The 55812-nt window shown below is 73.5% G+C and carries 50 protein-coding genes (2 of these 50 running past the window's edge); 13 read left to right on the top strand and 37 right to left on the bottom strand.

Going from position 1 to position 55812, the window contains the following annotated elements; all coding sequences use genetic code 11:
• The 3 genes in view from ACFY7E_RS22595 to ACFY7E_RS22585 are tightly spaced (at most 4 nt apart) and all read right to left on the bottom strand, a layout consistent with a single transcriptional unit that may run on beyond the window.
• Positions 1 to 1311: the 5' portion of an iron ABC transporter permease gene (locus ACFY7E_RS22595; RefSeq protein ID WP_389487499.1), read on the bottom strand. 756 nt of this gene lie to the left of the window's left edge; the window shows 1311 of its 2067 coding nt (coding positions 1-1311); its start codon is at positions 1309 to 1311; its stop codon lies off the left edge, out of view.
• Between the two features lie 4 nt (positions 1312 to 1315).
• Complete coding sequence (locus ACFY7E_RS22590) at positions 1316 to 2296, bottom strand: iron-siderophore ABC transporter substrate-binding protein (RefSeq protein WP_389487497.1); 981 nt, start codon at positions 2294 to 2296, stop codon at positions 1316 to 1318.
• On the bottom strand, positions 2293 to 3153 hold the full coding sequence (locus ACFY7E_RS22585) for an ABC transporter ATP-binding protein (protein ID WP_389487495.1): 861 nt from the start codon (positions 3151 to 3153) through the stop codon (positions 2293 to 2295). The genes ACFY7E_RS22590 and ACFY7E_RS22585 overlap by 4 nt, the downstream gene beginning before the upstream one ends.
• A 152-nt stretch (positions 3154 to 3305) precedes the next feature.
• On the opposite strand from ACFY7E_RS22585, the gene ACFY7E_RS22580 reads away from it, so the two are divergent.
• Positions 3306 to 4085 carry a uracil-DNA glycosylase gene (locus ACFY7E_RS22580; RefSeq protein WP_389487493.1) on the top strand — a complete coding sequence of 260 codons (780 nt, stop codon included), beginning with the start codon at positions 3306 to 3308 and terminating at the stop codon, positions 4083 to 4085.
• A gap of 21 nt (positions 4086 to 4106) precedes the next feature.
• Here the strand turns inward: ACFY7E_RS22580 and ACFY7E_RS22575 are convergent, their stop codons facing one another.
• Positions 4107 to 5516 (bottom strand): amidase, encoded by a 1410-nt coding sequence (locus ACFY7E_RS22575; protein WP_389487491.1) that lies wholly within the window; start codon positions 5514 to 5516, stop codon positions 4107 to 4109.
• 284 nt (positions 5517 to 5800) lie between these two features.
• Between ACFY7E_RS22575 and ACFY7E_RS22570 the strand changes: the two genes are divergently transcribed.
• From ACFY7E_RS22570 to ACFY7E_RS22550, 5 genes are all read left to right on the top strand, one after another.
• Positions 5801 to 6451 carry a 4'-phosphopantetheinyl transferase family protein gene (locus tag ACFY7E_RS22570; protein WP_389487489.1) on the top strand — a complete coding sequence of 217 codons (651 nt, stop codon included), beginning with the start codon at positions 5801 to 5803 and terminating at the stop codon, positions 6449 to 6451.
• Between the two features lie 120 nt (positions 6452 to 6571).
• Positions 6572 to 8074: an MFS transporter gene (locus ACFY7E_RS22565; RefSeq protein ID WP_389487487.1), complete on the top strand. Its 1503-nt coding sequence runs from the start codon at positions 6572 to 6574 to the stop codon at positions 8072 to 8074.
• 107 nt (positions 8075 to 8181) lie between these two features.
• Positions 8182 to 8454, top strand: coding sequence for a GlsB/YeaQ/YmgE family stress response membrane protein (locus tag ACFY7E_RS22560; protein ID WP_389487485.1), 273 nt, complete (start codon positions 8182 to 8184; stop codon positions 8452 to 8454).
• 419 nt (positions 8455 to 8873) lie between these two features.
• Positions 8874 to 10913, top strand: coding sequence for a sigma-70 family RNA polymerase sigma factor (locus ACFY7E_RS22555; protein ID WP_389487483.1), 2040 nt, complete (start codon positions 8874 to 8876; stop codon positions 10911 to 10913).
• Positions 10914 to 10960: 47 nt separating this feature from the next.
• The gene (locus tag ACFY7E_RS22550) at positions 10961 to 12154 is read left to right on the top strand and encodes an MFS transporter (protein ID WP_389487481.1); all 1194 of its coding nucleotides are present in this window, start codon (positions 10961 to 10963) and stop codon (positions 12152 to 12154) included.
• A gap of 33 nt (positions 12155 to 12187) precedes the next feature.
• Here ACFY7E_RS22550 and rph read toward each other — a convergent pair whose 3' ends face one another.
• From rph to ACFY7E_RS22520, 6 genes are all read right to left on the bottom strand, one after another.
• Positions 12188 to 14791, bottom strand: a complete 2604-nt coding sequence (gene rph / locus ACFY7E_RS22545) for a rifamycin-inactivating phosphotransferase (RefSeq protein WP_389487479.1) — start codon at positions 14789 to 14791, stop codon at positions 12188 to 12190.
• A 163-nt stretch (positions 14792 to 14954) separates the two neighbouring features.
• Positions 14955 to 15344, bottom strand: a complete 390-nt coding sequence (locus ACFY7E_RS22540) for a hypothetical protein (RefSeq protein WP_389487477.1) — start codon at positions 15342 to 15344, stop codon at positions 14955 to 14957.
• Between the two features lie 130 nt (positions 15345 to 15474).
• Entirely contained in the window at positions 15475 to 15912 is a 438-nt protein-coding gene (locus tag ACFY7E_RS22535; RefSeq protein ID WP_389487475.1) for a hypothetical protein, read from the bottom strand.
• Between the two features lie 134 nt (positions 15913 to 16046).
• Positions 16047 to 16883 carry an RNA polymerase sigma factor SigF gene (locus tag ACFY7E_RS22530; RefSeq protein WP_389487640.1) on the bottom strand — a complete coding sequence of 279 codons (837 nt, stop codon included), beginning with the start codon at positions 16881 to 16883 and terminating at the stop codon, positions 16047 to 16049.
• 156 nt (positions 16884 to 17039) lie between these two features.
• Positions 17040 to 17483, bottom strand: coding sequence for an ATP-binding protein (locus ACFY7E_RS22525; protein WP_389487473.1), 444 nt, complete (start codon positions 17481 to 17483; stop codon positions 17040 to 17042).
• A gap of 114 nt (positions 17484 to 17597) precedes the next feature.
• On the bottom strand, positions 17598 to 18473 hold the full coding sequence (locus tag ACFY7E_RS22520; protein ID WP_389487471.1) for a PP2C family protein-serine/threonine phosphatase: 876 nt from the start codon (positions 18471 to 18473) through the stop codon (positions 17598 to 17600).
• Positions 18474 to 18919: 446 nt separating this feature from the next.
• On the opposite strand from ACFY7E_RS22520, the gene ACFY7E_RS22515 reads away from it, so the two are divergent.
• Complete coding sequence (locus ACFY7E_RS22515; protein WP_389487469.1) at positions 18920 to 19435, top strand: MarR family winged helix-turn-helix transcriptional regulator; 516 nt, start codon at positions 18920 to 18922, stop codon at positions 19433 to 19435.
• A gap of 160 nt (positions 19436 to 19595) precedes the next feature.
• On the opposite strand, the gene ACFY7E_RS22510 is transcribed toward ACFY7E_RS22515, so the two are convergent.
• From ACFY7E_RS22510 to ACFY7E_RS22495, 4 genes are all read right to left on the bottom strand, one after another.
• Positions 19596 to 20795, bottom strand: a complete 1200-nt coding sequence (locus ACFY7E_RS22510) for a PP2C family protein-serine/threonine phosphatase (RefSeq protein WP_389487467.1) — start codon at positions 20793 to 20795, stop codon at positions 19596 to 19598.
• Positions 20796 to 20808: 13 nt separating this feature from the next.
• Entirely contained in the window at positions 20809 to 21177 is a 369-nt protein-coding gene (locus tag ACFY7E_RS22505; RefSeq protein ID WP_389487465.1) for an STAS domain-containing protein, read from the bottom strand.
• A gap of 46 nt (positions 21178 to 21223) precedes the next feature.
• Positions 21224 to 23695: a SpoIIE family protein phosphatase gene (locus ACFY7E_RS22500; protein WP_389487463.1), complete on the bottom strand. Its 2472-nt coding sequence runs from the start codon at positions 23693 to 23695 to the stop codon at positions 21224 to 21226.
• Between the two features lie 95 nt (positions 23696 to 23790).
• Positions 23791 to 27804 (bottom strand): HAMP domain-containing protein, encoded by a 4014-nt coding sequence (locus tag ACFY7E_RS22495; RefSeq protein ID WP_389487461.1) that lies wholly within the window; start codon positions 27802 to 27804, stop codon positions 23791 to 23793.
• A 328-nt stretch (positions 27805 to 28132) separates the two neighbouring features.
• Here ACFY7E_RS22495 and ACFY7E_RS22490 point away from each other — a divergent pair, with 328 nt between their 5' ends.
• Complete coding sequence (locus ACFY7E_RS22490; protein ID WP_389487459.1) at positions 28133 to 28360, top strand: DUF5133 domain-containing protein; 228 nt, start codon at positions 28133 to 28135, stop codon at positions 28358 to 28360.
• A 157-nt stretch (positions 28361 to 28517) separates the two neighbouring features.
• Here the strand turns inward: ACFY7E_RS22490 and ACFY7E_RS22485 are convergent, their stop codons facing one another.
• The 7 genes from ACFY7E_RS22485 to gvpO all read right to left on the bottom strand — a co-directional run bounded on the left by ACFY7E_RS22485 (position 28518) and on the right by gvpO (position 32189).
• Positions 28518 to 28679, bottom strand: a complete 162-nt coding sequence (locus ACFY7E_RS22485) for a DUF5670 family protein (protein WP_383437962.1) — start codon at positions 28677 to 28679, stop codon at positions 28518 to 28520.
• Positions 28680 to 28853: 174 nt separating this feature from the next.
• The gene (locus ACFY7E_RS22480) at positions 28854 to 29240 is read right to left on the bottom strand and encodes a hypothetical protein (RefSeq protein ID WP_389487457.1); all 387 of its coding nucleotides are present in this window, start codon (positions 29238 to 29240) and stop codon (positions 28854 to 28856) included.
• Between the two features lie 126 nt (positions 29241 to 29366).
• On the bottom strand, positions 29367 to 30194 hold the full coding sequence (locus ACFY7E_RS22475; RefSeq protein WP_389487455.1) for a GvpL/GvpF family gas vesicle protein: 828 nt from the start codon (positions 30192 to 30194) through the stop codon (positions 29367 to 29369).
• Positions 30191 to 30454, bottom strand: a complete 264-nt coding sequence (locus ACFY7E_RS22470; protein ID WP_389487638.1) for a hypothetical protein — start codon at positions 30452 to 30454, stop codon at positions 30191 to 30193. The genes ACFY7E_RS22475 and ACFY7E_RS22470 overlap by 4 nt, the downstream gene beginning before the upstream one ends.
• Before the next feature lie 271 nt (positions 30455 to 30725).
• On the bottom strand, positions 30726 to 31445 hold the full coding sequence (locus tag ACFY7E_RS22465) for a GvpL/GvpF family gas vesicle protein (RefSeq protein ID WP_389487453.1): 720 nt from the start codon (positions 31443 to 31445) through the stop codon (positions 30726 to 30728).
• A complete protein-coding gene (locus tag ACFY7E_RS22460; protein ID WP_389487451.1) occupies positions 31442 to 31795 on the bottom strand; it encodes a gas vesicle synthesis-like protein in 354 nt (117 codons plus the stop codon). Before ACFY7E_RS22460 ends, ACFY7E_RS22465 begins: the two co-directional genes overlap by 4 nt.
• Before the next feature lie 73 nt (positions 31796 to 31868).
• Entirely contained in the window at positions 31869 to 32189 is a 321-nt protein-coding gene (gene gvpO, locus ACFY7E_RS22455) for a gas vesicle protein GvpO (protein WP_389487449.1), read from the bottom strand.
• 318 nt (positions 32190 to 32507) lie between these two features.
• Here gvpO and ACFY7E_RS22450 point away from each other — a divergent pair, with 318 nt between their 5' ends.
• Both ACFY7E_RS22450 and ACFY7E_RS22445 read left to right on the top strand, forming a co-directional pair.
• Entirely contained in the window at positions 32508 to 34238 is a 1731-nt protein-coding gene (locus ACFY7E_RS22450; protein WP_383437982.1) for a thiamine pyrophosphate-dependent enzyme, read from the top strand.
• Positions 34239 to 34354: 116 nt separating this feature from the next.
• Positions 34355 to 35173, top strand: coding sequence for a TIGR04222 domain-containing membrane protein (locus ACFY7E_RS22445; protein WP_389487447.1), 819 nt, complete (start codon positions 34355 to 34357; stop codon positions 35171 to 35173).
• On the opposite strand, the gene ACFY7E_RS22440 is transcribed toward ACFY7E_RS22445, so the two are convergent.
• The 7 genes from ACFY7E_RS22440 to ACFY7E_RS22410 form a co-directional block, all read right to left on the bottom strand.
• Entirely contained in the window at positions 35170 to 37200 is a 2031-nt protein-coding gene (locus ACFY7E_RS22440; RefSeq protein ID WP_389487445.1) for a SpoIIE family protein phosphatase, read from the bottom strand. The two genes, ACFY7E_RS22445 and ACFY7E_RS22440, sit on opposite strands and share 4 nt — an antisense overlap.
• A 24-nt stretch (positions 37201 to 37224) precedes the next feature.
• On the bottom strand, positions 37225 to 38817 hold the full coding sequence (locus tag ACFY7E_RS22435) for an oleate hydratase (protein ID WP_389487443.1): 1593 nt from the start codon (positions 38815 to 38817) through the stop codon (positions 37225 to 37227).
• A 179-nt stretch (positions 38818 to 38996) separates the two neighbouring features.
• Positions 38997 to 40424 carry a cellulose binding domain-containing protein gene (locus tag ACFY7E_RS22430; RefSeq protein ID WP_389487441.1) on the bottom strand — a complete coding sequence of 476 codons (1428 nt, stop codon included), beginning with the start codon at positions 40422 to 40424 and terminating at the stop codon, positions 38997 to 38999.
• A gap of 14 nt (positions 40425 to 40438) precedes the next feature.
• Complete coding sequence (locus ACFY7E_RS22425; protein ID WP_389487439.1) at positions 40439 to 41935, bottom strand: beta-N-acetylhexosaminidase; 1497 nt, start codon at positions 41933 to 41935, stop codon at positions 40439 to 40441.
• A 9-nt stretch (positions 41936 to 41944) separates the two neighbouring features.
• The gene (locus ACFY7E_RS22420) at positions 41945 to 42817 is read right to left on the bottom strand and encodes a carbohydrate ABC transporter permease (protein ID WP_389487437.1); all 873 of its coding nucleotides are present in this window, start codon (positions 42815 to 42817) and stop codon (positions 41945 to 41947) included.
• Positions 42814 to 43713 carry a carbohydrate ABC transporter permease gene (locus ACFY7E_RS22415; RefSeq protein ID WP_383438001.1) on the bottom strand — a complete coding sequence of 300 codons (900 nt, stop codon included), beginning with the start codon at positions 43711 to 43713 and terminating at the stop codon, positions 42814 to 42816. Before ACFY7E_RS22415 ends, ACFY7E_RS22420 begins: the two co-directional genes overlap by 4 nt.
• Positions 43710 to 44966 carry an extracellular solute-binding protein gene (locus tag ACFY7E_RS22410; RefSeq protein WP_389487434.1) on the bottom strand — a complete coding sequence of 419 codons (1257 nt, stop codon included), beginning with the start codon at positions 44964 to 44966 and terminating at the stop codon, positions 43710 to 43712. The genes ACFY7E_RS22415 and ACFY7E_RS22410 overlap by 4 nt, the downstream gene beginning before the upstream one ends.
• 192 nt (positions 44967 to 45158) lie before the next feature.
• Here ACFY7E_RS22410 and ACFY7E_RS22405 point away from each other — a divergent pair, with 192 nt between their 5' ends.
• Positions 45159 to 45926, top strand: coding sequence for a GntR family transcriptional regulator (locus tag ACFY7E_RS22405; RefSeq protein ID WP_389487432.1), 768 nt, complete (start codon positions 45159 to 45161; stop codon positions 45924 to 45926).
• Positions 45927 to 45960: 34 nt separating this feature from the next.
• A complete protein-coding gene (locus tag ACFY7E_RS22400) occupies positions 45961 to 46743 on the top strand; it encodes a GntR family transcriptional regulator (protein WP_389487430.1) in 783 nt (260 codons plus the stop codon).
• A 61-nt stretch (positions 46744 to 46804) separates the two neighbouring features.
• On the opposite strand, the gene ACFY7E_RS22395 is transcribed toward ACFY7E_RS22400, so the two are convergent.
• Genes ACFY7E_RS22395 through ACFY7E_RS22380 form a run of 4 tightly spaced genes read right to left on the bottom strand, consistent with a single transcriptional unit; the run spans position 46805 to position 50859 of the window.
• Positions 46805 to 47635: a glycosyltransferase family 2 protein gene (locus ACFY7E_RS22395; RefSeq protein ID WP_389487428.1), complete on the bottom strand. Its 831-nt coding sequence runs from the start codon at positions 47633 to 47635 to the stop codon at positions 46805 to 46807.
• On the bottom strand, positions 47620 to 48663 hold the full coding sequence (locus ACFY7E_RS22390; protein ID WP_389487426.1) for a glycosyltransferase: 1044 nt from the start codon (positions 48661 to 48663) through the stop codon (positions 47620 to 47622). The genes ACFY7E_RS22395 and ACFY7E_RS22390 overlap by 16 nt, the downstream gene beginning before the upstream one ends.
• A 13-nt stretch (positions 48664 to 48676) precedes the next feature.
• Positions 48677 to 49747: a glycosyltransferase gene (locus ACFY7E_RS22385; RefSeq protein WP_389487424.1), complete on the bottom strand. Its 1071-nt coding sequence runs from the start codon at positions 49745 to 49747 to the stop codon at positions 48677 to 48679.
• Positions 49744 to 50859 carry a glycosyltransferase family 1 protein gene (locus ACFY7E_RS22380; RefSeq protein WP_389487422.1) on the bottom strand — a complete coding sequence of 372 codons (1116 nt, stop codon included), beginning with the start codon at positions 50857 to 50859 and terminating at the stop codon, positions 49744 to 49746. Before ACFY7E_RS22380 ends, ACFY7E_RS22385 begins: the two co-directional genes overlap by 4 nt.
• Positions 50860 to 51298: 439 nt before the next feature.
• Between ACFY7E_RS22380 and ACFY7E_RS22375 the strand changes: the two genes are divergently transcribed.
• Positions 51299 to 52330 (top strand): hypothetical protein, encoded by a 1032-nt coding sequence (locus tag ACFY7E_RS22375; RefSeq protein WP_389487420.1) that lies wholly within the window; start codon positions 51299 to 51301, stop codon positions 52328 to 52330.
• A 34-nt stretch (positions 52331 to 52364) separates the two neighbouring features.
• On the opposite strand, the gene ACFY7E_RS22370 is transcribed toward ACFY7E_RS22375, so the two are convergent.
• The 5 genes in view from ACFY7E_RS22370 to ACFY7E_RS22350 are tightly spaced (at most 1 nt apart) and all read right to left on the bottom strand, a layout consistent with a single transcriptional unit that may run on beyond the window.
• Positions 52365 to 53810: a cytochrome P450 gene (locus ACFY7E_RS22370; protein WP_389487418.1), complete on the bottom strand. Its 1446-nt coding sequence runs from the start codon at positions 53808 to 53810 to the stop codon at positions 52365 to 52367.
• A complete protein-coding gene (locus ACFY7E_RS22365; RefSeq protein WP_383438019.1) occupies positions 53807 to 54430 on the bottom strand; it encodes an ATP/GTP-binding protein in 624 nt (207 codons plus the stop codon). Before ACFY7E_RS22365 ends, ACFY7E_RS22370 begins: the two co-directional genes overlap by 4 nt.
• Complete coding sequence (locus ACFY7E_RS22360; RefSeq protein ID WP_383438021.1) at positions 54411 to 54767, bottom strand: DUF742 domain-containing protein; 357 nt, start codon at positions 54765 to 54767, stop codon at positions 54411 to 54413. The genes ACFY7E_RS22365 and ACFY7E_RS22360 overlap by 20 nt, the downstream gene beginning before the upstream one ends.
• Positions 54764 to 55171 (bottom strand): roadblock/LC7 domain-containing protein, encoded by a 408-nt coding sequence (locus ACFY7E_RS22355; protein ID WP_383438023.1) that lies wholly within the window; start codon positions 55169 to 55171, stop codon positions 54764 to 54766. Before ACFY7E_RS22355 ends, ACFY7E_RS22360 begins: the two co-directional genes overlap by 4 nt.
• A gap of 1 nt (position 55172) precedes the next feature.
• Positions 55173 to 55812, bottom strand: partial view of an ATP-binding protein gene (locus ACFY7E_RS22350; RefSeq protein ID WP_389487416.1) — the 3' portion only. It continues 842 nt past the right edge of the window; the window shows 640 of its 1482 coding nt (coding positions 843-1482); its start codon lies off the right edge, out of view — the gene reads right to left on this strand; its stop codon occupies positions 55173 to 55175.

Below are 55812 nucleotides of genomic sequence, written 5' to 3'. Positions count from 1 at the left end.
GAGCGTGCCGGACAGGGCGAGCGCCGCACCCGCCAGGAGCGCCGCGAGGACCCGGGGCACCCGGGTGTCGAGCACGAAGGAGACGGTCCGGCCCGCCCGGCCCTGTGCCCAGTTCACGACGTCGCCCAGGAGCAGCTCGGAGTCGCCGAGCAGCACGCCCGCGACGACCGCGCCGACGACCACGGCGACGAGGACGCCGGTGGTGACGAGGAAGGCGGTACGGCTCCGGATGCGCAGCTTCTCGACCGGCGCGGCCCCGGCGGTGTCCTTGACCCTGATGGCCATGACGATCAGGAAGGCGGCTCCGACGAGGCTGGTGACGACGCCGGTCGGCACGGCGACGGCGACGTCCGCGGGGATGACGGCGCGCAGCAGCACGTCCGAGCCGAGGACGAGGGCGGCGCCGGTGAGGCCCGCGACCGGCAGGCCCGCGCGGAAGCGGTGGAGCCGCTGGGCCCGGCGCGCCAGGCCCCGGACGAGCGCGGGGGCGCACAGGCCGACGAAGCCGATCGGACCGGCGAGCGTGACCGCGGTCGCCGAGAGGAGCGCGGCGAGGACGACGGCCGTGACCCGGGTGGTGCGGACGGGGACGCCGAGGCCGCGGGCCGCGTCGTCGCCGAGGGCGAGGGCGTCGACCCGGCGGGCCAGCAGGATCAGTCCGGCGAGGGCGGCGAGGGCGACGGGCGCCATCTGCAGGACGCCGTCGAAGCCGTTCTGGGAGATGCTGCCCTGGTTCCACTGGTAGAGGCCCTCGGTCTCCTTCGGGAAGAGCAGGAGCAGGCCCTCCGCGACGGCGGTGAGGCCGAGGGTGAGGGCGCTTCCGGCGAGGACGAGCCGGACGGTGCCCGCGCCGAGGCCGGAGAGTCCGAGGACGACGGCGGCCGCGGCCAGGCCGCCGGCGAAGGCGACCCCGGAGGTGGCGAAGAGCGGCAGCGAGACGCCGGTGACGGCGGCGAGGCCGAGCGCCAGGTAGGAGCCGGCGTTGACGGCGAGGGTGTCGGGCGAGGCGATGACGTTGCGGCTGACGGCCTGGAGGGCGGAGCCGGCCATGCCGAGGACGGCGCCGACGAGGAGTCCGGCGACCGCCCTGGGCAGCCGGGAGGCGACGACGACGGACGCGTCGGCGGGGTCGGACCGGCCGGTGAGGGCCTTCCAGACCTCGGCGCCGCCGACGGCGGCGGTGCCCTGGGTGAGGTCGACGAGGGCGAGACCCGCGACGAGGAGGGCCAGTGCGGCCGTCACCACGGCCGCGCTCCTCCGGGACGTGACCGCCGTCGGACGGGTGGAGGGTGTGGTTGCGGTGACGGCCATGGTGTTACTTCGTCAGCTCCGTGACGGCGGAGTCGACGTACTTGCCCATCGACGCGGGTCCGCCGAACATCCAGATGCCGTCGGGCAGACGGTGGACGTGGCCCTTCTTGACGAACGGCAGCGAGTTCCAGACCTTGTCCTCGGCGAGGGCGCCGGTGAACGGGGTGCTGCTCGGGTCCTGGTCGTTGGCGATGTAGGCGAAGTGCACGTCGCCGAGCCGGGTGAGGCCCTCGACGTCGGTGGCGCCGAGGCCGTAGGACGGGTCGCCCTCGACGGTCCAGGCGTTCTTCAGGCCGAGCCTGTCGTTGACGGCGCCGATGAGCGAGCCGCCGGTGTACGGCCGGATGGAGACCTGGTGGGAGACGAGGTAGCCGTCGGCGAAGGCGTACTTCGCGCCGGCGAGGCCGGCGGCGGCGAGCTTCTTCCTCCCGTCCTCGATCGTGGCGTCGAAGTCCTTCTTGAGCCGGTCGGCCTCGGCGGTGGTGCCGGTGGCCCGCGCGATGAGGTCGAGGTTCTCCGTCATCCGCCCGATCGGGTCGGCCCCGTCGGCGGCCTTGAGCTCCAGGACGGGCGCGACCTTGCGCAGCTGCTTCACGACGGCCGGCTTGAGGTCGCTGGTGGCGACGATGAGGTCCGGCGCGAGACCGGCGACGGTCTCGATGCTCGGCTCGCCGCGCGTGCCGATGTCCTTGGCGTCGTTCTTCAGCGGGGCGGTGGTGTCCCAGGTCTTGTACCCCTTGACGTCCGCGACGCCGACGGGGTCGACGCCGAGGGAGATCAGGCTCTCGACGACGTTCCACTCGGTGCCGACGACCTTCTCGGCCGGGCCGTCGAGGACGACCTCGGTGCCGGTGGAGTCGGTGAGGGTGATGCTCTCGGCGGTCTTCTCCGCCTTCTTGTCCGCGGCGGGCTCGGTGGTGCCGCAGGCGGTCAGGGCGAGGGCCGCGGCGGTGGCGGTGGCCGTGGTGAGGAGGAGGCGTCTCATGAGGGAGTGGTGAGCCTTTCGCTTCGCGTGTGGTGCCGGCCGACGGCACGGGTGCGCAGCCGGCCGGTCAGGGGGTCGGTGTCGACTTCGATGCGGATGCCGTACGTGCCGGTCAGCCGCTCCGCCGTCAGGACGTCCTGCGGGGAGCCGTCGGCGACGACCCGTCCGGTGTGGAGGAGCACGATCCGGTCGGCGACGGCGGCCGCCTGGTCGAGGTCGTGCAGGACGGCTCCGACGGCGATGCCGTGGTCGTCCGCCAGGTCGCGGACGAGGTCCAGGAGTTCGACCTGGTAGCGCAGGTCGAGGTAGGTGGTGGGCTCGTCGAGGAGCAGGACGCCGGTCTCCTGGGCGAGGCAGCTCGCGAGCCAGACGCGCTGGAGCTGTCCGCCGGAGAGGTGCTCGGCGCCCCGGTCGGCGAACTCGGCGACGCCGGTGAGGGAGAGGGCGCGGTCCACGGCGGCGCGGCCGTCCGGGTCCGTCCTCCCCCAGCGTCCCCGGTGGGGGTAGCGGCCGAACTCGACCACGTCCCGCACGGTCAGGCCGCCGGGGGTGGGGCGTCCCTGGGTGAGCAGGGCGACGTGGCGCGAGAAGTCGCGGGGGGACAGCGCGAGGGCGTCGGTGGCGTCGTCGATGACGAGGGTGGCGGTCCGGGGTTTCTGGAGCCGCGAGACCGTCCGCAGGAGCGTCGACTTCCCGCTGCCGTTCGGGCCGACGAGGACGGTGACCTCGCCGGGCCGCAGGGTCAGGGCGGCGTCGTGGACGACGTCGACGCCCTCGTAGGCCACGGTGACTCCCGTGGCCGCCAGTTCGTGGCCGCGGGGGGCACCGGCCGCGGATCTCTCTTCTCCAGCTCGCACAGCCGAAGGTTAGCCTAACCTAAGTACTGAGTGGAACAGGGGATGCGTCCGCGTGAGCAAGACGAGAATCGGCCAATTCCGTAGCGTGTGCCGCACGGCGGGTAGGGGGTCCCGGAGAGGACTTTCTTCCTTCCGGACGGAGCGGATCGACCGTGTGCACTGCCGAGGACTACCCCGTACGGGCCGCCGCCCGGGCGCGCACCCCCGCCGGCCTCGACGCGCGGCTCGTGCGGTGCCGGGCCTGCCCGCGCCTGGTGGCGTGGCGGGAGGAGACCGCCCGCGTCGGACGCGCCGCGTTCCGGGGCCAGGAGTACTGGGGGCGCCCGGTGCCAGGGTTCGGCCCTCCGGACGCCGCCCTGCTGATCAGCGGTCTGGCGCCCGCCGCGCACGGCGGGAACCGGACCGGCCGGATGTTCACCGGCGACCGGGCCGGCGACCTGCTGTACGCGACGCTGTACGAACTCGGCCTGGCTTCGCGGGAGACGGTGACGGGCCCCGGCGACGGGCTCGAACTGTACGGGGTGAGGGTCACGGCGCCGGTGCACTGCGCCCCGCCCGACAACCGCCCCACGCCCGGCGAGCGGGACGCCTGCCGCCCCTGGCTGGCCCGCGAGGCGCGCCTGCTGCGCCCGACGCTGCGGTCCGTCGTCGTCCTGGGCGGCTTCGGCTGGCAGGCCGCGCTGCCCGTCCTGGCGGAGGCCGGCTGGCTCGTGCCCCGGCCGCGCCCGAAGTTCGGGCACGGCGTGCGGACGGTCCTGGCGCCGGCCTCCCCCGGCGACCCCGCGCTCACGGTGTTCGGCAGCTACCACGTGAGCCAGCGCAACGTGTTCACCGGCCGGCTCACGCGGGAGATGCTGCGCGAGGTGCTCGCGGAGGCCGCCCGCACGGCCGGCCTTCCGGTGGAGCCGGTGGAGCCCCCCGCGCCCGGCTGACCGGCCCCGGGGGCCGGGGACTCAGAGGTCCTGGACGCGCCGGAAGGGCCGGTCCGCCTCCAGTTCGAACGCCAGCTCCAGAAGGGCCCGTTCGGCGCCGGGGCGCCCCGCGAACATGACGCCGACGGGCAGCCCGTCCTCCGTCGCGCCCACGGGCAGCGAGAGCGACGGCGTGCCCACGACGTTGTCGATCGGGGTGAAAGCGACGTACGCCAGGATCCGCTCGATCAGCGTCGCGTACGGGACGTCCGGGGCGAGGTGGCCGAGCCGGGGCGCGGGATGGGCGAGGACGGGGGAAAGGACGAGGTCGAGGCCGCGGAAGGCCGCCGCGTACGCCTCCCTGGTGCGCTTCAGCCTCCGCAGGACGGCCGGGGTGTTCCGCCAGTTCTCCAGGTACGTCGCGCGCAGGCCCCGGCTGAGGCCGTCCATGCGGCGGCGGTCGAAGTCGGCGCCGAGGGTGCGACCCGTGGTGCCGAGGAGGAAGGAGAGGAAGCCCCAGTAGGTGAGGAAGTCGCCGGTGAAACGGGGGTCGACGGCGATCTCCACCGGCTCCACGGCGTGGCCGAGCCGGTGGAGCCGCGCCACGGTCTCCGTGACGGCGGCCCGGGTCGCGGCGTCGGAGGTGACGCCGGTGGGCGAGTCGAGGAGGAAACCGACGCGCAGCCGGCGCTCCGAGGGGCCCTCCACCAGACCCAGGGGCGGCAGCTTCGGGTTGCGCCAGTGCTTCTCGGCGGCGGCGAGGAAGGCGGCGGAGTCCCGTACGGAGCGGCTGACGATCCCGTCGGAGACGATGTCGAGCGGGAGCCGGCGGCCCTGGGCGCTGGGCACGACCCGGCCCCGGGTCGGCTTGAGCCCGACGAGACCGCAGCAGGCGGCCGGGATCCGGATGGAGCCGCCGCCGTCGTTGGCGTGCGCGATCGGCACCGCTCCGGCGGCCACGAGCGCCGCGCTGCCGCCCGAGGAGCCGCCCGCCGAGCGGGCGGTGTCCCAGGGGTTGCGGACGGGTTCGGCGCCCTCGTACTCCGTGGAGGGGCTGAAGCCGAACTCGGGGAGCCTGGTCTTGCCGAGGACGGTGACGCCGCTGCTGAGGAACTGGCGGGTGAAGGCCGCGTGCCGGCGGGCGGGCCTCGGCGTGAAGGCGGCGCTGCCGTGGCCGGTGGGCAGCCCCCGGTAGTCGGTGTTGTCCTTGACGAAGGCCGGCACTCCGGCGAGGAGGCCCGTCCCCGGTCCGGGCAGCGGGTGTTCGGCGTACGCCTGGACCGCGTGGAGCCGCCCCTCCACGGCCCGTACCCGCTCGGCCGCGTCCCGGGCCGCCTCGGCGGCGCTCACCTCGCCCCGCCGGATCGCCGCCGCGAGGCCCACCGCGTCGTGGTCCCCCAGGGCGTCGTCCCGGAAGGCGTGCACCGTGGTCCGTTCGTCGAAAGTCGTCACCGCTGCCCCAAGTCCCCGCGTGTGGTTGGTTGGCCGCCATCATCGCGTACCGACGGGTAACAGGCGAGGGCCGGAAGGAGGGTGAGTCCTTTTCGCCCCTCCCCCGAAGGACGAATGGCCGGATGGACCCGCTCCCCCGGCGGATGTCGGTACGAGGCACGGCGCGCTCCCCCGCACCCGGCGCCCCCGGCTCGCCAAAAGGAAGTACCGCGCCGTCGTGCACACCGACCTCCTGGAACCGCCGCGCCGTCGTCAGCACGACCGAACGGGTATTCTGACCCGCCATGTTCTACGAGGAAGTCCCGGGCCACCCGGGGGTGGTGACGGCCACCGTGTCGGAGGCCGCGGCACCGGCCCGCGCGCTCGTGTCCGTGCTCGACGACGACGAGCGCGCCCGGGCCGCCCGGTTCCTGTTCCCGGTGGACGCGGACCGGTACCGGGTCGCCCACGTCCTGCTCCGGCTCGTCCTGGGCCGGCACGTGGACGAGCCCCCGGAGCGCCTCGTCTTCCTCCGGCAGCCGTGCGCCGACTGCGGCGGCCCGCACGGCAAGCCGTACCTCCGGGGCCACGACGCGCACTTCTCGCTCTCCCACTCGGGGGACCGGGTCCTGGTGGCGGTCGCGCCGGTTCCGGTCGGCGTGGACGTCGAGGCGATCCCGGCGGACGGTCCGGTACGGGACCTGATGAGCGCCCTCCATCCGCGCGAGCGGACGGAGCTGGAGGCCCTTCCGGTCCCCGACCGGCCGGCCGCGTTCGCCCGCTGCTGGTCCCGGAAGGAGGCCGCGCTGAAGGTCTCGGGCGTGGGCCTGGCGCGGGGCGCCGTCGAGCCGTACGTGAGCGCCGCCGACCGGCCGGCCCCGGTCCCCGGCCTCCGCCTCACCGACCTGCCCCCGCTCGACGGCCACGCCGCCGCCCTGGCCCTGCTGATCCCCTGACGCGTCGTACGCCTCTCCACCCCCCGCGCGGCACGTTCTTCACCCGCATGGGCCACCGGCTTCCGGGCACCCGGGGGAAGGGGTTCTGAGGGGGATCACGCGACGGAGAGGGAACCAGCCATGGCTTCTGGAGTGTCACGGGCGCCCGCACCGGGCCCGGGAGAGACGTCGACGGTCACCACCGCCGTCCCCGCCCGCCTCGACCGCCTCCCGTGGTCGAAGTGGCACTGGATGATCGTGATCGGCCTCGGCACCGTCTGGATCCTGGACGGCCTCGAGGTCACGATCGTCGGCAACGTCGCCGGCCGCATCGCCGAGGACGGCAGCGGCCTGGACATCAGCGCCGCGCAGATCACCGGCGTCGCCGCCGCCCTGTACGTGGCCGGCGCCTGTTCCGGCGCGCTGTTCTTCGGCTGGCTGACCGACCGCTACGGCCGCAAACGCCTCTTCATGGTGACGCTGGTCGTCTACCTGGCGGCGACCGCGATGACGGCGCTGTCGTTCGAGTCCTGGTGGTTCTTCCTCTTCCGGTTCCTCACCGGCTTCGGCATCGGCGGCGAGTACGCGGCCATCAACTCCGCCATCGACGAGCTGATCCCGTCGCACTACCGCGGCCGGGTCGACCTCATCATCAACGGAAGCTACTGGCTGGGCGCGATCGGCGGCTCCCTGCTGTCCATCGTGATGCTGGACACCGACATCTTCCCGAAGGACCTCGGCTGGCGGCTCAGCTTCGCCCTCGGCGTCGTCCTGGGCCTGGTCATCCTGCTCGTGCGGCGGCACGTCCCGGAGAGTCCGCGGTGGCAGTTCATCCACGGCTACGGCACGGAGGCGGAGAAACTCGTCGGCTCCGTCGAGAAGGAGATCGAGGCGGAGAAGGGCCTCCGGCTGCCCCCGCCGGACCGCGAGATCACCATCCACCAGCGCAAGAGCATCGGCTTCGGCCTGATCGCCAAGACGGTCTTCCGCTCCTACCCGCGCCGGGCGGTCCTCGGGCTCTCGCTCTTCATCGGCCAGGCGTTCCTCTACAACGCCATCACCTTCGGCTTCGGCACCATCCTGATCACCTTCTTCGACGTGCCCACGGGCAGCACCGGCTACTACTTCGCCGTGATCGCCGCGGGCAACTTCATGGGGCCGCTGCTCCTCGGCAAGCTCTTCGACACCGTCGGCCGCCGGATCATGATCTCGTCGACGTACCTGCTCTCCGGCATCCTCCTGTTCGGCACCGCCTGGCTCTTCGACCGGGGCTCGCTGACGGCCACGACGATGACGGCCTGCTGGTGCGTGGTGCTGTTCTTCGCGTCGGCGGGCGCCTCCAGCGCGTATCTGACGGTCTCCGAGATCTTCCCCATGGAGACCCGCGCGATGGCCATCGCCTTCTTCTACGCCCTCGGCACGGCGGCCGGCGGCATCAGCGGCCCGCTGCTCTTCGCGGAGCTGACCGAGTCCGGCGTCGTCGGCGACACGGCCCTCGCCTTCCGGATCGGCGCCGGACTGATGTGCGCGGCCGGTCTCGTCGCCGCCTTCCTGGCGGTCAACGCCGAGCGCCGCTCCCTGGAGGACATCGCGGAGCCCCTGTCGACGGTGCGGTCGGCCCCGGACACCCGGACGGGCACCTGATTTCCACCGAAAGGCGTTTGGATCCTCCATTTCCGCGTATGCGTTCGATGTAAGCGTCCGATAAACACGGAGCGGGCCGAACGGCACACGCGAAGGAGACGGGAACCATGGGAATCATCGCCTGGATCATCATCGGACTGCTGGCGGGCCTCATCGCGAAGGCCCTGACCCCGGGCCGTGACCCGGGCGGGTTCGTCATCACCACGCTGCTCGGCATCGCGGGCGGTCTTCTCGGCGGCTGGCTCGGCAAGGTGATCTTCGGCGTCGACTCCGTCGACGGCTTCTTCGAGCTGTCCACCTGGATCGCGGCCATCATCGGTTCGGTGATCCTGCTCCTGCTCTACCGCCTCTTCACCGGCAACTCGCGACGTCACGCGTAACGGCGTGAGGACCGGTCACCCGGCCCGCACCGATCCACGCACGGCCCGTCCACGGGCCTCGCGACCGGCCCCGCCCTCGGCCCCGACGAGGACGGGGCCGCCGCACGTCCGGCGACCGGCGGCCCGCCCCCTCGACCCGTCCGCTACCGTGGGGCGCGCTTCCCGCCCGGGGCCCGCCGCGCCCGGGCGCTCCGTCCCGCACGCCGAGGAGGTCCGGTGTCACCCGTCCCTCCCGCCGGCGTGTGCGCGGACCACGGTGGCGTACCACCGCTCCCGAGGACCACCGGACCCGACCGGCCGACCCCCGCCTCCCGAATCTTTTCCGGAAGGCCGGGGGATTTCTGTTATCGGCCCGGCGCCCGGTGGTCTCCCATGTGTTGGCCCCCGAGGACGACCGGAACAGGCAGGGTGATTCGAGCATGAGTACACAGCAGCTCACGGAGCTGGTCAGGGCGGCGCAGAGCGGGGATCCGCAGGCGCAGGACCGGCTCCTCACCCACCACCTGCCGCTGGTCTACAACATCGTGGGCCGGGCGATGAACGGCCACCACGACGTGGACGACGTCGTGCAGGAGACGATGCTGCGGGCGCTCGCCGGACTCGGCGGCCTGCGCGCCCCGGACAGCTTCAGGTCCTGGCTGGTGGCCATCGCGATGAACGTCGTCCGCGGTCACTGGCACCGGCAGCAGAACGGTTTCGCCACGGGCGGCCTCGACGACGCCCGCGACCTCCCCCAGCCGGGCGCCGACTTCGTCGGCCTCACCGTGGTCCGGCTGAACCTGTCCGGCCAGCGGCGCGAGACCGCCGAGGCGACCCGCTGGCTGGAACCGGACGACAGGGCCCTGCTGTCGCTGTGGTGGCTGGAGTGCACGGGCGACCTGACCCGCCACGAGGTGGCCTCGGCCCTCCAGCTCTCCCCGGAGCACACGGCGGTGCGCGTCCAGCGCATGAAGGCGCAGCTGGACGCCGCCCGCGTCGTCGTCCGGGCGCTGACGGAGAACCCGCCGTGCCCCGACCTGAGGTACGAGCTCGGCGGATGGGACGGACGCCCGTCGAGTCTCTGGCGCAAGCGAATAGCCGGGCACGCCCGCGCGTGCGTGTACTGCACCGGCCTGTCCCACGGCCTCTACCCGGCCGAGGGACTGCTCGCGGGCCTGCTGCTCGTCCCCCCGGCCGGACTCCTGCTCGCGACCCTCCGCGAGCGTGCGGGCTTCGACCTCGCCGCCGCGGTCGCGGCGGCCGACCACGAGTCCGGCCACCAGCCGGGGTACCAGCAGCCGGGAACGACCGGTTACGAACCGGCGGAATCTCCCTGGTACGCGTACGAGACGCCGGGAACACCCGGGTACGCCTACGAACCGGCGGAGACGGCCGGGTACGCCTACGGGCCGACCGGGTACGGAACGACCGGAACAGCCGGGTACGGAACCACCGGGGCGACCGGGTACGAGCAGGCCGGAACGACCGGGTACGAAACGTCCGGGGTGACCGGGTACGAAACGCCCGGGCCGACCGGGTACGGAACCACCGGGCCGACCGGGTACGAGTCGGCGGGAGCGTCCGAACCGAGCCCCTCCCCCGTCCTCGGCGCCCGCAGCGCCCGCAACGCGCGGCGCCGCAGGCGAGAGCAGCAGCAGCGCGGGCGCCGACGCGTGGTCATCGCCGCGGGCATGGCGGTCGCCACCGTCACCGGCGGGGCCTTCACCCTGGCCAACGGTCCCGACGAGGACGACCTGACGGCCCTGGACGCGCCGCGCGCCTCGACCGTGGACCTCACCGTCTCCGCGTCGGCCCCGGCCCCGGCCTCCACGACGCCCACCGCCTCGGCCCCCGTCACTCCGACGGCCACGCCGTCGGGCACGCCGCGGCCCAGCAAGAGCGTCTCCGCCAGGCCCAGGACCAAGACCGGGGCCGGGGCCGGGCCCTCGGCCCAGGCCCCGGTCACCGCGCCGACCACCGCCCCGCACACCCCGCGGCCGACCGCGGACCGGCCGACCCACAGGCCCACGCAGGCACCCGCCCCAAGGACGCCCACGGCCCCGAGCAGCCCCACGGCCACCCAGCAGGACTCCGGTCACACCTCCGTCGAGGAGCAGGTGATCGCCCTGGTCAACGCCGAGCGGGCCAAGGAGGGCTGCGGCTCCGTCACCGGGAACTCCCTCCTGGCGCGGGCCGCCCAGGGCCACTCCGAAGACATGGCCGCGCGGGACTTCTTCGACCACACCAACCCGGACGGCGCCGGGCCCGGCGAGCGCGTCACGGCCACCGGGTACGGCTGGTCGACCTACGGCGAGAACATCGCGATGGGCCAGCAGACGGCGGAGCAGGTGATGGAGGCCTGGATGAACAGCCCCGGCCACCGCGCGAACATACTGAACTGCTCGTTCAAGGAGCTGGGCGTCGGCCTGCACACGGGCGACGGCGGCCCCTACTGGACGCAGGTCTTCGGCGCGCGCTGACCGCGGGGTCCCGCGCCGGGCCCCGCGCCGGAGTTACGGTCTGCGGCATGGCTGGTGATCGTCAGGGATGGCTCCGGTGTCTGCTCGGCGGGGCCGTGTTCGTCGTGGGGATGGCCGGCACCACGCTGCCGACGCCGCTCTACCCGCTGTACCAGGAGAAGTTCGGGTTCTCCGAGCTGACCGTGACCGTGGTGTACGCCGTGTACGCCTTCGGGGTCATCGGAGTGCTGCTCCTCGCGGGCGACGCCTCGGACACGGTCGGCAGACGGCCGACACTGCTGTGCGGTCTCGGTTTCGCGGTGGCGAGCGCCGTCTGCTTCCTGTGCGCCGACGGCCTGGGCTGGCTGTACGCGGGCCGGCTGCTCTCGGGCCTGTCGGCGGGCCTGTTCACGGGCGCCGCCACCGCCTACGTCATGGACCTGGCTCCGCCGGGCGGGGCGTCCCGGGCGACGCTCGTGGCGACGGCCGCCAACATGGGCGGCCTCGGCTGCGGCCCCCTGCTCGCCGGGCTGCTCGCGGAGTACGCCCCCGAGCCGCTGCTGCTCCCGTTCGCCGTGCACCTCGCCCTGGCGCTGCTGTCGGCCGTCGTCGTCCTGCGGCTGCCGGAGACCGTACGGGAGCGCCGGCCCCTGTCCGCCGTACGGCCCCGGCGGCCCGCCCTCCCCGGGCCGGTCCGCCGGGTGTTCGTGCCGGCGGCGCTCGCCTCCTTCGTGGGCTTCGCCCTGTTCGGGGTGTTCACCTCGGTCAGCCCCGCGTTCCTCGCCCGCTTCCTGCACGTGGACAACCACGCCGTGACGGGTCTGATCGTGGCCCTCGCCTTCTTCTCCTCCACCGCCGGTCAGCTCGCCGTCGGCCGCTTCGGGGTGTCCCGGTCCCTGCCCCTGGGCTGCGCCGTGCTCTTCGCCGGCCTGGCCCTCCTGGCGGGCGCGCTCGCCGCCGACCTGCTGGTGCTCGTCGTCCTGGCCGCCGTCGTCGGCGGCACCGGGCAGGGCCTGACCTTCCGCGCGGCCCTGTCCGCCGTCGCCGGGGCCGCGCCGGAGGACCGGCGCGCGGCGGTGATCTCGACCCTGTTCCTGGTCGCGTACACGGGCATCTCCCTCCCCGTGATCGGCGTCGGTCTCCTGACCGGCCCGCTCGGTCTGGAGCGGGCGGGCCTGGTGTTCACGGGCTGCATGCTGCTGCTCGTCGCCTGCGCGGGGGCCTACCTGATCCGGCGCCCGGTGCGGACGGAACCGGAGTGACGGGCCGACGGGCCGGGAGGGGGGGCCGCGACCTCAGGAGAGGATCTCGACGTACCCGTCGGTCCCGTGCACCCGGATCCGCTGCCCGTCCCGGATCAGCCGGGTGGCCCCGTCGACGCCCACGACGGCCGGCAGGCCGTACTCCCGGGCGATCACCGCGCCGTGGGTCATCAGACCGCCGACCTCGGTGACCAGGCCCGTGATGCCGACGAACACGGGTGACCAGCTGGGGTCCGTGTAGGCGGTGACCAGGATGTCGCCCGCCTCCAGGTCGGCCTCCTCCATGTCGAGGACGACGCGGGCCCTGCCCTCGACGGTGCCGGCGGAGACCGGCAGGCCGGCGAGGGCACCGGCCGGCACGTCGTCCCGCCGGTACGCCCCGTTGAGGGCCTCGCCGTCCGAGGTCAGCACCCGGGGCGGGGTGAGTGCCCGGTGCGCCCGGTACTCCTCCTCGCGCCGCCGGACGAGCCCCTCGTCGACCCGCCGCGTGCGCACGGCCTCGTGGAACTCCTGGAACGTGAGGTGGAAGACGTCCTCCGCCGAGGAGAGCACACCGGCCCGCACGAGGCGCCCGGCCTCCTCCAGGAGGGCCCGCTTGTAGACGGAGTAGCGGCTGACGATGCCGTACTTCGGGTACTCCCGGTATCCGGCGAAGGTCCGGACCCGGTCGATCATCCGCTTCGTCCCGGCGGCCTTCCGCTCCCCGTCGGGCAGGGCCCGCAGCCGGTTCAGTACGTCCCGCTCCTTCTCCAGGGCCGTCCGCCGGCCCTGCTCGAAGCGCCGCTCGGCGGCGCCGGGACCGAAGTTCCTGACGTTGTCGAGGATCGCGGGCAGGAGGGCGGCGGGGCGCTCGCGCCAGCGCGGCCTGGTGATGTCGATCTCGCCGACGCAGCGCATGCCGTACCGGTCGAGGTAGGCCTCGACGGCGTCGCGCGCCCCGGTTCCGCCCGGGAGCTTCGGCAGCTCGTCCAGGAAGCCGTCGTCCCCGGCGCGTTCCAGGAACACGACGACCTCCGGGTGGGGGCGGATCGCGTCCGCGACGTCGAGCAGCGCGAGGCCCATCTCCGAGGTGACGTTGCCGGGGGCGGAGAGCGTGAGCGCGTCGGCCGCGTTCTTCTCGCCCAGCCACTCCTCCAGTTTGTCGTTGAGCCACCAGGCGGCCTCCATGCCCGCCATGAGCGCCCGGAAGCTCAGCGGGTCGGAGAGGACCCGCTTGTGCTCCTCGAAGGCTTCGAGGAGGAAGTCGAACAGCTCCGGTCCGGTCTTCGTCCGGATGTCGCGCTCCAGCGCGGCGACGGACTCCTGGCTGCGCTCGACCAGCGCGGTGACGATCGCCGGGTCGGCCTCGATCGGCGCGGGCGCGGGCGCGGCGGGACCCGTGGGCGCGGCGGGGTCCGCGTCCGGCGGCGGCAGGGGGAAGTCGTCCCGGTCGAGGACGGTCTCCAGGGCATCTCTGATCAGCGGATCGCCCTTGCCGATGACGTCCAGGAGGGCGGCGCGGCTCGCGGGCGAGGCCAGGCGCCGGGTGACGTCGACGAACAGCCTCCCGCCGGCCTCGTGCATGGGCACCATGGCCGTCAGCTGCCACATGGAGTACCCCAGGGCCTTCATGGCGTCGGTCATCATCTGCTGGTGGCCGACCGAGACGTAGACGTGGTTGTCCCGGTCGTCGGTCTCGGGCACGGGGAACAGCGTCGTGATCGGCCGACTCTGGACGATCCGGAAGTCGTCGCCGACCAGACACCACTCGATGTCCTGCGGGCGGCCGAAGCGCGCCTCGATCCGGCGTCCGAGCCGCACCAGCCGCAGGACCTGATCGCGCGTCAGCGCCGGCCGCTCCCGCCGCTGTGCGTCGACCTCCACCTCCCGCGTGCCGCCGCCGGGCAGGGGCCGGAGGACGCGGTGCTTGGCGGCGATCGTCCCGGCGACGACCTCGTCGTCCCGTACGGTGAAGACGTCCGGGTTCACCAGGCCGGAGACCAGGGCCTCGCCGAGCCCGAGGCCGGCGTCCACCCTGGCGACCCGCCGGTCGCCCGTGACGGGGTCGGCCGTGAACAGGACGCCTGCCGCGTCGGGAACGACCATCCGCTGGACGACCACGGCCATGCGGACCGTGCGGTGGTCGATGCCGTTGCGCCGGCGGTAGGTCACGGCCCGCTCGGTGAACAGCGAGGCCCAGCACCGGCCGACGTGCCGGAGGACCTCCGCCGGTCCCACGACGTTCAGGTAACTGTCCTGCTGGCCGGCGAAGGAGGCCGTCGGCAGGTCCTCCGCCGTGGCGCTGGAGCGGACGGCGTAGGCGTCGTGCCCGCCGAACCGGGCGAGCGCGCCCGTGATCTCCTCAGCGACGTCGTCCGGGACGCCGACCGCCTCGACGGCCCGGCGGACCTCCCCGGCGAGCGTACGGGTCGCCTCCCTGTCGTCCGGGTCCGTGCGGGACAGCCGGTCGAGCGGGCCGTCGATCGAGGGCGCCCCCTCCACGGCCCGCCGGAAGGCGTCCGTGGTCACGCAGAAGCCGGCCGGTACGCGGACGCCGTCGATACGCGACAGCGCGCCCAGATTCGCGCCCTTGCCCCCGACGACCGCGAGCTGCGTCTCGTCGGTCTCCCCGAGGTCCCGCACGTACCGCGTGCTCATGGTGTTCCTCTTTCCGCAGGTCGTGGCCGAGACCAGCGATTCTGCGGCACGACCGGGCCCTTGCCGCAAGCCCCCCTGTGCGCTATAAGTTGAGAGTGGCGAGGAGAGCGATCTCCTCGCCTTCGTCGTTTCTCCCCTTCATGGAGTCGGGGGCAGGTCCGGTTCAGAGCAGGCCGACGGTCCGGGGCGGGGCGTAGACGTGGCGGGCGAGGTGTTCGCCGCCGCAGCGGACGTCGTGGTCCCGCCGCGGGCCCGGTTCCCGGTCCTCGGCGATCCGCTCCCGGTGGCGGGCGCAGGTCTCGCAGGCGGGGTCCCAGTCGGGCAGGAGGTCGCGGTGGCGGGCCGCGAGGTGGGCGCCGAGGGCGATCTGGGTGGTGACGGTGCTGTCGAACGGGTCCCAGTCGACGCCGCGTTCGCCGGTGAGGCGGAGTTCGGCGATCCGGTCGCCGACGTCCCGCATGGTTCGGTAGAGGTCGGCGCACTCGTCGCAGTCCCACATCCAGGGCGGAGGCAGGGGCCACTCGTGGCCGGGGTCGATCTCGTCCGGGGTCATGGGAGGCACGATAGTCCGAGGAGCCCGGGGGTCCGGGCCGTTTCCCCGATACAGGGGCTACCGCCCGGTACCGGGGGCGCGGCGGCCCGGGGCGCGCTATGACGCTCGCTTTCCGGGGGCGCCGGCCGGGCTACAGGTCCTCGCAGAACGCGCGGGCCCGGTCCAGGTCCTTCTTCCCCGTCACGTCGAACCGGGAGAGCAGGGAGAGCCGTTGCTGGGAGCGGCGGACGGCCTCGGCGAGTGGCTCGTACCGGGCGTCGCCCGCCGCCGCCGAGGCGGAGAGCACACCGGCCGCCGCGTAGCGGTTGACGGCGATCTCGCCGGCGGGGCCCGCCTCCGTGTACTTCGCCGGGTCGAATCCTTCGAGTGCCCGGCAGGCGGAGCGCGCGTCCCCCTCGGGGCCTCCCCCGGCCGGGCCGGTGCCCGCGCTCAGCATCCAGGCGGCGCCCGTTCCCGCGACGCCGAGCAGGAGCCCGGCCATGAGGGGAAACGCCACCGACCTGACGCGGTTGCGGGGCTGTTCCGGGGCCGTCGGGGCGGGGGCCCGGTAGGGCTGCTGCGGCTGCATGCCGCTCAAGGTAGCGGCCCCGCCCGCGGCCGGGCCATCCCCCGGAACGGCCGCGCACGGGCGAACGGCCTCACCGGAAGGGGGGGCGGTGAGGCCGTTCGGTTCCCCGGGAGAAGCGGGGGAGGGAGGAGCCGTCACTCCACGGGGGCGAGCATGCCCTTGCGGAGACGGGCCAGATTGCGGGAGAGGAGCCGGGAGACCTGCATCTGGGAGATGCCGAGCCGCTTGCCGATCTCCGACTGCGTCAGCTCCTCGACGAACCGGAGGTGGAGCAGCAGGCGGTCCCGTTCGCCGAGTTCGGCGACGAGGGGGGCGAGGGCGTGGAAGTCCTCGAAGAGTTCGAGGGCCGGGTCCTCTTCTCCTATGAGGTCGGAGAGCATGGCGCCGCTCTCCTCCCCCTCGCCGCCGACCGCGGCGTCGAGCGAGGTGGAGTTGTAGCCGTTGGAGGCGATCCGCGCCTCGATGACCTCGTCCTCGGAGAGGTTCATCAGGGTCGAGAGCTCCGCCACGCTCGGCGACCGGCCGAGGCGGGAGCTGAGCTCCTCCGTCGCCTTGGCCAGCTCCACGCGGGCCTCCTGGAGGCGGCGGGGAACGTGGACGGCCCAGGAGGTGTCGCGGAAGAACCGCTTGATCTCCCCCACGATGCAGGGCACGGCGAAGGTGGTGAACTCCACCGCGCGGGAGATGTCGAAGCGGTCGATCGCCTTGATCAGGCCGATGGTGCCGACCTGGACGATGTCCTCCATGTCGTCGCCACGGGCCCGGAAACGGCCGGCCGCGTAGCGCACGAGGGACATGTTCATCTCGATCAGCGTGTTGCGGGCGTACTGGTACTCGGGAGTTCCCTCCTCCAGTACCGCCATGCGGTCGAAGAACACCTTCGACAGTTCGCGCGCGTCCTTCGGTGCCACCTTGTCGGGGGCTTCGAGTACGGGAAGGCCCCCCACGGTCTTCTCGTCAGCGGCATTCATCTCGGTCAGCACTGTGGTCAGCACTCCGATGACCCCCTCTTTCGTCGACAACCCGTTCTTCCCCCGGACGGCCCGCATACCCCGGCTCTCAGGGAGCATGCGCACATTCTCAAAAAAATTTCTCCGGGGCGGTACGGGCCCCTCCGCCGGGCGGGATCAGACGAGGGAGAGGCGTGCCCTGACCCGCTTCCCGGAGGGGGACGGCTCCACGCTGACGCTCTCGCAGACGGCGACGACGATCTCGACGCCGTGCTGGCCGACGCGGCCGGGGTCGTGGCCCCGGGGGACGGGAGAGGCCTCCAGTCCGTCGAACACCGAGATCTCCAGAGCGTCCTCGAACAGTTCGAGCAGCAGGCGACAGGGGCCGGGCGCGTGGCGCACGGCGTTGGTCACCAGTTCGCTGACCACCAGGCGCGCGAGGTCGACGCGCTCGCGGGCGACCGGCCGGCGCCCCGCGGCGGGGGAGGCGGTGAGGAAGTCGGCGGTGAAGTCGCGGGCGGACGCGACCATGCCGTCGTCGGCGTCCGTACCGTCGTAGTCGACACTCGCGTACAGCAAGGGCGCCTGTGTCACGCGCTCCGCGGCGATCGCGTCCGTCATCGGCCTGCCTCCCCTCACACGGCTCGGTGCCGTGCTCCGTACCTCATCCTGCGCACCTTCCCTCCTTTGCGATTTCCACACCGTCCGCACCCGAGAACGCGGACACGACCGTACTCACACGGCGGGAGGGCCGGGAAGGCGTCGGTGCTCCTCGTCGGTGACCGCGCGCCGCTCGGCGGGGACGCGGCCGTGCCAGTCCAGACAGAGTACGAGAACGTCGTCCGGCAGTCCGCCGGGGGGCTCCTCGCGCAGCTCCCGGACCAGGGCGCGGGGGGTGTCCGCGCAGCTCGTGCGGCGGGTCCGTTCGATCGCGCGGCGCACCGCGCGGTCGAGGGCCGCGTCGCCGCCGGGCGGGGGTTCGCCCCGGTCGCAGGCGACGAAGACCAGGCGGTCGCCGGGGAGGACGCGGAGGCGCTGGGTGGCGTAGACGGTGTCCTCGAACATGCCGAGGGGGAGCTGGCGCTCCAGCTCGATCCGCTCGGTCGCCGCGCCGCGGTCCCGCCAGACCGTGGGCGAGCCCGCGTCGACGACCCGCACCTCGCCGGTGGCGCGGGCGAAGCTCAGCAGGAGGGCGGAGAGGGGCCGCTCGCCCCGGTGCTGGCCGTAGAGGGCCTGGTCGGTGAGGCTGGCCTGGCCGACCAGGTCGAGTCCGGCGCGCCGGGCGTTGCGGATGGCGTTCAGGGCGAGGTTGCTCACCAGGGCGGACGGGGCGCCGGGCCCGGTGCCGTCGGCGACGACCAGGGTGAGTTCCTCCTCGGTCGCGCACCAGTCCAGGACGTGTCCGCCCGAGGTGTAGGAGGGCTCCCAGTAGGCGTACAGGTCGAACTCGGCGCCCGTGCACGCCTGCCCGGGAAGGACGCCCCACTGCATCTCCGCCGGGACGCTGAGGGCGCGCGCCCTGCGCGTCCGGCGGTACAGGTCGGTGTGGCGGTCGGCGACGCGCAGGGCGTGTCCCAGCGTCTCGGCGATGTCGGCGAGTTCCCCGGTCACCGCGGGAGTGGCCCGGTCAGGGGGCAGGACGACCACGAGGACGCCACACCGTTCGCCGCGAACCGTCACAGGAAGGTACGCGGTCGCCGTGGGCCCGTCACCACCGAAAAGATATGGTTGCTGTGTGGAAAGAGCGCGACCCGCGGGCCCCGACCCCACGGCCCCGTGCCGCGTCCCGGCCGGATCCTGCACGGGCTCGACGGGTCGCAGCGACGTGAGCCCGTAGTCGACGAGCAGCAGATCGGTGGAGAGCGCGGCGAACCGCCGCGCCAGATCGACACGGAGGGAGTCCAGGAGGCGGTGTGGCGGCGCCCCGCGCAGAGCGCGTTCCACTGTCACGTGTCGGTCCACCGAACCCGTACCGCCTTCTGGAGAGATGTGGAGATGACCGGCGCGTCGCGCGGCCGACGCCTTCCGCCCCGGACGCCTGAGGAGTGTCGGTAGCCATGGACACGAACCCCGACCCGTCCCCGCGGGAGCCGCGGGAGACGGCACAGGCCGCCCGGGAGCTCATCGAGCTTCTGGAGGTGCTGTGGGAGCGCGGCCGGGACATGGTGTCGTCGACACCGGTGTCGGCGTCCCAGCTCCGCGTGCTCTACAGCCTCGACCGCGAGGAGGGCATCAACCTCCGCGCCCTGGGAGAACTGCTCGGTTCCGCGCCGCCCTCGGTGAGCCGCATGTGCGACCGGCTGGAGGCGCTGGGGTTCGTGCAGCGGCTGCCCAGCCCCGTCAGCCGCCGGCAGCTGGAACTGCACCTGACCGTACGGGGCAAGGCGTACCTGCACGACCTGCGGGTCCAGCGGGAGGAGGCCCTGCTCGCCGTCATCTCCGGCATGTCCCCGACGAGCCGGAAGGCGCTGCTGCGCGGTCTGACGGGCTTCCAGGACGCGCTGGACGACGAGAGACCGTCGGCGCCCCCGGTGCACCGGGGCGCGCCGCTCAAGGACGTGCGGTCCGCCTGACCCCCGCGCGCCGTCCGGTCACGTAGCCCATGTCCCACTTGTCACCCTCTGCTCGTCTGCGGCGTGTCCACCTCGGACACGAGCCAGGTGTTGCCCCAAGGATACAGTTGCCGCACGGCAACTGTTGACACTGGGTACACGGCCGAACCCGTGGGGCGGGTCAGCCGTCGGCGGCCTCCGGGGAGCCGGGGCCGTGCCCCTCCTGCTGCCCGTACCAGTCGAGGCAGACGACGAGCGCGTCGTCCTCCAGCGGGGTGTCGCCGTGGTACGCGGCGAGTTCGCGCAGCACCGCGCCCGGGACCTGCGAGGGCGGCAGCAGCTTCGTGGCGGTGAGCGCGCGGGCCAGCGCCCGGTGCCCGTAGGACTCCCCGTCGGGGGAGGCCGCGTCGTACACCCCGTCGCTGCCGAAGAGCAGCCGGTCCCCCGGGCGCACCGTGAGGCGCTGCGGCGTGTAGACGGTGTCCTCGAACATGCCCAGGGGCAGCTGGGACTCGAACGAGACGTGCTCGACGGAGCGGTCCCGCAGGCGCCACAGACGCGGCGATCCGGCGTCCACGGCCTCCACCTCGCCCGTGGCGAGCTCGAAGCGCAGCAGGAGCACCGAGACGAAGGCGTCGCCGCCGTACTGCGCGTACACGGCCTGGTCCGCCAGGGCCGCCTGGTCCGCGAGGCCGAGGCCGGCGCGGCGGGCGTTGCGGAGCGCGTTGAGGGCGAGGTTCGTCAGGAGGGCGGCCTCGATGCCCTCCCCCATCCCGTTGGTGACCGCCAGGGTCAGGTGGCCGGCCGAGGCCGACCAGTCGTAGTTGTCCCCGAAGATCGCGTAGGCGGGTTCCAGGTGGGCGCCGAGGGCGAACTCCGGGCGGGAGCAGGAGCGGCCCGGCAGGAGCTGCCACTGCATCTCGGCCGCCAGCGTCAGCCGGGTGGCGCGCCGCGCGAGGTCGTACAGGTCCGTGTCGCGCTCGGCCACCAGGATCTCGTGGCCGAGCGCCTCGCAGACGTGCCGCAGCTCCGGCAGCAGGGGCACGAGGTCGGCGCCCGCCGGCAGGGCGACGGTGAGGACGCCCATCCGGTCCCCCCGGACGGTGACCGGCAGGTGGACGGAGACGGCGTCGGCCTCGCGGACGACGTACGGCTCCTGGGCGCCGAAGGCGCGTCCCTGGGGGCTGCCGTGGATGAGGACCGGGGGGTTGGCCTGGGGCACGCGTTCGACGAGCTGGAGCGAGCGGAGCGCGTAGTCGGCGAGCCGGAGCTCGACCCGCAGCGCTCCGCACTGCTTCCGCAGGGCGTCCGCCACGACGCTCACCAGCAGGTGCGGAGCGGCCCGGCGCAGGGCCTGCTCGACACCGGTGATCTCGTCCACGTGCTCCGGCTTTCTAGCTCTCGTGCCCGGCCGCGACCAGCGCGCCCGCCACGTCGGAGTGCAGGGGCGTGCTCATCGTCAGCCCCGTGATCTCCAGGATGCGGCGTACGGCCGGGGTCGGCGCGGCGAGATGCAGGTCTCCCCCGGACTCCCGCGCGTCCCGTCCCGCCCTGATCAGGACGTTCAGGCCGGACGAGTCCATGAAGTCCAGGGCGGAGAGGTCCAGGACGAGGTGACGGCGACCGTGCAGGAACTGGTTGGCCAGGTGGTGGTGGAGCATGGTGGCCGTCTCGACGTCGAGTTCGCCCCCCACGGAGACGACCGCCGTGTCGGCGTCGCGGACCTCCACTTCGACGTCCAGGTTCATTTCGCGCTCGGGCATGCTTCCTGCTTTCCACAAAAGGGGGTGATGGGGATCGGGCGTGCGGTCAGGTGACGCGCACTCCGATCAGACATGTGTCGTCGTCGGTGTCGGACTTGCTGTGCGTGAGCAGCAGGTCGAGGCGCCGCTCCAGGCCGTCGGCCGGCGTCTGCGCCGTGGCGAGGAGCTGGTCCAGGGAGTCGTGCACGGAGGTGTCCCGCCGCTCGACGAGGCCGTCGGTGTACATCAGCACGGTGTCCTCGGGCTCCAGCTGGATCTCCGTCTCCTCGTACTCGGCCTCGGCGAGGGCCCCGAGCAGCAGTCCCTGGAGCAGCGGCAGGGTGGTGGCCCGGTCGCCCCGTACGAGTACGGGCGGGAGGTGTCCCGCCCTGGCCCAGCGCAGGGTGCGGGTCGTGGGGTCGAAGACGCCGCAGACGGCGGTGGCCGTGACCTGGGCGGTGAGGTGGTGGGCCACGTTGTTCAGCCAGGACAGGAGCTGTGCGGGGCCCGCTCCGGTCACGGCGAGGCCGCGCAGGGCGTTGCGCAGGACGACCATGCCGGTGGCGGCCTCGATGCCGTGGCCCGCGATGTCCCCGACGCACAGCAGGATCTTCTTGGACGGCAGCACGACGGCGTCGTACCAGTCGCCGCCGACCAGGGACTCGGTCTCGGCGGGCCGGTAGCGCACGGCGACGTCGAGGCCCGGGGCGTCGAGCGGGGCCTTGGTCGGCGGCATGATGGCGTGCTGGAGCTGGAGGGCCAGCCGGTTGCGTTCCGCCGACTCCTGTTCGGTGACGGCGAGTTGGTCGCGGGTGGCCGCCAGGGCGACCTCCGTCCAGTGCTGGGCGGAGATGTCCTGGTAGGCGCCCCGCACGGCGAGGAGCCGCTCGTCGATGTCGAGGGAGGGCTCGGCGATCACCCGGATGTGACGGGTCACCCCGTCCCCGCGGAGCATGCGGAAGGCCGTCGAGCTGGCCCGCCGCTGCCTCAGCACGGCCTGGAGGAAGCGGTCGATGGCGGCCGCGTCGTCGGGGTGGGCGTGGGCGGCGAGGTCGCGCAGGGAGACCGGCCCCTCGGTGATGTCCCGGCCGAAGAGGTCGAAGAGCTGTCCGTTCCAGGTGATCTCCCCGGTCAGGACGTCCTCCTCGAAACCGCCGATCCGGCCGAGGCGCTGGGCGTGCTGGAGGAGACTGGCGAGCCGGGCGGACTCGTCCTCGATGCGCCAGATGAGCAGCAGGCTGTCGCCGTGGCGGCTGATGCTGATGTCGGCGGCGGACGCGAGCGGCACCTGGTCCACGAGGGCGGTCAGGCGGGTCCGCCGGGCGCGGAAGGGCTCCCCGGTGGCGTAGACGCGCTCGATCCGCTCGAAGAGCTCGTTCTCGCCGGCCGTGGTGGGGTACGCCTCCAGGAGCAGGGCCCCGTCGACGGCGCCGCGCGAGCGGCCCGCCGGGTCCTGGAAGTGCTCGTTGGCGTGGCGGATGCGGAAGTCCCGCAGGCGCCCCTCGTCGTCGAGGTGCGGGGTGAGGACCAGGGCGGGGTCGTAGAGGCCGTCGGCGAGCTCCATGAGCTCCGACGCCCCGGCGGACCCGGACGAGAGCGCCCGCGTCCGCACCGGCTGCACGGGGAGGGTCTCCAGGGTGTGGGCGCACAGTTCGGCCAGGGCCTCGATCTGGCGCTGCACCGCCTGCGGCTGGGGCTCCAGCGGCCGGGGCCAGCAGATCTCCAGGACGCCGTGGATCCGTCCGCCGGTCCCGGCGGGCACCGCCACCCGGCCGCCGTCGGGGTGGCGGGCGTGGCCGATCGAGGGGACGCCGGCCGACGCGAGCGAGGGGAACCGGACGGTCCTGCGGGCGGTGAGGGCCTCCCGGGCCACGGTGGCCACGCCCGGCGGCACGTAGCGCCAGCGGGCGGGCTCGTCGGCGCCGAAGCCCGCGTGGCCACAGAGGGTCAGGGAGGCGTCGGGACCGGTGGTCCAGATGGCGACGGCGCTGGCGCCCAGGGGCGCGAGGGCGTGTGCGAGGAGGGACTCGGCGACGGCCTGGCTGTCCCCGGCGTTGAGCGCGGCGCTCTCGGCCGTGCGCAGGCGCACGGCGACCGACCCGTCGGCCCCGGTGCCCTCCTCCGGCGCGTCCGCGTGCCGTACGGTCCTGACGAAGCCGTCGGCGACCTCGGCGACCTGGTCGTGGGCGGCCTGGTTGATGATGTCCGCGGCCAGTTCCAGCTGGGAGAGCCCGGCCTGGGCCGCCAGCTCGGCGAGCTGCTTCGCGGCCTGGGCCGGACCGCAGCCGAGCCGCTCGACGATGACGCCCTTGGCGAGTTCGATCAGGGCGCGCCCCTCGGCCGCGGCGTGCGCGGCGCGCACCTCCTCGCGTAGCCGTTCCACCGTCGCGGCCAGCCGGCCCACGGCGGAGTGGTCGTCCGACGGGCGCCGCTCCTCCTCCCGGGCGGGAAGGGGCTCGGCGGGCCCGGCCGGTGTCGGAGCGCCGTCCCCGTGGGGACCGACGGCGGGGTACCCGCCGTGGCGGTGGGGAGCACTCATGACGCGGACTCCTCGGGGACGGCGGCCGGAGCCGCGGGCGGAAGGGGACGGAGGGGGGTGGTGGAGCGGGAGGGCCCGGGCGGGGCCCCGGCCCGTCAGTCGTTCAGCCACCGGCGGATGCAGGCGATGAGGTCGTCGGCGTCGACCGGCTTGGTCACGTAGTCGCTGGCGCCCGAGGCGATGCTCTTCTCGCGGTCCCCCGGCATGGCCTTGGCGGTGACCGCGATGACGGGCAGCCCGGTGTGGGCGGGCATCTGCCTGATCTTCGAGGTGGCGGTGTAGCCGTCCATCTCGGGCATCATCACGTCCATCAGGACCAGGTCGATGTCGGGGTGCGCGGCGAGCGCCTCGATCCCCTTGCGGCCGTTCTCGGCGTGCAGGACCTTGATGCCGTGCAGCTCCAGGATGCCGCTCAGGGCGTAGAGGTTGCGGGCGTCGTCGTCGACCACGAGGACCGTGCGGCCGTGCAGCGTGGTGTCGATGGTCTGCGGCGCCGGGGGCCGGTGCTCGCCGCGCACCAGCGGCACGACGTCGCCCGGCTGGTCCGCGGACAGGTGCAGGGCGATCCGCTCGCGCAGTTCGTCGAGGCTGGAGAGCAGCTCCAGCGGGCGCATGCGGGCGCGCGTCTGGAGGGCCCGCTCGTGGTCGGCGGTGAGCCTGCGGTTGTTGTGGGCGAGGACGGGGACGGTGCGCAGCGCCTCGTCGCCGTCCATGGCGTCCAGGAACTGCAGGGCCTCGCCGTCGGCCATGTCGACCTCGAGCACGACGCAGTGGAAGGGCTGGGTGGCGAGGGCGGTCGCGGCCTCCTGGGGGCCGACGGCCGTGATCAGCTCGATGTCCTCCCGGTCCGCGCGGTCGCGGCCGGCGGTCAGCTCCACGACGGCGTTCTCGGCGACGAGCGAGAGCAGCCCGCGCGGGCGCTCCTCGATCACGAGGAGGCGCCGGGTCTGCCGGGCCGGCGGGGCGGGGGGCAGGGCGGGACGGACGGCGGAGGTGTCGGAGAGCTCCGCGGTCCTCTCGTCCTCGTCGGACCGTACGAGCGGGATCTGGGCGGACTGCTCCTTGAAGTCGGCCCGGGCGACCGGCAGGTAGAGGGTGAAGGTGCTGCCCTCGCCGGGCTGGCTGGCGACCGTGAGGGCGCCGCCGAGCAGGTAGGCGATCTCCCGGCTGATGGAGAGGCCGAGTCCGGTGCCGCCGTACTTGCGGTTGGTGGTGCCGTCCGCCTGCTGGAAGGCGCCGAAGATGGCCTCCAGGTGCTGGGAGGCGATGCCGATGCCGGTGTCCTTGACCCGGAAGGCGACGACGGGGCCGCCGCGGTGGACCGTGGCGGGCAGCTCGTCGTCCGAGGCGGGCTCGATGGACAACTCGACGCTGCCGCGCTCGGTGAACTTGACGGCGTTGGAGAGCAGGTTGCGCAGCACCTGCCGCAGCCGGGAGTCGTCGGTGACGAGGTCCACGGGCACGCCGGCGGCGGTGGAGACGGTGAAGGTGAGGCTCTTCTGGGAGGTGAGCGGCCGGAACGTCGCCTCGACGTAGTCGAGGAGGCGGCGCAGCGCCACCCGCTCCGGGTTGAGGTCCATCTTCCCGGCCTCCACCTTGGACAGGTCGAGGATGTCGTTGATCAGCTGGAGCAGGTCGGAGCCGGCGGAGTGGATGATGCCGGCGTACTCGACCTGCTTGGCCGTGAGGTTGCGGGTCGGGTTCTGGGCGAGCAACTGGGCCAGGATCAGCAGGCTGTTGAGCGGGGTGCGCAGCTCGTGGCTCATGTTGGCCAGGAACTCGGACTTGTACTTGGAGGCGAGGGAGAGCTGCTGGGCTCGGTCCTCCAGCTCCTGCCGGGCCTGCTCGATCTGGAGGTTCTTGGCCTCGATGTCGCGGTTCTGCGAGACGAGCAGGGCCGCCTTCTCCTCCAGCTCGGCGTTGGAGCGCTGGAGCTCCTCCTGCTGGACCTGGAGCTCCTCGGAGCGCGCCCGCAGCTCGTCGGCGAGGCGCTGGGACTCCTCCAGGAGCTCGTCGGTGCGGGCGTTGGCGACGATCGTGCTGAGGTTGACGCCCACCGTCTCCATGAGCTGCTCCAGGAAGTCCCGGTGCACGGAGGTGAAGGGGGTGAAGGAGACCAGTTCGATGACGCCCAGGACCTGGTCCTCGACGACGATCGGGAGCACGATCAGGGCGCCTCCGGAGGCCTGGCCGAGGCCGGAGGAGATGTACACGTAGTCGCCGGGCACGTTCTCGGCGGCGATGGTGCGGCGGCTGCGGGCGGCCTGTCCGACGAGGGACTCGCCGAGGCGGAAGCGGTCGCGGCTGTCGGCGGGGCGTCCGTAGGAGCCGACGAGCTTGAGCTCGACGCCCTGCGTGCCGTCCTCGGCGAGGTAGAAGGCGCCGTACTGGGCGGCCACCAGCGGGGTCAGTTCGTCCATGACCAGTTCGGCGACGACGGCGAGGTCGCGGTGGCCCTGCATCAGCTCGGAGATCCGGGCGAGGCTGGACTTGAGCCAGTCCTGCTCCTGGTTGGCCCGGGTGGTCTCGCGCAGCGAGCCGACCATCGCGTTGATGTTGTCCTTGAGCTCGGCGACCTCGCCGGAGGCGTCGACGGTGATGGAGCGGGTCAGGTCGCCCTCGGCGACCGCGCTCGCGACCTCGGCGATGGCGCGCACCTGACGGGTGAGGTTCCCGGCCAGCTCGTTGACGTTCTCGGTCAGGCGCTTCCAGGTGCCGGAGACGCCCTCGACCTCGGCCTGGCCGCCGAGACGGCCCTCGCTGCCGACCTCGCGGGCGACGCGCGTCACCTCGGCGGCGAAGGAGGACAGCTGGTCGACCATGGTGTTGATGGTGGTCTTCAGCTCCAGGATCTCGCCCTGGGCGTCGACATCGATCTTCTTCGAGAGGTCGCCGTTGGCGACGGCGGTGGTGACCTGGGCGATGTTGCGGACCTGGCCGGTGAGGTTGTTCGCCATCGAGTTGACGTTGTCGGTGAGGTCCTTCCAGGTGCCGGCCACGTTCGGCACTCTGGCCTGGCCGCCGAGGCGGCCCTCGGTGCCGACCTCGCGGGCGACGCGCGTCACCTCGTCGGCGAACGCCGACAGGGTGTCCACCATCGTGTTGATGGTGTCGGCGAGCGCGGCGACCTCGCCCTTCGCCTCCACGGTGATCCGGCGGGAGAGGTCGCCGCGGGCGACGGCGGTGGCGACCTGGGCGATGGAGCGCACCTGGCCGGTGAGGTTGGACGCCATCACGTTGACGTTGTCGGTGAGGTCCTTCCAGGTGCCCGAGGCGCCCCGGACGGTGGCCTGGCCGCCCAGGTTGCCCTCGGTGCCGACCTCGCGGGCGACGCGCGTCACCTCGTCGGCGAAGGCCGAGAGCTGGTCGACCATCGTGTTGATGGTGTTCTTCAGCTCCCGGATCTCGCCGCGGGCGTCGACGTCGACCTTCTTCGAGAGGTCGCCCTTGGCCACGGCGGTGGCGACGTGCGCGATGGAGCGCACCTGCGCGGTGAGGTTGCCGGCCATGGAGTTGACGGAGTCGGTGAGGTCGCGCCAGGTGCCGGAGACGCCCTTCACGTCCGCCTGGCCGCCGAGGATGCCCTCGGTGCCGACGTCGCGGGCCATGCGGGTGACCTCGTCGGCGAAGGAGGAGAGCTGGTCGACCATCGTGTTGATGGTGTTCTTCAGCTCCAGGATCTCGCCGCGGGCGTCGACGTCGATCTTCTGGGAGAGGTCGCCCTTGGCGACGGCGGTGGCGACGTGAGCGATGTCACGGACCTGGGTGGTGAGATTGCCGGCCATCGCGTTGACCGAGTCGGTGAGGTCGGCCCAGGTGCCGGAGACGCCGGGCACCTCCGCCTGGCCGCCCAGGGTGCCCTCGGTGCCGACCTCGCGGGCGACGCGCGTCACCTCGGAGGTGAAGAGGGAGAGCTGGTCGACCATGCCGTTGAAGACGCTGGAGATCTCGCCCAGGAGTCCGCCCGCCTCGTCGGGCAGGCGGGTGCCGAAGTCCCCGTCGCGCACGGCGGTGAGGCCGGCCAGGAGCTGGCGCAGCTCCGCCTCTCCCACGGCGGCGGGTCCCGGCCGCCGTGCGGCCGAGGAGCCCTCGATCGTCGTCTCAGACATGCCTCATCCTCGTTCGCTCGCCAGGCACCACGGTGGTCCTGAACACAACCACGGCCGCCGATCGGGCCGCCGCTCCCCCGGTACGACCCCGACCTCGACCGTTGTCATACGACAATAAACGACGACCCTACTCTCCTGTGATCGTCGCGAGGAGGGCCGCGGGTGATCAAGCGGCCGGAACGCGCCGGTACGGAGGGGACCGCCCTGGTCCGGGGCGCCGTGCACGGGACACCGTGCCCTGTTTCCCGATCGCATACAACGTGCGGGCCCGGGTAAGCGGCGCATCGAACCGGGCGGTCGGCGCCCTGACGGCGAGGGGAGACCCACTGTGTTGATGGCCCATCCCGCGGTGTTGAGCAACCTGATCGAACAGTACGAGACGCTGAGGGTGCTGCACGCGGAGAACGGGAGCCCGGAGGTGCAGCAGCGCATGGACGACATCGCGTACACGCTGTGCGTCTCCACCGGAACGCGTGACGTGGACACGGCGCTGGTCGCCGCCCGTCACCGGCTGCCCGGCGCGCGTCCCGAGGACGACTCGGTACTGACGGCCTGATTCCACCTTCCGCACGCCGGAACCCGGCACGGCCCTTCGCGGGGCGTGCCGGGTTCCGGCGTTTCCGGGGCCGGCGTCGTTCCCGGGGCTCGCGGGAACGCGTTCGCGCCCGCCACCGGTGTCGGTGACGGGCGCGGTCGGCGTCGGGACGTGCGGGTTACCAGCGGTACCAGCGGCCCGAGCCGCCCTTCGGCCGGGCCACGAAGCCGATCAGCCAGAGGACGAGCAGGATCACGGCCACCCACCAGAGGGCCTTCAGCGCGAAACCGGCACCGAAAAGAATCAGCACGAGCAGAAGAACAAGAAGAAGGGGAACCATTTTTATAGACCTCCGAATCAAACGTACCCCGGAACCGCTTTTCCGTTCCCTCGACAAGGCATTCTCCATGCCCTTTGGCCGGGGAATTCGGATTGTTTTTCAGCGGGTGGGAAAAATATGTCGCGCCGGGCGGGGAAGTGGCCCCGGAGCCCCGGGGTCACCCCTCCACCCGTGTCAGATACGGCCGCCGGTGAGCCGGGAGAGCGGGCCGCGCGAGCGCAGCCCGGCCCGGCGTCCGAGGGCGTACGCCCCGGTGAGCGCGGCCGCGGCACTGACGGCGGTGCCGCCGGTGAGCGTCTTGCGGGTGCGCACGGCGGTCAGCACGAGGCCTCCGGTGCCGCGGACGGCGTGAACGGCCGCGAGGGTCTTCTCGGCGAGGGGCGCGGGAAGCGCGCTCAGCGTTCCGCCGGCCGCCTCTCCGGTGTCCTTCGCCGACTGGACCGTCTTCTTCTCGGCGGCCGTCCCCCGGCTCGCCGCGCCGCCGTTCCCGGTGCCGTCCGAAGCAGGACGCGAACTGCTCCAACCGGACTGGTTCTCGTTGCTCTTCTCCGATGCGCTCATGTGCTTCGTCTAGCCGGACCCGGCGGGAACAAACCCTTCTTCCCGGGAGTTAGCGGATTCACAGAATCCCGCGGTCTCGCAGGAGTTTTCCGAGCGGGCCGACGAACGCGATCTCCCGCCGGCCGGTCACCATTCCGGCTCCTCGTCGGAGGCGGCCCGGGTGAAGGAGGAGGGCACCCAGGGGCCGGTGATCTCCACGCGCAGCCCGGGGCCCGTGTCGTCGGGCCGGGGGACCGCGTCGAGGAACGCCTGCCGCTCCCCGTCGGGGACGAGGTAGACGGCGTTGAGCACGTTCCGGCCGGGTGCCCGGGACAGTCGCGTCTGCTGGAGCGGGTGCAGGATCGCCTCCGTCGCCGTACCGGCGAGGGTCTCGTGCAGTTCCCGCGCGGTGCGGGCCACCGTGTCGTCGGCGTTCTGCCGCTCGCGGTGCTCCCCGGGGAGTGGGCGCGGGTGGTCGCGGCCCGAGCCGCCGTCGGACGGCGCGGTCCCGGTGGACCCCGGGGCGTCGGGCGCGGAAGCGGCGGGGGCGGCCCTTCCGGGCGTCTCGTCGGCGTACAGCTTGACCCCCCACTCGTGGGCGCCCGTCAGCCGGCCGAGGGCCTCCGACAGACCGCGCTCCCCTTCCGCGAGGAGGCGGCGCACGCCCGGCTCGCCGCGGCAGACGGTCGCGAGCCGCAGGGGGACGGTGGTGGTGCGCCGGCCCGCCGCCGCCACCACGCCGTGGTGGGCCCTGGCGACCGTCGCGAGCCAGTCCAGGTCCTCCAGTCGTTCGCGCAGGGGCGCCTCGTCGAAGTCGGCCGCCGGAACCTGTTCGACGACGGCGGTGAGGCCCCGGTGCTCGACGGTCGCGAGCCCCCCGCCCAGCGTCACGTCGGGCGGGGGGTCGGCGGGCTGCCCGTCGACGTCGGCGGACCGGACGACGGCGTACACGTACAGCAGCGGTTCGTCACTCATGACTCCTGCCTCGTCTCCAGTTCGGTGATGAGTCGGCGCGGTTCCTCGTTCTCGCGGCCGGGTTCGCCCTTGCGGGCCCGGGAGGACAGGGCGGGGACCTGTTCCCACCGATCGACGCCCCTCTCCTCGGCCCGCTCGACCGAGGCCACGACGAGTCGCGGCTCGACGGTGAGGGGTTCGATGTCGAGGGGGTCGATGCGGATGCCTCCGGTTCCGTCGGCCTCCGGCCCGGATCCGCAGGTCCCACGGGGTCCGCGGATCCGGTGCGCCGTCCGTGTCGGACGGTGTCTCGTCACGGGTTTCCTCTCGGCTCCGGGCGGTCCGGGAGCGCGCCCTCCCGGCGGTCGGACCCCTCCTCGTCGGTCTCCCCCGCCTCGAACGCCGATCACCGGGGCGGCCGGTCCGCGGTGGACGAGGGCCGGGTCGCGGTACTCCCGCTCCGCCGTCCCCACCACCTGCCGCAGTACCCGGGCGGTGTCCCGGACCGGCGCGGTCGGCAGCGGGGGGACCTCGGTGAGCGGTCCCACGGGTTCAGCCCGCCTCGACGAAGCTGTACGGGGGCAGCGGCCCCGTCACCTGCTCCCGCAGGTGCCCGTGCTCCTGACGGAGGGCGCGCACGGCCTTCAGGAACTCGTCCCGTCGCTCGCGCTCCACGAGGAACGACAGGTTGGCCAGGTGTCCGGTGCCCCCCGGCCCGCGCACCGTCGCCGCCGCGTAGGGGGCGAGAGTCCGCTCGACGAGGGCGGTGTCGGTCCGCTCGCGTTCGGCGACGGCCCGCGCCACCATCTCGCCGAAGGCCGGCCCGTCCTCGTGACTGCCGTCGCCCGCCGCGCGGTCGACGGCGTGCCGGGCCATCAGGTCGGGGTTGTCGGCGAGCACCGCGTGGAGCACCGCCTCCTCGTCGTGGTCCACCTCGAGGGTGAACTCGTCCTTGCCGTCGAGCGCCTTCAGCCGCTCCACGTAGAGGGCGTGGCGCTCCTCCAGGATCGCGGCGACCGTGGCGTCGTCGGGAGAGACCCCGCCGAACCGCAGGGGAAGGACCGGGCCGTCCTTGCCGGCCTCGATCACGACGTGCTGGTGCGCGAGGAGGTCGCGGCGCTTCGCCTCCAGCCCGGCCGGGGCGTCGCTGCACAGGGCGACGAGGTCGCCGCCGCGTACGGTGCGCACGGGCTGCGGGGGGTCGCCGATGCCCTGGATCTCCTCGGGGAACTCCCGGTCGGCGGGGGCGATGCCGTAGACGTACGTGCTCATTCCTTGTCCTCCCGGCGGGTCGAGGTGCGGCGGCGCGAACCGCTGCTGCTGCTCTTCTCCTCCTCCGGCTCCTCGTCACGCGGCTCGGAGAGGGCGTCGGAGATGGTCTGCGCGGCGCCGCTCGGGGCGCCCTCGGTCGTGCCGCGCGCACCGGGCTCGGTGACCTGGCCGACCGGGTCGGGGTTCTTGCGCGGACCGGATTCCGGGTCGAGGCGGTTGCCTGCCTCCACGAAGCGGAGGCGGGTGTCGACGCCGGTCACGACGACACGGGTGTCGGTCTTCGGGATCTCGATGCCGGCCGGCGGGACGCGCGTGAACGCGTCGGTCACCAGGCCGTGGTCCAGGGCCACTTCGAGCTCCCTCTCGTCCGGGAACGGGTGCGGGTCGGGGGCGGGCTGCGGTGCGGGGCGTCGGCCGTCGCGCTCAGCGGCGGTCCGCCCGCCCTCTCTCGTACCGGCGGGTGCGGCGGTAGTCGATGAGGTTCCCCCGCCGGTCGGCGTCCATCTCGTACGACGCGAGCAGGCTCATCGTGTCCGGCACGCGCTCCAGTTCGAGGACCTCGACCGCGAGGCGCCAGGCGCCGTCCTCGCCGCGTTCGCAGGAACTGAACGCCTCCACCGGCTGGTTCAGTAATCGGGCGAGCTGTTCCATCGCCGTCCGGATCACCTCGGCGGCCGGCGGCGGCCGCTCCTGCTCCGCCTTCGCCTCCTTGCCCTCCGTCCCGCTCCCCGATGCCTGGGCCACGGCTTTCTCCTCTCTCGTGTTGCCGGGCGCTCGCCTCCCAAACGGGGTGAAACGCGCCGGATTCGGGGGTCTGGGCCGGTCCAGGCCCTTCACCCGGTCGGCGTGGCGACGCCGAGGGCCGCGGGCAGGACCCGTGCCGGCCACTCGGCCCGGTCCGGCCCGGAGGTGTTCCCGACCCGCCTGCCCGCCGGGCGCGACTCCACGCGCGTCCGTCGCGGAACGGCGCGGACGGCCCGTTCGCGGACGGTTCCCCGCATCGACTCCGTCCGCGCGGGCAGGCGCGACGGGGACCCCCGTACGCCCGTGGAAGGACATCCCGTGACACGTACCGTCGCCCAGGTGATCGTCGACGCCCTCGCCGACCTCGACGTCGGCCACGTCTTCGGCGTGGTCGGCGACGCCCTCAACCCCCTCACCGACGCCATCCGCACCACGGACGGCGTCGACTGGGTCGGCTGCCGGCACGAGGAGGCCGCCGCGTTCGCCGCCGGGGCGCGGGCCCAGCTCTCGGGCCGCCTCGGCGTCTGCATGGGGACGGTGGGGCCGGGCTCGGTCCACCTCCTCAACGGGCTGTACGACGCGGCCAAGAGCGGCGCCCCGGTCCTCGCGATCTGCGGCCAGGTCCCGCTGTCCGAGATCGGCGGCGACTACTTCCAGGAGGTGGACAACGACCTCCTGTTCCGGGACGTGGCCGTCTACCGGGCCACCGTCACCTCGCCGTCGCAGATGCCGAGGCTCCTGGAGTCCGCGGTCCGGGCGGCGGTGACCCGCGGCGGCGTGGCGGTCCTCACGGTGCCCGGGGACCTCGGCGACCAGGAGGTCGAGGACGACCGTCCCGTACGGTTCGCGCTCCCCCGCCCGGCCGTGACCCGCCCCGACGACCCGGCCCTGGCCGAGGCCGCCGGGCTGATCGACGACGGCTCCCGGGTCACGCTCCTGGTGGGGCGCGGCGCGCAGGACGCCCGGGAGGAGGTGCTGCGCCTCGCCGAGCACCTCTCGGCCCCGATGGTGCTCACCCTCAAGGGCAAGGAGGGCTTCGAGGCGGACAACCCCTACGAGGTCGGCCAGACGGGCCTGATCGGCAACCCGGCCGCCGCCCACGCCCTGGACGCCTGCGACACCCTGCTCATGCTCGGCACCGACTTCCCGTACCGGGACTGGTACCCGGAGGACTGCCGGGTCGTGCAGATCGACCTGCGGGAGGAGCGCCTGGGCCGGCGCGTGCCGGTGGACGTCGGGCTCGCCGGGGACGTCGGGGCCACCCTGCGGGCCCTGCTGCCGCTGCTCGCGCCGGTCGAGGACCGCGCGCACCTCGACGACGCCCGCGAACGGTTCCTGAAGTGGGAGGAGGACCAGGCCGCCCTCGCCCGGCCGGACCACGACAAGCGGCTCGTCGGGCGGGTGCGGGCGGTGTTCGACAACCGGGACCACGAGATCCGGCCCGAGGCGCTCGCTGCGGCCGTGGACCGGCACGCGGCCGAGGACGCGGTCTTCACCTCCGACACCGGCATGGCCACCGTCTGGCTCTCGCGCTTCGTGCGCATGCGGGGCACCCGCCGGCTGCTCGGCTCCTACAACCTGGGCTCCATGGCCAACGCCATGCCGCAGGCCCTCGGCGCCCAGCTCTGGGACCGCGACCGGCAGGTCGTGGCGTTCTGCGGCGACGGCGGTCTGAGCATGCTCCTGGGCGACCTCATGACGCTGCGGTCCGAGCGGCTCCCGGTCAAGCTCGTCGTCTTCGACAACCGCCGCCTCGGCATGGTCAAGCTCGAACAGGAACAGGCCGGACTGCCCGAGTTCGGCACCGTCCTCGACAACCCCGACTTCGCCGCCGTCGCCGAGGCCGTGGGCCTGACCGGCATCCGCGTCACCGACCCGGCGGACCTGGACGACGCCGTGCGCCGGGCCTTCGACACTCCGGGACCGGTCCTCCTCGACGTGCTGACCAACCCGGAGGAGGTCGCCGTACCGGGCAAGCCGACCGTCTCCCAGGGCTGGGGCTTCGCCGTCGCCAAGATCAAGGAGAACCTGACCTCGGGCGGCAACTGACCCTTCCGCCAAGGGCGTTCTGTTCAGGAGCCCCCCTCTCGCGGACAATGCGACCGGGGGGCTCCCACGGAGTCCGGAGCATCGGGGCGTCGGGGGGCGGACTCGTGTGGATGTGGGTGGGCGCGGCCGTGTGGACGGTGGTCGGGGTGACGGCGCTCGGCTTCTGGACCTGCCACCTCCGACTCCGCTCCCACCGACCCTCGCGGCCCGTGCCGGACGGCGCCGACCTGGGGCCGTACGCGTACGCGTACCTCTCCGGAGGGCCCGGGCGCACCGCGCGGACGGCGCTGACGGCGCTGCACCGGGCGGGTCTGGTCACCGTGGTGGAGAAGCGGGTCGTCCGGAGGGACGGGCCGGCACCGGCCGTCCCGGGCGACGGGCGCGTGCCCGATCCCGTCGAGACCGCCGCGCTGGCCCTGTGCCGTCCCGGCCGCGGCGCGCCCGGGACGAGGACGGAGGATCGCGTCGCGAAGAGCAGGGCCGTGCGCCGGCTCGGCGTCTCCCTGGCGGAGGCGGGACTGCTCCCCCACCCCGGGCGGGCGGCCCGGCGGGAGGGCTGGGAGTCGGCCGTGCAACTGGCGGGCCCCGTGGCCCTGTTCCTCGGGGAGATCGCCCTGTTCACCTGGGGCTCCGGCGACCGCCCCGACGCCGGGTGGGTGGCGTCCGTGTCGTCGGCCCTGGGGCTGCTCTCCCTGGTGTCGCTCCGCTTCGCCCGCTTCCGCCCCCGGCCTCTCACCGAGGCGGGCGAGGGCCTCCTGAAGGACTTCCCGCCCGGGGCGTTCCGCACCCGCGTCGACGGGACCCTGTACGAGGTCGCCGCCGGGGGCGCCGGGGCGGCGGCCGTGCCGGAGGAGCTCCGCCGTGCCCTGCGGCGCCCGGATCCTTCGTACACGCCGGACAACGATCCGCCGGGTCTCGGCGGGGCCGGGTTCTAGGGCCTGTCCGGCGGGTCGTTCCGGGTCCCCGCCCCCTCCTTGTCCGCTCCGTCCGTCCCGATCTCGGCCCACACCGTCTTGCCCCCGGCCGAGTAGCGCATGCCCCAGTTGTCCGCGAGGGTGGCGCAGATGAGCAGGCCCCGGCCGCCCTCCTCGACGGCCTTGGCGTGGCGCAGGTGGGGTGCGGCCTGGCCGGCGTCGCTGATCTCGCAGGTCAGGGTGGTGGAGTCGGTGATGAGCCGCAGGGTGACCGGGGCGGCGCCGTAGCGGATGGCGTTGGTGACGAGTTCGCTGACGAGGAGCGTCGCCGTGAACGGGTCGGCGGGGTGGTTCCACTTCCGGAGCTGCTCCTCGACGTGGCCGCGCGCGACGCCGACGGCGGAGAAGTCGAAGGGGATGCTCCACTCGGCCAGTTCGTTCGGGGACAGGTGCCGGGTGCGGGCGACGAGGAGGACGCGGTCGGGGGCGAGGAGCCGGACGACGTCGTCCGCCATGGCCTCCGGGGGGCGTCCCGGGTGCGCGAGGGCGTTCACCAGGTCCTCGGTCCGCGTGCCGCCCTCGCCCGGCGCCATGCAGAGGGTGCTGCCCTCGGGCAGGACCAGCGATGCGCAGGCGAAGGGCGGCCCCTCCGCGCCGAGCAGCGGGCCCTCGTCGACCGGCCGGGTGTCGACCGACCCGTCGGGGCGGACGACGGCGAACAGCGAGGTGCCGGCGCGTGCGATGTCGAGCCGTCCGCCGACGGGGTCGTGGACGGCGACCGTGCAGCTCGCCGTCGCGGCGTCTCCCCCGGGTCCGGCCTCCTGTTCCCCGGCGAGCCGGAGGGTCGTGGCGTGGAGGCGGGCGAGCAGTTCGTGCGGGTCGAGGTCGAGGGTGGTCAGGCTGTAGACGGCGGTCCTCAGCCGGCTCATGGTGGCGACGGCGCTGAGCCCGGCGCGGTCGACCCGGCCGACGACGAGCGCCACCCGGGCCCCGGAGAGGGGGACGACGTCGTACCAGGAGCCGACGCCGCTGCCGTCGGGCTGATTGCGCCGGGCGATGTCGACGGCCCGCTGGGTGGCCTCCTCCTGGCGCAGCGGCCAGCTCTGGAGCGCCGTCATGACGATGTGCTCGCGGGTGAAGCGCAGGGCGTTCTCCAGGCAGGTCGCCGTGCGGGTGGCGATGCCGTCGGCCAGTTCGAGGTCGTCCCCGTCGTACGGTTCGGCCCCTTCCGCACGCTGGAAGACGACGCCTCCGAAGACCTGTCCCCGGACGAGCAGCGGGGCCACGATCCTCGTGCCCCCGGTCCCGTCGTCCCGCTCCGGGGGGAGCAGCCGGGGTTCCGTCGGCAGCGCCTTCCCGAAGACGCCGGGGAGCAGGAGGGCGCCGGCCGCCGGGAGCCGGGAGCAGGAGGCCGTGCCGCCGGTCGCGGTGCAGCGCAGGAGGGGGGCCGGGTCGTGGGACCGCAGGCCGGGCTCCCTTCCCCTCAGTACGGCGTCGGTGAGGGCGACCACCACCGTCTCGGCGAACCGCGGCACCGCGACGTCGACCAGCTCCCGGGCCGTGCGCTCGACGTCCAGGCTGGTGCCGATCCGCTCGTGGGCGTCGTGCAGCAGCCGGAGGCGGGCCTGCGCCCGTTCGCGCTCGGTGACGTCCGTGCTGGTGAGGACCACGCCCAGGATCCGTCCCGCGTCGTCCTGGAGGCGGTGGGCGGAGACGGAGAAGACGCGCTCGCTGCGCGGGTCGGTGAACGGGTGTCCCCTGACGAGGTGGTCGAGCGCCGGCCGGCCGGTGGCGAGGACCTCCCGCAGCATCTCCTCGTCGACGTCCACGCCGAGGGGGGCGTACGCCTCCGTCGCGGGCAGGCCGACGATCCGCTCGACGGGGAGGCCGCGGACGCCGACGGCGACCGTGTTCACGCGGACGACGCGCAGGTCCGTGTCGAGGACGTGGAGGCCGATGTCGGACTGGGTGAAGACGGCGTCCAGGACCGCCTCGTCCCACTGGTCCGATGGGCCGGGACCGGGGCGCTCGTCGGGGTCCGCGTTCATTCGTCCCTCCTCCGTGGCGGGCTGTCAGGCCAGGACGGTTCCCAGCGCGGACCGGGCGACCTTCGGGTCGGCGAGGCCGTGGTACATCGGCGGGACCTCCTTGTCGACGTCGAAGTGGTGGTAGACGGCGATCATGGCGGAGCGGACCGAGTACTCGACGGTGAAGACGACGTCCTCGGGGATCTCGACGAACTGGCCGAGGAAGGCGAAGTTCCGTGCCCCGTCCGGGACGACGAGGGGGCGGTCGGAGGCGGTGCGGCGCTGGAACTGGGCGTCGGCGTAGGGCATCTGGACGGTGGTGACCCGGGTGGTCTCCCGGACCTCGTCGGCGATGTCGTCGAAGCCGAGGTGGCCGAGGAGTTCGTCGAGGACCTCGGCGCCGGTGCAGTGGTCCATCCTCTTCGGCACGTGGTCGCCGGGGACGTCGCCGAAGAGCGCGTAGCCCCACAGGGTGTACGTGTTCTCCTCCTGGTCGCGGAAGTGCGGCTGGGCCGGCACCACGACCGAGAGCAGCCAGCGGGAGTCCTTCCAGGTCATCAGGCCGCCCTCGCCGGGGGCGTTGCCCGTGTACTCCTGGATGCGGTCCAGGAGGGCGCGGCTCGTCATGGTGAGGGTGAAGGACTCCCACTTGGTCTCGTCGATGTTCCCGCAGAAGGCGTGGGGGCGTCCGAAGTCGGGGGCGTTCTTGGCGATCGACTCCCACAGGCGCCAGGAGCCGTCCCTTTTGTCGCGGACCAGTTCGGGGACGGTGGTGCTGTCGCCGTAGGTGGTGTCGGCGGTCGCCGAGCCGAGGGTGAGGAAGGCGTAGTCGTCCTCGCCCAGGTCGATCGTCCCGGCCTCGGCGCCGTCCTTCTCCAGGTGCAGGCGGGAGAGGCGGCGGGCGGCGGGGCCCGAGAAGTCGGCGTCGGCGACGGTGACGCCGAAGTCGGTGCGCACGCCCCGGGCGGTGAGCCACTCCTGGAGGGGGCGGACGACGGAGTCGTACGGGTTGTACCTGCTGCGCCGGACCCCGGACAGGGTGTGGAGGTGGTCGAACTCCTGGACGAAGGCGAGGAAGTACCGCTTGAGTTCGATGGCCGAGTGCCAGGTCTGGAAGGCGAAGGTCGTGCGCCACATGCACCAGAAGTGGGTGGTGAAGAAGCTCGGCCGGAAGAAGTCGTCGATGCGCCGGGCCCCGATCAGCCGTTCGGGCAGGGCGAGCAGCCGGGTCATGTCGGCGCGGTCGCGGGCGTCCAGACCGAGCCGCGAGGCGTCGGCGATCGTGCGGTCGCCGTCGATGATCCGGGCCCTGGCGTGCATGGGGTGCTCGATGTTGAAGTTGCGCGTCTCCTGCCGCACCGAGACCGCCGGGTCGTCCAGGGTCGGGATCGTCTCCAGGAGGTTCCACAGGCACACGTAGTGCTCGTCCTCGAACATCCGGCCGCCCCGGGTGACGTGACCGCCCTCGCGCGTCGGGGCGGTGGCGCCGTCCAGCGAACCGCCCGCGATCGGCAGCTGCTCCAGGATCCGCACGTTCTCGCCGGGCACGCCCGCGTCCCGGACGAGGAAGGCGGCCGCGGCGAGCGAGGCGATGCCGCCGCCGACCAGGTGGACCCTGGAGTGCTTCGATGCCGGCACGGGCTGACCTCCGGTTTCGGTGAACGGACGCGGCGCGCGCGGTCGGGCGGTCGGGCACGGCCCCGGTGTCGACCCTCGCCCGGGGCGGTGGGGCGGGCGAGGCGGCGGGGGCCGTACGGGTGAGGAACGCCCTCGCCCCGCCGCACGCGCGCGACGGGGCGGGGACGGGGCCGGGCCGGTTACGACGCCGGGACGGTGTCCTGGAAGGCGGTGCCCGCCGAGCGGTAGGCGGCGACCTTGGCGGCCACCTGGGCGGGGGTCAGGACCTGGTCCTTGACGTGCAGGACGTAGTCGACCTTCTGGTCGTAGGAGCGCGGGGTGGTCGAGGTCTGGCCCGCCAGGTCGATCAGCCACTGGTTGAAGTTGATCGACATCGGGCGCTCGGGCAGGTAGCGGGCGTCGTGCCGGCCGAACTCCCGGCCGTCGACGTAGTACACGATGCTGTTGTCGTCGATGGTCAGGACGAGGTCGTGCCAGCCGTCGTAGCCGGTCCGGGACTCGGAGTGCTGGTTGACGGCCTCCCAGGGGTCGGGCCGGTAGGTCTCCCACGAGGTCGTGTAGAGGATGTTGGCGGGCTCGCCCCAGCCGCCGTTGGGCAGGTACTCGAAGTCGTACTCGGCGTAGTCGTCGGCCATCGGGGCCTTGAGGTCGTTGATGGTGAAGAAGGTCTGGACGACCCGGTCGCCGTCGGGGCCCGACACCGGGGCGTCGGAGAAGCGGACCCGGGCCGCGTAGGTGCCGTTCTTGAACTTCGTCGCCTTGGTGAGCACCTCGGTGTGCCTGGTGGACTCGCCGGTGCCCGCGGTGGAGGTCCGCAGGTTCATGATCGAGTTGGTGCCCTCCTTGGCGAAGGTCACGTTCTCGGGCGCCCAGGTGGCGCCGGGCACGCCGGGTCCGCCGGCGTTGGAGCGGACGCTCCAGCCGTGGGCGCCGATCGCCGGGTCGGTGTGCCCGGTGTAGTCGAAGTCGTCGAAGAGGGCGGCGCCGTTGGGCGGCGGGGTGGTCGGATCGGTCGGCGTGGGCGTCGGGGTGGGGTCGTTGCCGGCCGGGGCGGTGCCCCAGACGGGGACGCCGCCGACGGTGGCGGTGACCTTGGTCCAGTTGGCGTACGCGGTCTGCGCGGGGCCGAAGGAGTAGTCGTCGCTCTGGTTCAGCGGCTGCCAGTTGGAGCGGTGGAAGCGCAGCTGCATGTCGCCGGTGTCCGCGCCGGGGGCGAGCGTGCCGGCCCCGGCGGTGAAGCCGACCTCCAGGTAGCGGTCGGCGGTCGCGGTGGGGTGGGCGAGGGTCCCGAAGGTGCCGGTGATGTTGGCGCAGCCCTTCACGGCCCAGGAGCAGGCGTAGGTGTACGAGGCTCCCGCGTCGGCCTTGAAGTAGTAGCGGACCTTGACCTGGCTGAGCGGGACGCCGGTCGTCCCGGTGTTGACCACCTTGAGCCAGGGCTCGACCTGGTCGCTCCCGGTGGCGCTCTGACGGTACTGGACGGTGACGGCCTCGCCGGCTGCGGCGGCCGGGAGGGCGGTGAGGGCGGTGGCGCCGAGTCCGGTCACGGCGGCGACGGCGAGCGCGGCGCGGAGGCGCGGGGTGCGCGTCCTGGTCTGGTCGCTCATGGGGGTTCCTCTCCTCAGTTCTGGGGGACGGGGGTCGGGGTGGAGAGACGGCGCGGCACCCCGAGGGCGTCGAGCCGGGTCCTGTGGTGGCGCAGGCGCTTCTGGAAGCCGGGCCAGTCGTGGCGGCCGGTCCAGACGACCTCCGCGAGGGCGCAGAGCCGGGGGAAGGTGAGGTACTCGGCGTGCGCGGCGGTGGGGACGTACTCGGTCCACAGCTGGACCTGGGAGCCGAGGACCCGGGCGGCCTCCTCGGGGCTCCAGTCGGCCGGGGCCGGGTCGTTGCCGTGGACGGTCCGCAGGTCGACGACCTCGCCGGCCTGGCCGGGCGGCTCGGCGGGGCTGGTGGACTGGGGGTAGTCGAGGTAGGTGGTGCGGTGGGGCGCCATGACGACCTGGTGGCCGCGGCGGACGGCGGTGCGGCCGTGGTCGGAGTCGCGCCAGGGCATGACGGTGAAGTACGGCGGGAGGTCGGCGCCGTTCTCGGTCCAGCTCAGCGGCCGGCGGCCGGCCTTCAGGAGGTGGCTCCCGATCCGCTCCATGAACCAGCCGTGCAGGGCGTCGGGGCCGGGGAGCCCTTCCTCGGCGACCCGCCGGAGCGCGTCCGGGGAGGTGTGCCACTCGGTGGTGGGGCACTCCTCGCCGCCGATGTGGACGTACGGGGAGGGGAAGACGTCCATGACCTCGTCCAGGACCGTGCGGCAGAAGTCGAGGGCCGTGTCGTGGACGCCGAGGATGGTGTCGCACACGCCCCACCGGTCCCACACGTCGTAGGTGCGGCCCGGGGTGTTGCCGAGCTCGGGGTGGGCGGCCAGGGCGGCGCGGACGTGGCCGGGCATCTCGATCTCGGGCACGACGGTGATGCCGCGCTCCGCCGCGTACGCGACCAGACCGGTGAGTTCGGCGCGGGTGTAGGCGCCGCCGTGGGGCGTCCCGCCGATCTCGGTGAGGCGGGGCAGGGCGGTGACGGGCATGCGCCAGCCCTGGTCGTCGGTGAGGTGGAGGTGGAGGACGTTGAGCTTGTGGAGGGCGAGGAGGTCCACGTACCGGCGCAGGTAGGAGACGGGGCGGAAGCGGCGGGCGACGTCGAGCATGGAGCCGCGCCAGGGGAAGCGGGGGGTGTCGGTGATCTGCACGCAGGGGACGGTCCAGGCGACGCCGCCGACGGGCCCGTCGGCGAGGGCCTCGACGGGCAGGAGCTGGCGGAGCGTCTGGACGCCGGCGAGGAGGCCCCGGAGGCCGGCGGCCCGGAGCAGGACGCCCTCGGGGCCGACGGTGAGGCCGTAGCCCTCCTCGCCGAGGCCGGTGAGGGCGGGGTCGAGGGCCAGGACGACGGAGCCGTCCGGGCGGGCGGGCAGCGGCAGGCCGGTGGCCGGGCCGAGCAGGGTGCGCAGCAGCCGGGCCGCGCCCTCGGCGCCGGACGTGACCTTGAGGGCGGTCGCGGCGTCGAAGGTGAACCGGCCGGGCAGCGGCGAGAGGTGGGTGGGCTCGGGGACGAGGCGGGGCAGGGGCATCGCGGTGCGTTATCCCTTCACGGCTCCGCCGGTCATTCCGGCGGCGACCCGGCCCTGCAGGACCAGGAAGAGGACGAGGACGGGCAGGGCGAAGAGCGTGGAGGCGGCCATGGTGGCGCCCCAGTCGGTGCCGAAGACGTTGGAGAAGGACGAGAGCCACACGGGCAGGGTGCGGTCGTCCTGGTCCTTGATGATCAGCATGTTGGCGAAGGCGAACTCGTTCCAGGCGGTGATGAATCCGAAGAGCGAGGTCGCGAGCAGTCCGGGGGCGAGCAGCGGGAGGGTCACCCGGCGGAAGGCGGTGGCCCGGGTGCAGCCGTCGACCTGTGCGGCCTCCTCCAGCTCCGCCGGGACGCCGGCCAGGAAGGAGCGGAGGGTGACGACGGTGAAGGGCAGGGTGATCATGAAGTAGATCAGGCTGAGGGTCACGAGCCGGTCGAGCAGGTCGGCGTCCCGGGCGATGACGTACATCGGGATGAGGAGCGCCTCCCAGGGGGCCATCTGGGCGATGAACACCATGAGGAGGAAGGCGCGCCGGCCGCGCCAGCGCATCCGGGCGACGGCGAAGGCGGCGGCGAGGGCCACGACGAGGGCGAGCAGGACGCAACCGGCGGTCACGAGCAGGCTGTTGCGCCAGAAGACCCAGAATCCGTCCGCCGCGACGGCGTGCTCGAAGTGGTCCAGGGTGACGGAGAGCGGCAGGAAGCCGGGGGTCTCGGACTGGATGTCGCGGGTGGGCCGGAAGGCGGTGAGGACCATCCAGTACACCGGGAAGACGGCCACGAGGAAGACGATCACGGCGGCGGTGTTCAGGGGGAGCCGCCGCAGGGCGCGCGGGGCCGCCGGCCGGTGTCCCGCCGGGGCGGGGCGTGCGGGGGTCACCGGTCTGCCTCCTGTCGGAGCAGTTGGCGGAAGTAGGCGATCAGGACGGCCACGAGGATGAGGACGGTGAGGGTGGAGACGGCCGCCCCGAGGTCGTAGCGGTGCAGGGACTGGGCCACCCGGTAGGCGTAGACGGGCAGGGTGGTCGTCGCCTCGCCGGGGCCGCCCTTGGTGACGGCCCAGATCTGGGCGAAGCAGCGGAAGACCCAGATGACTTCGAGGCAGAGGACCAGGCCGAAGACCGGCCGCAGGAGGGGCAGGGTGACCGAGCGGAAGATCCGTCCGGCGCCGGCGCCGTCGAGCCGGGCCGACTCGTACAGCTCGGCGGGGACGGTCAGGAGGGCCGAGTGCAGGGTGATGGCGACGAAGGGGACCGACTGCCAGACCACGAGCAGGACCAGGACGGTGAAGGCGGCGGGGCCGTCGGCCAGCCACGAGTAGCCCTCGAAGGACTCGAACCCGAGGCGGACGAGGACCCAGTTGACCACGCCCAGGCGGGAGGCGAAGAGCCACTGGAAGACGGTCGTGGTGGCGATGACCGGGCTGGCCCAGGCGAGGACGAGCCCGCTGGTCACCAGGATCCGCATGCGCCGGCCGAGCCGCTGCGTCATCAGGGCGACCAGGGTGCCGATCACCATGATCAGGGCGACGTTGACCAGGGTCCACCAGAGGGTGCGCCGGACGACCTCCCAGAACACGGGGTCGGCCAGGACGGTCCGGTAGTTGTCGAGCCCGGTGAACCCGGCGCCGCCGCGGATGAGTTCCCCCATGCCGTACTCCTGGAAGGAGATCAGCAGGTTGCGGACGAGGGGGTAGCCGAGGAGGAGCGCTCCGCCGAGGACGGTCGGGGCGACGAGGAGGTAGGGCCAGGGGGCCGGCCCGCGGGGACGTCTCACGAGCCGAGGGTCCTCGTGATGCTCTCGGACGCGGTGCGCGCCGCGGCGGCGGGATCGGCGCCGGTGAGCACGGCGGTCATGTACTGCTTGATCGGGTTGGTGGCCTCGACGGCCGCCCACTGCGGGGAGTTGGGGGTCGCCCGGCCCTGCGCGGCGCCCGCGGCCATGACGGCCGTGCCCTCGTCGTCCTGGACGACCCGGGCGAGGGAGGTGCGGTTGGGGACGTAGCTCATGGTCCTGGCCATGTCCGTCTGCCACTTCTCGCCGGCCAGCGCCTCGACCACCTCGTAGGCGGCGTCGGGGTGGGTGGAGGCCTCGGGGACGATGAAGTCGGAGCCGCCGGTGAAGACCGCGCCGGGCTTGCCGGCCGTGCGGCCGGGGAGGGGGAAGAAGGCGAGCTTGCCCTTGAGCGCGGGGTTGATCTCCTCGACGATCTTCGCGCCGCCGGGGACGGCGACGATCTGGGCGACGTCGCCCTTGGCGAAGACCTCGGCCTGCGGGGGCTTGGACTCGTCGGCGTCCTCGGGTCCCTTGCCGAGGGCCTGGAGCCTGCGGTAGAAGTCCATGCCGGCGAGGGCCTGCGGAGTGTCGAGCGCGCCCTTCCACTTCTCGCCGTCCCGGACGGCGAGGTCGCCGCCGGCCTCCCAGACGAAGCCGGAGAGGGTGTACCAGTTCTGGCCGGGGAGGTAGATGCCCTGGACCTTGCCCCTGTTGAGCTTCGCGGTGGCGGCGAGCCACTCCTCCTGGGTCTTCGGCGGGGTGACGCCGGCCGCGGCGAAGAGGTCCTTGTGGTAGATCACGACGCGGCTGGCCCCGTACCAGGGGATGCCGTACTGCTTGCCGTCGACCTTCCCGGGCTCGGCGAGTCCGGGGAGCCAGTCGGCGCCGTTCAGTTCGGCGACCTTGTCGCTGAGGTCGCGGACGCCGCCGCTGGCCGCGTACTGGGCGACCTGGGTGTTGCCGACCTCGATGACGTCCGGGGCGTCCTTGCTGGCGAGGGCGGCCGTGACCTTCTCGCCGATGCCGTCCCACTCCTGGATCTGGATGTCGAGGTCGATGCCCTCGTGCTCCGCCTCGAAGCCGGTGCGGAAGCGGTCGAGGAAGGCGTCGGTGACGCTGTCCTTCATGATCCAGACGGTGACCTTCTCCGGCCCTCCGGAGGCCTTCGGGTCGTCCGAGCCGCCGCAGGCCGTGGCGGCGAGCGCGACGGTCGCCGCGAGGGCGACGGTTCTGCCGAGGGGACGGATCTTCACGGGCACCTCGCTGCTTGTTTGACCAATTGGTCAAGTGGTCAGGTGTGTGAGCAGAAGGTGGCACGGACCGTTCCGGCCGTCAATCCCCCGGAAAACATGTGCCGTTCACTCGACGGCAGGTCAAGTCGGCGGGTTACCATCGGACTTACCAGTTGACCAGTCAGGATCAACTGATCAGTCAGGGAGAGCGGCATGAAGGACGGCTCCTCCGGCGGAGTGCTGAAGCGGGAGCGGGTACGGGAGCACCTGCTCGGCCTGATCGAGGCGGGCGGCCCCGGCGACCCCATCCCGTCGGAGCGCACCCTCTGCGCCGCCCTCGGCGTCTCCCGCCCCACCCTGCGCGCGGCCGTCGACGAACTCGTCGCGACGGGCGCGCTCGTACGGGAGCACGGCCGCGGCATGTTCGTCGCCCCCGCCAAGATCGTGCAGCAACTGGCCCCGGACGAGGCGGCGTTCGCCGTCCCCCGCGCCTCGGGCACCTGGTCCAGCGCCGTCCTGGAGTCCGCCACGATCCGGGCCGGCGCCCGCATCGGCCGCCGGCTCCGCCTCTCCCCCGCCGCCGAGCTGCTCTACGTCGCCCGCCTCCGCCTCGTCGACGGCTCGCCCATGGCCATCGAGCACCTGCACATCCCGGCGGACCTGGTCGGCGCCGCCCTCACCCCGGAGGAGCTGGAGGCGGGCGACCTCTACGACCACCTGCGGGAGCACCACCGGGTCCGGGTCAAGGAGGCGACCCAGTCGATCGAGCCGACCGTCGTCAGCGAGGACGAGGCCGCGCTCCTGGACGTCCCCGTCCTCTCCCCCGCGCTCCTCATCGAGCGCCTCACCCTGGACACGGCCGGCCGGCCCGTCGAGTACGTCCACTCGGTCTACCGGGGCGACCGGTACCGCATCGTCTCCCGCCTCGACCTCACCCGCGACGGCGTCGTGACCTCCTCCACCGAGGGGGATGCATACTGACCCGCGACGGACGGCACGGCGGGGAGGGGCGGGCATGGAGCTCAAGCGGGAACGGGTGCGGGAGCACCTGCTGACCGTGATCGACGGCCGCCGCCCCGGCGACGCCATTCCCTCCGAGCGCACCCTCTGCGCGGCCCTGGGCGTCTCCCGCCCCACGCTCCGCGCGGCCGTCGACGAGCTGGTGGCGACGGGCCTGCTGGTACGGGAGCACGGCCGCGGCATGTTCGTCGCGCCCGACAAGGTCACGCAGGAACTGGTCGCCGAGGACCGGGCGGCGGGCGCGCCCCGGAGCCGGGGCGACTGGACGAGCACGGTGCTCGACCTGCGTACGGTACGGGCCGGCGCCCGGATCGGGCGGAAGCTGGCGGTCTCCCCGGCGGCGGAGCTGGTGCACGTGACCCGCCTCCGGCACGTCGACGGCGCCCCGATCGCCCTGGAGCACCTCCACGTCCCCGCCGACCTGGTCCCCGGCCTCACCGCCGCCGACATGGAGGGCGGCTTCTACGCCCATCTGCGCGAGCGGCGCGGCATCCGCACGGCCCACGCGGTCCAGTCCATCGAGCCGACCGTCCTGAGCGAGGAGGAGGCCGAACTCCTCGGCGTCCCGGTCCTCTCCCCCGCCCTGCTCTTCGACCGGACCACCTCCGACACGACCGGCCGCCCCGTCGAGTACGTCCGCTCCCTCTACCGCGGCGACCGCTACCGCATAGTCACCCGCCTCTCCCTGGGCGAGCGCACGCCCGACCACCCGGCGGCCGACGCCGCGCGCGGGGGGACGTGGTGGGGGACGGTGGCGGGGGACGGCACCGGGACATGAGAACGGGCGGTCGCGACGGGGACGTTCGGTGCGGTGCCGCGCGGCCGGTCGCGCCCGGCCCCTACCGCGTCTCCGGCGTCCTCCGCCAGGTGTCGGTGCGGGGTTCGTGGACGACGAGGCCCAGGTCCGCGAAGTCGCGCAGCCAGCCCTCCATCGGCCAGGTGCCCCAACGGTCCCTGAAGAGCGCGCCGTTGCGCAGGATGTCGTCGAGGTGCTCGACGGGCGGTCTGCTGACGGGGTGGTACTGGTGGTGGGCGGGCGCGCCGCCGATCCACCACAGACCGACGCCCCGCGCGGCCGCCGTGCGGGCGAAGTCGGTGTCCTCCCCGCCGTATCCGGTGTAGTCCTCGCAGAAGCCCCCGAGGTCCCGCCAGGTGGCGGCGGTCAGGGCGAACGAGAGGGACCAGAAGAGCCGGTGGTCGCCGCCGCGCAGCACCTCGCCGTCCCCGGGCGCCGGGCGGCCGGGGTGGGGCGGGGCGAGCCCGGGGAGGTCCGCGAGGCGGTAGCCCTCCGGCGGTGGCGGCGGCAGGTGGGCGACCGTGCCGCACAGCAGGGCACCGTCCGCGGCCGTCTCGGCGTAGCGCGCCAGGAGGCCGGGTCCGGGGACGCAGTCGACGTCGAGGAAGACCAGCAGGTCGGCCCCGTCCGCCAGGGCCCGGGCGGCGCCGGCGTTGCGGGCGGCCGCGAGGGGCAGGCGTCCGTCGGGGCCGACGGGGACGTCCACCGTCTCGGCGGCGGGCCCCCTGCCGTCGAGCGCCCCGCCGGCGTCCGGGTCGGCCATGGTGACGACCAGGTAGCGGTCCGGCTGCCGGGTCCCGGCCGCCAGTCCGTCCCGCTGGAGGCGGAGGTGGCGGTGGCGGCCGGCGACCAGGGTGATCACCGCGACGCGCACGGCGCCCTCCGCTCCCCCGGCTCCGCCCCGGCCAGGTCGTCGAGCAGCCGGGCCGCCAGCCGGGCGCCGTCGCCCGGGGCCCAGAGGGACCAGCGGTCCCCGTCCCGCTTCGCCGCGCGGTCCAGGATCCCCTGCCACTCCCCGGGCGCGGGCCAGGTCGCGCACACGGTCGCCAGGTCGGCGGACCGCAGCGCCCGGGCGGTCGCCCGTTGCTCGTCGTGGGGCCGCTCCTGCGGGACGACGACGGCGGGCGTACGGGCGGCGGCGCATTCGGCGACGGCGTTCTGGCCGGCGTGGGTCACGACGACGTCGGCCCGGCACAGCAGCGGCCAGGGGTCGTCGGTCCACCGGCCGCCGTCCGCGCCGCCCAGGAACGTCCACGTCCAGCCGGGGGTGGCGTCGGCGGCCCGCCGCAGGTCGTCGGCGCCGACGCCGCTGCCCCCGGCCCCGAGCAGGACGACGGCCTCCCGGGTGGGCGCCGGGGACGGGGCCGGGGGGCGCGGCCGGCCGTCGTAGCGGGAGAAAGCCCCCGTGTGCAGGGTCTTGTCCAGCCAGTGGCGCGGCCAGCCGGGCTCGGGCATCGCGCCGGGCCAGGGCGCCAGGAGCGCCTCGGCCAGGTCGTACCCCAGGCGGTGGGCGGGGTCGAAGCGGTCGCCGCGCATGGCCGCGACCACCACGGGGACGCCCATGAGCCGTGCGAGGAGCGCCACTTCGACGGAGACGTCGCTCACGAGGAGGCGGGGCCCGGTCCGGGCGGCCCAGTCCGCGATCGCGCCCGTGCGGCCCCGCAGTCCCTCGTGGTGGAGGGGCGCCCAGTGGAGCCTTCCGCGGGCCGTGGGGTCCGCGGCCCCGGCCGGGCGTCCCGCCGTGTCCCCGGTGTCCATGGGCAGGCGGATCCACTCCCCCCGCCAGTCGTCGGGCCGGGGCAGGGAGGAGAGGCCGGTGACGGGGACGCGCGCGTGCCGGGCGACGCACACGGCGCGGTGCAGGTGCCCCCGGCCCTGGTGGTGCACGTAGTAACCGATCATGCTGTGTAGCCGATCATGCCGTGAGCTCCTGGTAGAGGGACGCGTAGCCGTCGGCCATGGTCTCCAGGGAGCAGAAGCGCTCCGCGCGCCTCCGGGCGGCGCGGCGGTCCAGGCGCGTGGTGGCGTCGACGGCGTCGGCGAGGGCCCCGGCGTCGTCCGGCGGGACGAGCGCGCCGCACTCCGGGTCGAGGATCTCGCCGAGGGCGCCGCGGTCGAAGCCGCACACCGGTGTCCCGCAGGACAGGGCCTCGGCGACGACCAGACCGTACGGTTCGTCCCAGCACGGGGTGACCAGGGCGGCGGCCGCGCCGCCCACGAGGCGGGCCAGGTCGCGGCGGCCGAGGTGGCCGACGTAGGCGATGTCCTCGTCCAGGAGCGGCGCCAGGTACGTCGTGAAGTAGTCGGCGTCGCCGACGGGTCCGGCGAGCAGGAGCCGTCGCCCCGCCTTGCGGGCGGCCTCGGCGGCGAGGTGCGGTCCCTTCTCGGGCACGATGCGACCGAACCACACGAGGTGGTCGCCGCCCGGCCCCTCCGGCCACAGGGCGGTGTCGACGCCGTTGCGTATCACGCGGGCGTCGGCGACGAGCGGGCGCCAGACGGCGGCGGTGTGCTCGCTGACGGCGGTGAACGTCACGGGACAGCTCGGGTCCGCCTGGATGGCGGATTCCAGCCAGGGCGTGGGAGGGGTGTGCAGGGTCGTCACGACCGGTACCCGTACGGCCGGGGCCATGGCGACGGGCAGGTGGTGGAGGCTGTTGTTGTGGACGAGGTCGAAGCGCCGTCCGCCGTCCCGCGCGAGGTCCAGCATGAGCCGCAGATAGGCGTGGTGCTCGTCCATCCACTCCCGTGGGGGCATGCTGACGTCGGACCGGGCCGCGGTGCTCAGGGCCGCCCGGTGCACGGGGAGTTCCGTGACGCCGAGGGCCGGGTCCGAGCCGGGGGCGGCGAAGAGTTCGACGTGGTGGCCGCGCGCCCCGAGGGCGCGGGCGAGCGACCAGGTGTGCGCCTCCAGGCCGCCGGCGAAGGGCTCCTTGATCGGGAAGCGGGAGGAGGCGACCAGCGCGACGCGCAGGGGGTCGCTCATCCCAGGAGCTCCCGGTAGACCGCGCGGTGCGCGGCGGCCACCCCGGCGCGTTCGGCGGCGCGTTCCGCCGCGGTGGCGCGCCATTCCGGGCGCGTCCGGTGCGCCTCGTGCACGGCGTCGTACAGGGACGTCTCGTCGAGGCCGTCCTCGACGGTGTGGCCGTAGGAGAGGCACGGGCGCTGTTCGGCGTAGAAGCCGCAGGACGGGGCGGCCACGGGGGTGCCGAGGTCGTGGCAGGCCTCCAGCCAGCCGGAATGCGTCCCGAAGGCATAGGGGAGCACGGACAGATCGAGTCCCGTGAGGTAGTCCCAGAGCTGGTCGTCGTCGAAGTAGTCGTGCGTGTGGAGGCGCAGGCGGCCCGCGTCGGCGAGGGCCCGCAGCTCCGCGGACACGTCGGGGGCGTAGGCGTGCGCGTCCGGATCGTCCACGTCGTGGTGGACGTTCACGTGGAGCTCCGCCTCCGGCAGGTCCGCGACGGCGGCCGTCAGCGCCCGGACGACGGGCAGGAGGGACATGTTGGGGCGCAGGCTCTTGGCGTGCACGCCCACGCGGAAGCGGTCGCGGGGCGGGCGGGGCCGGGAGATGCGGGGTTCCTCGACGACGTGCGGGTGGGGCAGGACCGTCGCCGCGCGGTTCCAGCGCCGCCCGATCTCGGCCGCGGCGCCGGGGGTGAGGGTGATCAGGTGGTCGGCGGCCGGGACCAGGACGTCCAGGGCGGCGTCGTGGGGCGCCGGGTCGGGCTGGTGGGGGTTGCGCAGGTCGTGCGCGGTGTACACCAGTGGTTTGCCGTACTTCCGGAGGGCCCGTACGAGGGAGTCCAGGTCCCGCGGCGACTGCGCGTCGAACCCGAAGTGCAGGTGGAACGCGTCGAAGTCGGCGTGGTGGGCGTGCACCCAGTCCGGGTCGAGCATGACCGGCGGCCACCAGCGCTGGGAGGTGCTGGGCGCCCCGTTGGGACGCGGGTCCGCGAGCCGGACGACCCCGTCCGACTCCGAGGCGTCCGAGCAGTGCCGTACGTAGACGTGCCCGGCGGGTACGGAGGCGATCCGCACCGTCGCGTCGGGTGCTCCGCCCCGCTCCGGCGCGGGCGAGAGTCGGCCGGTGGTTGCCATGGTGCTCCTGCCTCACGGGATCGTGCGTGCCGGGCAGCGGCTACCCAACGGGGGTTCCGGCATGCACGGGCGGAGGGCCGGATTCCCGTATCGGCTCTTAGCGCAGAGAACCCCTACGCGCTCGTCGTCCGGACTTCCGCGCCCCCGCAGGGCGGGACCGTTCCGTGGCGCCTCCCGGCCGTGTCGTCGGCGCGGGTTCGCGGAGCGCGTCCGGGAAGGACCGTTCCGTTCCGCGGGCGAACCCCTTCTGATCGGTGGTCAGAAATGCTTGGGTGGTTACCGGTCATTCGCGGCGGGCAGGTTTGGAGGGTTGCGGACCGGGCAGCGCCCGCGCTTCGCGACAGGGGTGGTCGTCACGTGGACCGCCTTCCCCCAGGCAGACCGCCCGCATGGTGGTCCGCGCACCGGGCGGGCCGAGGAGAGAAGGAGGTCGGTCCCCATGACCGTGCGCACCGCCGAGCTCCCGCAGTTGTGGATGCCCCACCCGCTGCGGGTGAACCCGTACCTGTCGAAGCTGCACGAGGAGAGCGAGACCTGGGCGCGCGAGATGGGCATGCTGGAGGGGTACGGGGAGCCGCCCGGTCACCGGGCCGTGTGGTCCCGGGCCAAGTTCCACGCCATGACCGTCGACCAGCTGACCGCCTGGACCCTCCCCGACGCCCCGCTGCCCGCCCTCCGGCTCAACCACCGGTTCAACATATGGGCCCTGGCCTGGGACGACCACTTCGCCACGGCCTTCAAGCAGACCGGCGACCTGCCCGGCGCGCGGCTCTTCACCGCCCGGCTGCACGCCTTCCTGCGCCCGGAGCCCGACGCCCGGCCGCCGGAGCCGGTGAACGCCGTCGAGCGCGGCATCGCCGATCTGCAGCGGCACCTCTTCCCGCCGGGGCTCGCGCACTGGCGGCACGACTTCAACCGGGCCCTGGCGAGATACGTCGACGCGGGGGTCGAGGAGCTGGCCAACAGCCTCGCCGGCCGCGTCCCCCACCTGATCGACTACGCCCCGTTCCGGCGGGAGAGCTTCGCCGCCCACACCGCCCCCTACTCCGTCGAGCTGGCGACCGGCGCGCGCATACCCGAGCAGATCCGGCACAGCAGGACCGTCCGCGCCCTCCTCGACGCCTTCATGGACTTCATGGGCCTCGCGAACGACATCGCCTCCTACGAGCGGGAGGTCCACGAGGAGAACGACGTCAACAACCTGGTCGTGGTCGTCGGGGAGTCCCTCGGGATCGCCGTCCACGACGCCGTGCCCGCCGCCCTGAACCTGGTGAACTCCCGGCTGCGGGACTTCGAGCACCTCCGGCGGAGCGAGATGCCGCTCCTCGTGCGCGGGGCCGGGCTCGGCCCGGACGAGCGGGCCGAGCTGGAGACGTGGCTCCGGGGGGCCTGCGGGTTCCTCTCCGGGATCCACGCCTGGTACACCGGCGCGCCCCGCTACACCGCCTCGGACGTCTCCTTCCAGGAGTGAGGGCGGCGGGGCCCGGCCCCGCCGCCCCCGGCTCCTACCGCCCGCCCAGCAGGCGCTTCACGCGCGTCCACCACGAGGCGCGGGTCTCGGACCGGTGCCCTCCGGCGGGCGCGCCCGCCGGCACCGGCGGCACCGGCGGGACCCCGTCGCTCTGGACGGGCGGGGGCGGGAGCGGGGCCGGGCCGTCGTCGGCCCGGGGCGGGCGCGGGGAGAAGGTCGCGGGCAGCGCCGTCAGGTGCCGGGCCCAGGTGCTGGAGCGCCAGGTGAGGCTCTCCTCCGGCACGGAGAGGGCGACGTCCGGCAGCCGGGTGAGCAGGATGTCGATGCCGGCGTCGGCGATGATGCGGCCGATGTCCTGGCCGGGGCACTCGTGCGTACCGGCGCTGAAGGACAGGTGCGCCCGGTTGTGGTGCACGGGGGCCGCGGGGTCCGGCCTGATCGTCTCGTCGACGTTCCCGGCCGCCAGGCCGAGGAGGAGCATGTCGCCCGTCCTGATCTCCTGTCCGCCGAGGGTGGTGTCGCTGTTGGCCCAGCGGCCCGGGCACACCATCAGCGGCGGCTCGTCCCAGAGGACCTGCTCCACGGCCTCGGGCAGGGTCATCTGACCGCCGGCCAGCGAACCGCGGAACCGGGGGTCGGTGAGGACCATCCGCAGGACGTTGGACATGAGGTTGGCGGTCGTCTCGTACCCGGCGAGCAGGATGAGGCGCAGGTGGTGCTGGACCTCCTCGTCGGTGAGGCCGGCGGGGTGGGCCATCAGGGCGGAGGCGATGTCGTGCCCCGGGTGGGCGCGCTTGGCGACGACGAGCCGTTCGAGGCTCTCCAGGACGAAGGCGTTGCTGGCGAGCGACGTCTCGGTGGCCTTGAAGAGGTCCCGGGCGGCGCGCACCAGTTCGGGGGCCTCCTCGTCCGTCATGCCGAGGAGGTGGATGAGGGTGAGCATGGGCAGGTGCTCGGTGAACTGCCCGACCAGCTCGGCCTCGCCCTTCTCGCAGAACCCGTCGATCACCTGGTGGGCGAAGCGGGTGATGTGGCGGCGGACGCCCCGGTGGTCGAACTGGCTGAGGCCGGCCGTGACCGCGCCGCGCAGCCGCTGGTGCTCCTCGCCGTCCGCGCAGACGCAGTCGGGGCGCCAGCCGATCATCGGCATGAGCGGCGAGGTGGCGGGGTCGATCTCCCCGGTCCGCCAGCCGTGCCAGACGCGGGGGTCGCGGGAGAACTGGGTCGGGCGGCTGGCCACGTCGCGGTTCTCCAGGTAGCCCAGGACGAGCCAGGCGCGCACGTCGCCGTCGAGCAGGACGGGCGCCACCGGGCCGTGGGCGGCCCGCAGTTCCTCGTACAGGCCCATGGGGTCCGTGGCCGCCGCCTCGCCGTAGAGCGGGGTCGGCCCGTCGGTTCCGGCGGTGGCGTGGGCCGGGCAGCCGGGGGGCGGGATCCGGCCCGCCTGCGCGGTGTCGTGTCCGGCGGGTGGGAAGGTCATGCGGTCTCCTGGGCGGCGACGAGGGTGTGCAGGTAGTCCATCAGCGAGAGCAGGGCGTCGCGGCAGGACGCCCGGTCCCGTGCGTCGCAGGTGACGAGGGGCACGGACTCGCCGAGGGCCAGGGCGGCGCGCAGTTCTTCCACGGGGTACTGCGGGGCCTCGGGGAAGGTGTTGACGGCCACGACGAAGGGGACGCGGCGGTCCTCCAGGCGGGTGATGACCTCGAAGCAGACCTCGACCCTGCGCGTGTCGACGAGGACCACCGCGCCGAGCGCGCCTTCGAAGATGCCGTTCCACAGGAACCAGAAGCGCTCCTGCCCGGGGGTGCCGAACAGGTAGAGGACCAGCTCCTGGTCGATGCTGATCCGTCCGAAGTCCAGCGCGACGGTCGTGGTGTTCTTGCCTTCGGCGCCGGGGTTGTGGTCGATCCCGACGCCCGCCTGCGTCATGGTCTCCTCGGTGGTCAGGGGCGGGATCTCGCTCACCGCCCCGACCATGGTCGTCTTGCCGACGCCGAAGCCGCCGACGATCACGACCTTGACGCCCCTGGCGCTGTGCGGCAGCAGCTTGTCGGTGCCGCGCGGGCCGGGAACGAGCGTGTCAGAGCTTGCGTAGTCCATGGATCACCGCCTCCAGTAGGCCGCGTTCGGGGTAGGCCGCCACCGGTACGGGTGCGATGGCCTCGACCCGTTCGTTCTCGACGAGCTTGGAGAGCAACGCGGTGACGACACTGAACGGAAGACTGAGGTAGGCCGACACCTCGGCCACCGAGAGGGGGTAGCCGCACATCGTGAGGATGGCCGCCTGCTCGGGTTGCATCGAGGGGTCGGGCGCGGCCCGCGCCACGATGAGGGTGACCAGGTTGAATCCCTTGGGCGAGGAACCGGAACCGCCGGTGATGACGTAGAGCGGAACGGGGTTGCCTTCATTCCAGGGGCCCGGATTCTCCGATGTCACATCGCCTGCCTGACGTCCTGCCGGGGCGGGCTGGTCATGTGCTGGCCGATCCGGGCCACCAGTGTCCGCATGCGGTCGCCGAGCAGTCCGGCGTCCACCTCCTGGTCGGCGAGGACCGCGAGGTAGGCGCCGGGGCCGGCCGCCATCAGACAGAAGTAACCCCCGTCGGCCTCGATGCCGACCATCCGCGTCGAGCCGTCGCCGTGCGGGAACATCTGGGCGATGGCCCGGGCCAGGCTCTGGAGGCCGGAGCAGGCGGCGGCGATGGCGTCCGCGGTGTCGGGCGCCGTGTTCGCCTGCCCGATGCTCAGTCCGTCCGCCGAGAGGATGACCACGTGGCGCACGAACGGAACGCTGTTGACGAGCTCCGTGAGCATCCAGTCCATGTTGGGCAGTGGCTGCATGTTACTCAACCTCATCTGAAGACTCGCTGGGGGAAGGGAAGGGTTCGGCGGCCGCCTTCTTCTCGCCGTTGAACGCCTCCCACATCAGGCCGGGCTGGGGGGACGGCTTGGAGGAGGCCGGTACGGCGGGGGGCGTGGGGCCCGTCACCACGACCGGGATCGGGACGGGCGACTCGCGCCGCCGCTGCGGAAGGCCCTTGGGGGCCCTCCTGACCTCGCCGGCCTCCGCGGCGAGGGCGGGGGACGGCATGGGCGGGGGCGTCGGCGTGGGCACCGGCGCGGGCCGGGCGGGAACGCCCGCGGGCCGGTGCGGGCCGCCGGCGGGCCGGTGCGGACCGCCCACGGGGCCGGTCGGGCCGGTCGCGCGCCTGCGGGCGAAGTCGTTGGGCCTCAGGGCGGACGGGGGCATCGTGGTGATCAGGTTCCGGGGGACGAGAACGACGGCCCGTACGCCTCCGTAGGCGGAGGTGCGCAGGTGGACCTCGCAGCCGTACTCGCGGGCGAGGCGGCTGACGACGGGCAGGCCGAGCTGGGTCACCTCGCCCAGGCTCGCCAGCTGGATGGTCCGCTGCGACTTGGCCATGACGCGCTCGACGCGCTGCCGGACCTCCTCGGTGAGGCCGACGCCGCGGTCCTCGATC

It is taken from the genome of Streptomyces sp. NPDC012825 (assembly GCF_042900925.1).
Taxonomy (GTDB): domain Bacteria; phylum Actinomycetota; class Actinomycetes; order Streptomycetales; family Streptomycetaceae; genus Streptomyces.
Note: the sequence above shows the minus strand (reverse complement) of the source record. Positions and strands in the feature narration are given on the sequence as shown.

Bases quoted from the DNA above. Each gene is read 5' to 3' on its own strand.
- ACFY7E_RS22500 (WP_389487463.1), bottom strand. From the start codon at position 23,695: ATGAGTGCTCCCCACCGCCACGGCGGGTACCCCGCCGTCGGTCCCCAC.
- ACFY7E_RS22515 (WP_389487469.1), top strand. From the start codon at position 18,920: ATGGACACGAACCCCGACCCGTCCCCGCGGGAGCCGCGGGAGACGGCA.
- ACFY7E_RS22430 (WP_389487441.1), bottom strand. From the start codon at position 40,424: ATGAGCGACCAGACCAGGACGCGCACCCCGCGCCTCCGCGCCGCGCTC.
- ACFY7E_RS22405 (WP_389487432.1), top strand. From the start codon at position 45,159: ATGAAGGACGGCTCCTCCGGCGGAGTGCTGAAGCGGGAGCGGGTACGG.
- ACFY7E_RS22525 (WP_389487473.1), bottom strand. From the start codon at position 17,483: ATGACGGACGCGATCGCCGCGGAGCGCGTGACACAGGCGCCCTTGCTG.
- ACFY7E_RS22530 (WP_389487640.1), bottom strand. From the start codon at position 16,883: ATGAATGCCGCTGACGAGAAGACCGTGGGGGGCCTTCCCGTACTCGAA.
- ACFY7E_RS22385 (WP_389487424.1), bottom strand. From the start codon at position 49,747: ATGAGCGACCCCCTGCGCGTCGCGCTGGTCGCCTCCTCCCGCTTCCCG.
- ACFY7E_RS22570 (WP_389487489.1), top strand. From the start codon at position 5,801: ATGTTCTACGAGGAAGTCCCGGGCCACCCGGGGGTGGTGACGGCCACC.
- ACFY7E_RS22555 (WP_389487483.1), top strand. From the start codon at position 8,874: ATGAGTACACAGCAGCTCACGGAGCTGGTCAGGGCGGCGCAGAGCGGG.
- ACFY7E_RS22375 (WP_389487420.1), top strand. From the start codon at position 51,299: ATGACCGTGCGCACCGCCGAGCTCCCGCAGTTGTGGATGCCCCACCCG.
- ACFY7E_RS22465 (WP_389487453.1), bottom strand. From the start codon at position 31,445: ATGAGCACGTACGTCTACGGCATCGCCCCCGCCGACCGGGAGTTCCCC.
- ACFY7E_RS22390 (WP_389487426.1), bottom strand. From the start codon at position 48,663: ATGATCGGTTACTACGTGCACCACCAGGGCCGGGGGCACCTGCACCGC.
- ACFY7E_RS22400 (WP_389487430.1), top strand. From the start codon at position 45,961: ATGGAGCTCAAGCGGGAACGGGTGCGGGAGCACCTGCTGACCGTGATC.
- ACFY7E_RS22540 (WP_389487477.1), bottom strand. From the start codon at position 15,344: ATGACCCCGGACGAGATCGACCCCGGCCACGAGTGGCCCCTGCCTCCG.
- ACFY7E_RS22440 (WP_389487445.1), bottom strand. From the start codon at position 37,200: ATGAACGCGGACCCCGACGAGCGCCCCGGTCCCGGCCCATCGGACCAG.
- ACFY7E_RS22370 (WP_389487418.1), bottom strand. From the start codon at position 53,810: ATGACCTTCCCACCCGCCGGACACGACACCGCGCAGGCGGGCCGGATC.
- ACFY7E_RS22495 (WP_389487461.1), bottom strand. From the start codon at position 27,804: ATGTCTGAGACGACGATCGAGGGCTCCTCGGCCGCACGGCGGCCGGGA.
- ACFY7E_RS22535 (WP_389487475.1), bottom strand. From the start codon at position 15,912: ATGCAGCCGCAGCAGCCCTACCGGGCCCCCGCCCCGACGGCCCCGGAA.
- ACFY7E_RS22480 (WP_389487457.1), bottom strand. From the start codon at position 29,240: ATGAGCGCATCGGAGAAGAGCAACGAGAACCAGTCCGGTTGGAGCAGT.
- ACFY7E_RS22475 (WP_389487455.1), bottom strand. From the start codon at position 30,194: ATGAGTGACGAACCGCTGCTGTACGTGTACGCCGTCGTCCGGTCCGCC.
- rph (WP_389487479.1), bottom strand. From the start codon at position 14,791: ATGAGCACGCGGTACGTGCGGGACCTCGGGGAGACCGACGAGACGCAG.
- ACFY7E_RS22590 (WP_389487497.1), bottom strand. From the start codon at position 2,296: ATGAGACGCCTCCTCCTCACCACGGCCACCGCCACCGCCGCGGCCCTC.
- ACFY7E_RS22380 (WP_389487422.1), bottom strand. From the start codon at position 50,859: ATGGCAACCACCGGCCGACTCTCGCCCGCGCCGGAGCGGGGCGGAGCA.
- ACFY7E_RS22560 (WP_389487485.1), top strand. From the start codon at position 8,182: ATGGGAATCATCGCCTGGATCATCATCGGACTGCTGGCGGGCCTCATC.
- ACFY7E_RS22505 (WP_389487465.1), bottom strand. From the start codon at position 21,177: ATGCCCGAGCGCGAAATGAACCTGGACGTCGAAGTGGAGGTCCGCGAC.
- ACFY7E_RS22550 (WP_389487481.1), top strand. From the start codon at position 10,961: ATGGCTGGTGATCGTCAGGGATGGCTCCGGTGTCTGCTCGGCGGGGCC.
- ACFY7E_RS22485 (WP_383437962.1), bottom strand. From the start codon at position 28,679: ATGGTTCCCCTTCTTCTTGTTCTTCTGCTCGTGCTGATTCTTTTCGGT.
- ACFY7E_RS22565 (WP_389487487.1), top strand. From the start codon at position 6,572: ATGGCTTCTGGAGTGTCACGGGCGCCCGCACCGGGCCCGGGAGAGACG.
- ACFY7E_RS22425 (WP_389487439.1), bottom strand. From the start codon at position 41,935: ATGCCCCTGCCCCGCCTCGTCCCCGAGCCCACCCACCTCTCGCCGCTG.
- ACFY7E_RS22355 (WP_383438023.1), bottom strand. From the start codon at position 55,171: ATGCAGCCACTGCCCAACATGGACTGGATGCTCACGGAGCTCGTCAAC.
- ACFY7E_RS22365 (WP_383438019.1), bottom strand. From the start codon at position 54,430: ATGGACTACGCAAGCTCTGACACGCTCGTTCCCGGCCCGCGCGGCACC.